The sequence below is a fragment of the Lysinibacillus sp. C5.1 genome, assembly GCF_016350185.1.
In the GTDB taxonomy this organism is placed as follows: Bacteria; Bacillota; Bacilli; order Bacillales_A; family Planococcaceae; genus Lysinibacillus; species Lysinibacillus sphaericus.
Genome location: NZ_CP066226.1, coordinates 4,158,932 through 4,216,602, shown reverse-complemented (window position 1 = coordinate 4,216,602; position 57,671 = coordinate 4,158,932). Strand labels below are relative to the sequence as shown.

Below are 57,671 nucleotides of genomic sequence, written 5' to 3'. Positions count from 1 at the left end.
TTAAGAAATTACAGGAGGTCATTCTTGCAAGTGGAAGTGTGCCACTGTAATACCTATCATTAGGGCGTTTATTACTAGAGGGTTTCATAATCCAATAGCAATAAGCGCCTTTTATTTTTGGCTGTCCTTCTTGGTGGATGGACTATCTTTGGTTTTTTATTGAAGTGTAGTGGTAAAATGAAAAGAAAAAAGGTAGTGATAATGTGGAACAAAAACAAATGTACCAGCTTATTGCAAAGGATGTAGCAATTAAACCAAATCAAGCAGAGGCAGTAATAAAATTACTGGATGAAGGTAACACCGTCCCGTTCATTGCGCGCTATCGAAAAGAAGCTACTGGCTCTTTGGATGAGGTGCAAATAAAAGCTGTAGAAGATCGTTATCATTACATACAGCAACTTGAACAACGTAAAGAAGAGGTTCTTCGTTTAATTCAAGAACAAGATAAGCTTACGCCAGAGCTGGAACAAGCCATCCAAGTGGCGACGGTATTACAACGTGTTGAAGATTTATATCGCCCATATAAGCAAAAACGACGTACGAAAGCGACAATCGCAAAGGAGAAAGGGTTGGAGCCTCTAGCTGATCTCCTGCTAGAGTATCGTAGTGAAGCGTTAGTCCAATTAGCTCAAGATTTTGTTGATATGGAGAATGTTGCAACAGTGGAAGAGGCAATTGCTGGAGCACGTGACATTTTAGCAGAGCGCTTTGCTGATGATGCAAGTATACGGCAGAAAATCCGTACTTTTTCTTGGAAAGAAGGTATGCTGACTACCGCTTTAAAAAATGCGGAACTAGATGAAAAAAAGGTTTTTGAAATGTATTACGAATATGAAGAGCCTGTCAACCGCATTGTTCCTCATCGTATTTTAGCTGTCAATCGTGGGGAGAAGGAGGAAGTCTTAAAGGTTGTTATCCAAGTACCGATAGATCGAGTACTGATGATTATGTGGAAAGAGTGGATACCAGCAACAGGTTTTTCACCTGCCATTGCTGAAGTGAAACTTGCAATAGAGGATTCCTATAAACGATTAATTCAACCATCAATTGAGAGAGAGTTACGTAATGAATTAACGGAAAAAGCAGAGGCGCAAGCGATTCATATTTTCTCGGAAAATCTCCGCAATCTTTTACTACAGCCACCGTTAAAAGGTAAGTATGTACTAGGGGTGGATCCTGCCTATCGTACGGGTTGTAAATTAGCTGTTGTTGATGAGACGGGTAAAATGCTAGAAGTTACGGCGATTTACCCACATCCACCAAAGCCAGATGTAGCAAAATCAAAAGCAGTTGTGAAAGAGATTTTAGCGAAATATCCTATTACAATCATTGCGATTGGTAACGGGACAGCCTCACGCGAAACTGAGCAATTTATTGCCGATGTTTTAAGTGAAGTGAACACAGATGTGGCCTATGTTATTGTCAACGAAGCCGGTGCATCCGTATATTCAGCATCGGAGGTTGCGCGTGCTGAGTTTCCTGATTTGCAAGTAGAGCAACGGAGCGCGGTGTCAATTGCTCGACGTTTGCAGGACCCATTGTCGGAATTAGTAAAAATTGAGCCAAAGGCAGTAGGTGTTGGACAATATCAGCATGATGTTTCTCAAAAGAAATTATCAGAATCATTAACATTTATAGTTGAAACAGCGGTCAACCAAGTTGGTGTCGATGTCAATACAGCATCAGCCTCTTTATTGCAATATGTTTCAGGGCTATCGAAAACCGTTGCCGAAAACATTGTAAAAGTACGAGAAGAAAATGGGCAATTCACAACGCGTGCGCAACTGAAGAAAATTCCTCGCCTCGGTGCAAAAACGTATGAGCAAGCAATAGGGTTTTTGCGTGTGCCTGAAGCGAAAAATCCATTCGATGCGACAGGTATTCACCCAGAAAGCTACAATATTGCAGAGCAAATTTTAGAAGCGGCTCACATAAATAAAAAAGAACTAGGAACACAAGAGGCAGAGGAAGCAATTGCAGCTCTTAATGTTCAAGCGTTAAGTGAAAGTCTAGGGATTGGCGTTGTTACTGTTCAGGATATTGTAGATACTTTAATGAAACCAAGCCGTGACCCGCGTGATGCTTTCCCACAACCATTACTTAAAACGGATGTTTTAAAAATGGAAGATTTACAAGTAGGAATGGAATTACAAGGTACTGTACGGAATGTCGTCGATTTTGGTGCATTCGTTGATATAGGTGTAAAACAAGATGGGCTTGTGCATATTTCCAAGTTGCAAAAAAAACGTATTAAACATCCATTAGAGGTTGTGGCATTAGGTGACATTGTCACAGTATGGGTGGAACAAATAGAGGTAAACAAAGGCCGTATTTCATTAACGATGCTTCCTCCAGAAAAACAAATGGTTGAAGTGTAATAATTTCTTGCCACACTGTCTATACTGCGCAGTGTGGTATTCTTATTGTTAGAGGTGATGAAATTGAACAATGAGGAACTGCAACAGCTTGTAAGTCGAATTTCATTAGAAAGTTTTCATAAACCCTTTATGCATCGTGCATACTTTAATCCAAGGTTACGTACAACAGGTGGGCGTTATCTTTTGCAATCCCACCATATTGAAATCAATCCAAAGGCGTTTGAAATATATGGTGTTAGAGAGGTAGAGGGAATCATTCTTCATGAATTATGTCATTACCACTTGCACCTTGAAGGAAAGGGCTATCAACATCGAGATAAAGATTTTCGAGCGTTGTTAAAAAAAGTGAATGCCCCTCGATTTTGTTCAGCGTTGCAAATACCTAAATCTCGTAGCCAAAAACAGCGCCCTCACTATACATATGAATGTATACAATGTCACCAAAGGTATGTTAGAAAAATTAGATTCAATGTGAACAGATACTGTTGTGGCAAGTGTTCAGGGCAATTAATGATAGTTGAGTAAAAAAACTTTTAAAAAAGTGTTGACGTTTATTCAGCTAATCCCTATAATAGTAAAAGTCGACAAGATAAAGCCGACAACACAATATGATTATTCCGAAGTAGCTCAGTTGGTAGTAGCACCTGACTGTTAATCAGGTTGTCGCAGGTTCGAGTCCTGCCTTCGGAGCCATGGCCCCTTGGTCAAGCGGTTAAGACACCGCCCTTTCACGGCGGTAACACGGGTTCGAATCCCGTAGGGGTCATTTTCATAAATAGATAATTGTAACATTGGTCCCGTGGTGTAGCGGTTAACATGCCTGCCTGTCACGCAGGAGATCGCCGGTTCGATCCCGGTCGGGACCGCCACTTATTGGGGTATAGCCAAGCGGTAAGGCAACGGATTTTGATTCCGTCATGCCTAGGTTCGAATCCTAGTACCCCAGCCATTCATTTCTTAATGAGCCATTAGCTCAGTTGGTAGAGCATCTGACTTTTAATCAGAGGGTCGAAGGTTCGAGTCCTTCATGGCTCATCTTTTTTAAGAAAAAGGTTGAAAATTCGAATTATCATTGTATAATAAGAAGGTTCCTATTTTTTGAATGCGGTCGTGGCGGAACGGCAGACGCGCTAGGTTGAGGGCCTAGTGGGGGCAACCCCGTGGAGGTTCAAGTCCTCTCGGCCGCACCAAGTCAGTTCAGTTATTTAACACATGCGCCCGTAGCTCAATTGGATAGAGCGTCTGACTACGGATCAGAAGGTTGTGGGTTCGACTCCTGCCGGGCGCGCCATAATACATTTTAATAATTGCGGGTGTAGTTTAATGGTAAAACCTCAGCCTTCCAAGCTGATGTCGTGAGTTCGATTCTCATCACCCGCTCCAAAAAATATTTAAAAAATTGTTGACATCATTAACGAAAGATGTTAAGATGTAAAAGTCGCTGAAACAAACGGCAACAAAATGAACCTTGAAAACTGAACAAGCAAAACGTAATCAATATAGTTTTTACTAGCTAACTTTGTTAGTGAACGAAACAAAATTTTGGACATCAAAATTGATGCCAGCAAAACAATTTGAGCTAATCAAATTTCTTTTATGGAGAGTTTGATCCTGGCTCAGGACGAACGCTGGCGGCGTGCCTAATACATGCAAGTCGAGCGAACTGAGAAGGAGCTTGCTCCTTTGACGTTAGCGGCGGACGGGTGAGTAACACGTGGGCAACCTACCCTATAGTTTGGGATAACTCCGGGAAACCGGGGCTAATACCGAATAATCTCTTGTCTCTCATGGGACAATACTGAAAGACGGTTTCGGCTGTCGCTATAGGATGGGCCCGCGGCGCATTAGCTAGTTGGTGAGGTAACGGCTCACCAAGGCAACGATGCGTAGCCGACCTGAGAGGGTGATCGGCCACACTGGGACTGAGACACGGCCCAGACTCCTACGGGAGGCAGCAGTAGGGAATCTTCCACAATGGGCGAAAGCCTGATGGAGCAACGCCGCGTGAGTGAAGAAGGATTTCGGTTCGTAAAACTCTGTTGTAAGGGAAGAACAAGTACAGTAGTAACTGGCTGTACCTTGACGGTACCTTATTAGAAAGCCACGGCTAACTACGTGCCAGCAGCCGCGGTAATACGTAGGTGGCAAGCGTTGTCCGGAATTATTGGGCGTAAAGCGCGCGCAGGTGGTTTCTTAAGTCTGATGTGAAAGCCCACGGCTCAACCGTGGAGGGTCATTGGAAACTGGGAGACTTGAGTGCAGAAGAGGATAGTGGAATTCCAAGTGTAGCGGTGAAATGCGTAGAGATTTGGAGGAACACCAGTGGCGAAGGCGACTATCTGGTCTGTAACTGACACTGAGGCGCGAAAGCGTGGGGAGCAAACAGGATTAGATACCCTGGTAGTCCACGCCGTAAACGATGAGTGCTAAGTGTTAGGGGGTTTCCGCCCCTTAGTGCTGCAGCTAACGCATTAAGCACTCCGCCTGGGGAGTACGGTCGCAAGACTGAAACTCAAAGGAATTGACGGGGGCCCGCACAAGCGGTGGAGCATGTGGTTTAATTCGAAGCAACGCGAAGAACCTTACCAGGTCTTGACATCCCGTTGACCACTGTAGAGATATGGTTTTCCCTTCGGGGACAACGGTGACAGGTGGTGCATGGTTGTCGTCAGCTCGTGTCGTGAGATGTTGGGTTAAGTCCCGCAACGAGCGCAACCCTTGATCTTAGTTGCCATCATTTAGTTGGGCACTCTAAGGTGACTGCCGGTGACAAACCGGAGGAAGGTGGGGATGACGTCAAATCATCATGCCCCTTATGACCTGGGCTACACACGTGCTACAATGGACGATACAAACGGTTGCCAACTCGCGAGAGGGAGCTAATCCGATAAAGTCGTTCTCAGTTCGGATTGTAGGCTGCAACTCGCCTACATGAAGCCGGAATCGCTAGTAATCGCGGATCAGCATGCCGCGGTGAATACGTTCCCGGGCCTTGTACACACCGCCCGTCACACCACGAGAGTTTGTAACACCCGAAGTCGGTGAGGTAACCTTTTGGAGCCAGCCGCCGAAGGTGGGATAGATGATTGGGGTGAAGTCGTAACAAGGTAGCCGTATCGGAAGGTGCGGCTGGATCACCTCCTTTCTAAGGATATTTTCGGAATACAAACCTTGGGTTTGTAAGATTACGTTTTGCGTTCAGTTTTGAAGGTTCATCATTACGATGAAATACTTCAAAACTGTGCTCCTGTCGCTACGCTTTTGTCGCAAATTTGCGAAGAAGTAGAAGCAGGTAGTGAATTTGTTCTTTGAAAACTGGATAAAACGACATTGAAATTGTAACAAACACATTTATTTTTTAAGTTTTTTATAGGCTTAATAACGAAATAGGGTTTCAAGACACAAGCAGTTCTAGGAAGCGAACGAGTGAATGAAGGAGCGTACTTACGTACGTGACTGATTGAACGAGAGAAGCTGACAACGAAATGCGCAGTGGATTGGAAGCCGATAGGTTAAGTTATTAAGGGCGCACGGCGAATGCCTTGGCACTAGGAGCCGAAGAAGGACGGCACTAACACCGATATGCTTCGGGGAGCTGTAAGTGAGCTTTGATCCGGAGATTTCCGAATGGGGGAACCCACTACGTTTAATCGCGTAGTATCTTGACGTGAATACATAGCGTCTTGAAGGCAGACCCAGGGAACTGAAACATCTAAGTACCTGGAGGAAGAGAAAGAAAAATCGATTCCCTGAGTAGCGGCGAGCGAAACGGGAAGAGCCCAAACCAAGAGGCTTGCCTCTTGGGGTTGTAGGACACTCTATACGGAGTTACAAAGGAATGAGTTAGATGAAGCGACTTGGAAAGGTCCGCCAGAGCAGGTAAAAGCCCTGTAGTCGAAAGTTCGTTCCCTCCAGAGTGGATCCTGAGTACGGCGGAACACGTGAAATTCCGTCGGAATCCGGGAGGACCATCTCCCAAGGCTAAATACTACCTAGTGACCGATAGTGAACCAGTACCGTGAGGGAAAGGTGAAAAGCACCCCGGAAGGGGAGTGAAAGAGATCCTGAAACCGTGTGCCTACAAGTAGTTAGAGCCCGTTAATGGGTGATAGCGTGCCTTTTGTAGAATGAACCGGCGAGTTACGATTACGTGCGAGGTTAAGCTTTAGAAGGCGGAGCCGCAGCGAAAGCGAGTCTGAATAGGGCGAATTAGTACGTGGTCGTAGACCCGAAACCAGGTGATCTACCCATGTCCAGGGTGAAGGTGAGGTAACACTTACTGGAGGCCCGAACCCACGCACGTTGAAAAGTGCGGGGATGAGGTGTGGGTAGCGGAGAAATTCCAATCGAACTTGGAGATAGCTGGTTCTCTCCGAAATAGCTTTAGGGCTAGCCTCGTGATGAGAATACTGGAGGTAGAGCACTGTTTGGACTAGGGGGCCATCCCGGTTTACCGAATTCAGACAAACTCCGAATGCCAGATATTTATACACGGGAGTCAGACTGCGAGTGATAAGATCCGTAGTCAAAAGGGAAACAGCCCAGACCACCAGCTAAGGTCCCAAAGTAATCGTTAAGTGGAAAAGGATGTGGCGTTGCACAGACAACCAGGATGTTGGCTTAGAAGCAGCCATCATTTAAAGAGTGCGTAATAGCTCACTGGTCGAGTGACGCTGCGCCGAAAATGTATCGGGGCTAAACGATTCACCGAAGCTGTGGATTGACATCTACGATGTCAGTGGTAGGAGAGCGTTCTAAGTGCGTTGAAGTCAGACCGGAAGGACTGGTGGAGCGCTTAGAAGTGAGAATGCCGGTATGAGTAGCGAAAGACGGGTGAGAATCCCGTCCACCGTATGACTAAGGTTTCCTGAGGAAGGCTCGTCCGCTCAGGGTTAGTCGGGACCTAAGCCGAGGCCGATAGGCGTAGGCGATGGACAACAGGTTGATATTCCTGTACCACCTCCTCACCGTTTGAGAAATGGGGGGACGCAGTAGGATAGGGTAAGCGCGCCGTTGGTTGTGCGCGTCCAAGCAGTAAGGCGTGTGTGTAGGCAAATCCGCACACTGTAACGTTGAGCTGTGATGGCGAGTCCGTATGGACGAAGTTCCTGATTTCACACTGCCAAGAAAAGCCTCTATCGAGGTGAGAGGTGCCCGTACCGCAAACCGACACAGGTAGTCGAGGAGAGAATCCTAAGGTGTGCGAGAGAACTCTCGTTAAGGAACTCGGCAAAATGACCCCGTAACTTCGGGAGAAGGGGTGCTCTTGAGCGTGCAAGCGCATGAGAGCCGCAGTGAATAGGCCCAGGCGACTGTTTAGCAAAAACACAGGTCTCTGCAAAACCGTAAGGTGACGTATAGGGGCTGACGCCTGCCCGGTGCTGGAAGGTTAAGAGGAGTGGTTAGCGCAAGCGAAGCTGCGAATTGAAGCCCCAGTAAACGGCGGCCGTAACTATAACGGTCCTAAGGTAGCGAAATTCCTTGTCGGGTAAGTTCCGACCCGCACGAAAGGCGTAACGATCTGGGCACTGTCTCAACGAGAGACTCGGTGAAATTATAGTACCTGTGAAGATGCAGGTTACCCGCGACAGGACGGAAAGACCCCGTGGAGCTTTACTGTAGCCTGATATTGAATTTTGGTACAACTTGTACAGGATAGGTAGGAGCCAGAGATCTCGGAGCGCCAGCTTCGAAGGAGGCGTCGGTGGGATACTACCCTGGTTGTATTGAAATTCTAACCCATGCCCCTTAGCGGGGCAGGAGACAGTGTCAGGCGGACAGTTTGACTGGGGCGGTCGCCTCCTAAAAGGTAACGGAGGCGCCCAAAGGTTCCCTCAGAATGGTTGGAAATCATTCGTAGAGTGTAAAGGCACAAGGGAGCTTGACTGCGAGACCTACAAGTCGAGCAGGGTCGAAAGACGGGCTTAGTGATCCGGTGGTTCCGCATGGAAGGGCCATCGCTCAACGGATAAAAGCTACCCCGGGGATAACAGGCTTATCTCCCCCAAGAGTCCACATCGACGGGGAGGTTTGGCACCTCGATGTCGGCTCATCGCATCCTGGGGCTGTAGTCGGTCCCAAGGGTTGGGCTGTTCGCCCATTAAAGCGGTACGCGAGCTGGGTTCAGAACGTCGTGAGACAGTTCGGTCCCTATCCGTCGTGGGCGTAGGAAATTTGAGAGGAGCTGTCCTTAGTACGAGAGGACCGGGATGGACACACCGCTGGTGTACCAGTTGTCTTGCCAAAGGCATCGCTGGGTAGCTATGTGTGGACGGGATAAGTGCTGAAAGCATCTAAGCATGAAGCCCCCCTCAAGATGAGATTTCCCATTACGCAAGTAAGTAAGATCCCTCAAAGACGATGAGGTAGATAGGTTCGAGGTGGAAGTGTGGTGACACATGGAGCTGACGAATACTAATCGATCGAGGACTTAACCAAAAGTTTGAAACATTCAATGAACCGTTTATCCAGTTTTGAAAGAACAACCTTTCAATTAAATACTGTCTAGTGATGATGGCAAAGAGGTCACACCCGTTCCCATACCGAACACGGAAGTTAAGCTCTTTAGCGCCGATGGTAGTTGGGGGCTTCCCCCTGTGAGAGTAGGACGTCGCTAGGCAATTCAAACAGTTAGCCTTGTGCTGGCTGTTTTTTTATTGCCAGATTAGAGGTATTCTTTACTATTTTTTAATAAGTAAATAAAAATAGTATTGTAATTTTATATTTTTTGTGTTATATTTATAAATGTCTTAAAGAGGTCCCGTGGTGTAGCGGTTAACATGCCTGCCTGTCACGCAGGAGATCGCCGGTTCGATCCCGGTCGGGACCGCCATTTATATGAAATTACAGTTCTTATGATTTTTATTAATCATAAGGGCTTTTTTATTTGAGTGCGTATGAAATCGCCAATAAAACAATGGAATCGCCAATAGCTTCATGAAAATAGAGGATACTAAAAGATATGCACTAAATCGTTGTCCAGTGCATATGTATAGACAGTATGAGTTTTTGCAAGGACGGAGGTATGTCCATAGCTTTTCGTTTCGGTATCTATTGGTTAATCTTTATACTTAAGGTTGCTTGTGGAGTACCCATTATTGATATTGAGGAATCAAATTCATATCATTGGCAAAAAAATATGAATGAACATGAATTTGCGCAACTGAAACAAGGTATGACGTATATGGATGTAGTTAAAATTGCTGGTGGGGACGCTAGTGAGATGATTGAAAGTAATTATTATCGTTGGAATGATGAAATCCTTATGACACAAGCCTACATAATTCAATTTAAAGATGATAAATTAGTAAATAAAGAGGTTATTGCTGTAAAGGGATATTCAACAAGAGAGTAGACACGTCTTCAATCAGAAGGACGTGTTTATTTTTTTGAAATTCACTGGATGCTTTGAACATTTGCTTGTGTTTCGGTAAACTAGAAGTAATGAGCTAGGAGAGGACATAGAGATGATATTTGAAAAAATAATGAATTCACTAGAGGATACAGAACGCTTTGCCATTAAGTTAGCAAATTTACTGATGGCTCAAGATACAATTACATTAGAAGGGGATTTAGGGGCTGGGAAAACCACATTTACAAAGGCATTAGCAAAAGGGCTAGGAGTAACAAGAACGGTTAATAGCCCTACTTTTACTATTGTAAAACAATATGAGGGACGTTTACCTTTTAATCATTTAGATGTATATCGCTTGGCAGAAAGCGATGAGGACCTTGGCTGGGATGAGCTATTTTACGGTGATGCGGTATCTGTTGTTGAGTGGGCCCATCTAATTGAACAGGATTTACCAAAGGAACGTTTAGGAATTAAAATATATCGTATTGGTGAAAACGAAAGACGATTTGTGTTAATGCCTTATGGAAAGAGATACGAGGCACTATGTGAGGAGCTAATGAGATGATTTGGTTGGGAATTGAAACAGCTAATGCGCCACTTTCTGTTGCAGTTGTAAAGGACGGAAAAGTGATGGCCGAGGTTGTACAAAATATAAAATTAACGCATTCTGCAGGAGCCATGCCAGCAATTGAAACGATACTAGCAAATGTAGGTGTAAAGCCAAATGAACTAGATGCAATTGCTGTATCAGAAGGACCTGGATCTTATACAGGCGTGCGCATTGGTGTAACGCTTGCTAAAACATTAGCGTGGACGCTTCAAAAGCCATTAGTCGGTGTTTCAAGCTTAAAAGTTTTAGCAGCAAATGCAGCACTTTTTGATGGACTAATTTGTCCTATCTTTGATGCACGTCGGGGCAATGTATATACTGCTGTTTATAAAGGAACAAAACTGGATGTGGTTATAGAAGACTATCATGATCATATAGAGGCACTGTTAACACGTTTGGAAGCTTTAAACGCGCCTATACTATTTGTAGGGGCTGATGTCGATGTATTTTGGGATAAAATTGTTGAAGTTCTTGGAGTAAACGCGTGTCGTGCAGCTCTTCATGAGGACTTGCCACGAGCTAGTGCAGCCATTCTTTTAGCGAGCGCAGAAGAGCTACCGAGTATCGAGGCAGTTCACCATTTTACTCCGCAATATAAACGCATTGCTGAGGCTGAAGCGAATTGGTTAAAGGAGCAAAAGGAGAAGACACATGAGCAGTAATATCGTATATCGTAAAATGGTGTCAGAGGATGTTCCAGCGGTATATGCGATTGAGCTTGCTACATTTCCTACACCATGGACATTGGATTCTTTTTACTATGAGATGCATGAAAATCAATATGCACACTATGTTTTAGCAGTAGATGAAAACAATACTATAATTGGTTTTTGTGGCATGTGGATGGTTATAGATGCGGCGCAAATAACCAATGTGGCTGTTTTAGAGACGGCTCGTGGACAAGGAATCGGAGAAGGCTTAATGCGGGAAGCGATGCGTATTGCACGTGAGCATGGAATGGACGTGATGAGCCTAGAGGTACGTGAAACCAATACTGTGGCGCAAAACCTTTACCGCAAGCTAGCATTTCAAGATGGTGGCATACGCAAAGGATACTATACAGATAACGGGGAGGATGCCCTAGTCATGTGGGTGAATTTATAATGGAAAATCGAGTTATATTAGCAATTGAATCGAGCTGTGATGAAACAGCAGCCGCGATTATTCGTAATGGTTCTGAAATTGTTTCAAATGTGGTAGCTTCACAAATTGAAAGCCATAAGCGATTTGGTGGTGTTGTACCAGAAATTGCATCACGCCATCATGTCGAACAAATTACTATTGTTATTGAAGAGGCGCTAAAACAAGCGAATATGAAGCCCTCTGACTTAGATGCAGTAGCTGTTACAGAAGGACCTGGTCTTGTAGGAGCACTTTTAATTGGCATTAATGCTGCAAAGGCGTTTGCCTTTGCCAATAATATACCGATTTTAGGTGTGCATCATATTGCTGGACATATTTATGCTAACGCACTTGTTCAACCGATGGAATTTCCACTTCTAGCCCTTGTTGTGTCAGGGGGACATACAGAGCTTGTTTATATGAAAGAGCATGGTTCGTTTGAAGTGATTGGCGAAACACGAGATGATGCAGCAGGTGAAGCATACGACAAAGTTGCACGCGTGCTAGGCTTACCATATCCTGGAGGTCCTCGTATAGATCAGTTAGCACATGAAGGGCAAGAAGCCGTTGCTTTTCCTCGTGTATGGCTTGAAGAAGGCTCGTATGATTTTAGCTTTAGTGGCTTAAAATCGGCAGTTATTAACTATAAGCACAATATGGATCAACGTGGTGAAGAAATATCACCAACTGCAGTTGCAAAGGGCTTTCAGGAAAGTGTAGTGGAAGTTCTAACAGCTAAAACATTGCGTGCAGCGCGGGAGTATAATGTTAAACAAGTCATTGCAGCTGGTGGAGTAGCTGCGAATAAAGGACTGCGCACATCCCTTGAAACGGTTTTCGCAAAAGAGGGAATTCCATTTTTTGTACCGCCATTGAAATTGTGTACAGACAATGCAGCAATGATTGGAGCAGCCGCAACACCAATGTTTGAAGCTGGTATTCGTGGAAATATGATGATGAATGGTCGCCCGGGTATGGAATTAAAATCGTGGGTTGACTAAGAGATTGAAAAGAGGAGGCTCAAGTTATTCGGGCTTCCTCTTTTTTTACGTATAAAATCTTGAATATTGTAAGAATATATATATTTATAATAGAAAAAGAATAATTGACAAATTATTCAGAAAATTATCCACAGAACGTGTGAAAAAAACATGTGAAAAAACTGCGAACATTCGTACTTATGCACAAAATGTGGATAACTTGTGCATAAGTTGTGATTATTCTATATATAGTAGCGTATTTTACACAAAACTATGTGGATTAAATAATTTGAAATTGTGGACAGTGTGGAAAAGTCTGTTGATATGTTGATATTACTAGTTTTATAGTGTGAATAAAGTTGTGGGCATTTTTTGTCGAAAAATAGCACTTGACCAATATATATGAAAAATTAAGGCGAGTAAAGAAAAAAGCCATATGACAAGCATATGGCTAAAGGTGCCAGGTACTAAAACAATTCTGAAAATTATGAGGAAAAATCCACGGCAGAACGTAAGACGAAGGCATTCCGCGCGATAGCGAGGGTTGCGGCTTACGTGTGTGCCCGCGGAAAGCGAAGTGGATTTTTAAGATTTAGGAGCTTATATTATGCAAGGTATTTATGTTTAGTGCCAAGTACTTAAAAGATTATACAGTTGCTATACGATTTACAAAATAATATTTTCTAATTCTTCATTTAGCTCAAGCCATTCCATTTCAATGACTTCGTGCTGTTCTTTAACAGTAGCTAACTCATTTTGTAGTTGTGTAATTTTCTCATGGTCTGTGAAAATTTCAGAATCGCAAAGTGCTTCTTCTAAACGAGCAATTTCTACTGAAGCTTTTTGCATGTTGACTTCTAGCTCTTCAATAGTTCTTCTAATTTGGCGTTCACGCTTTTTTGCCTCTTTATCAATTGTTGAAGTAGAGGTCTTTTCAGATGCTGTTGATTGTAGTTGTGACTGAGAAGCTGCTTTCATTTGAGCAATTTCGTAAAGCTCCTGTTTTTTCTCAAGATAATAATCATAATCACCTAAATACTCAAAAGAACCTTCTCCAGATAGCTCAACAACTTTGGTAGCAATTCGGTTAATGAAATAACGGTCATGTGATACGAAAAGGAGCGTTCCAGGATAATCAATTAGGGCATTTTCTAGCACCTCTTTACTATCCAAATCTAAATGGTTGGTAGGCTCATCGAGAATTAAGAAATTCGCTTTTTGCATCATTAACTTTGCCAATGCCAGTCGAGCTTTCTCACCACCAGATAAAGAGTTTACCGTTTTATCCACATCTTCGCCGCTGAATAAAAAGCGACCAAGTACAGTGCGAATATCTTTTTCATTCATTAATGGCCATTCATCCCATAGTTCCTTTAAAACGCTCTTGTTGCTAGATAGTTTCGCCTGTTCTTGATCGTAATAGCCAATTTGCACATTAGTACCATAGCGGATTTCCCCTGCAAGTGGGGACAAATCTTTTACTATGGTTTTTAATAATGTGGATTTGCCCACCCCGTTTGGTCCGACTAATGCGATGCGGTCTTCACGAAAAGTTCGTAGTGTTATGCCACTAGAAATTTGCTTGTCACCGTAGCCAACAGCTAAGGCATCAATAGAAAGTACATCATTTCCACTTTGCCGTTCAATTGTAAAACCGAAGCTAGCGGACTTTTCATCTCCTTCAGGGGAGTCCATCCATTCTGTGCGTTCAAGCATTTTGCGTCGGCTTTGTGCCATTTTGGTCGTCGAGGCACGGGCAATATTTTTTTGAATAAAATCCTCTAGCTTGGCTTTCTCATCTTGTTGGCGTTCAAACATTTTCATATCGCGCTCATAGTTTTTTGCTTTCTCATCTAAATAGGCACTATAGTTGCCTGTATATTTTGTGACGCGATGGCGAGATACTTCATAGACGATAGAAACAACTTGATCTAAGAAATAACGGTCATGGGAAACAATTAAAATAGCGCCTTCATAGCCTTTTAAATAATTCTCTAACCAAGATAGCGTTTCAATATCTAAATGGTTGGTAGGCTCATCGAGAACTAATAAATCGGGCTTGCTTAGTAGCAGCTTAGCAAGAGCTAGACGAGTTCGCTGGCCCCCTGACAAGGAGCTAATTGGTTTTTCATAATCCTCTGGGTAAAATTGCATTCCATGAAGAACAGAGCGTGTATCAGACTCGTACTGATAGCCACCTGCATCTTTAAAATCATGTTGTAATTGGTCATATTCGGACATTATCTTTGTATACATGTCAGAGTTATCATAAACGGCTGGATTAGCCATTTGTTGTTCAAGGGAACGTAATGCTTTTTCTTGTGAAAGAAGCGGTTCGAAAATTGTCATCATTTCGTCCCAAATTGACAACGTAGAATTTAGTCCAGCATGTTGTTCCAAATAGCCGACTTGTACACCTTTTGGAATGATAATATCGCCAGCATCATATGACAATTGACCAGCAATGATTTTTAGTAAAGTGGATTTACCAGCACCGTTACGTCCTACTAATGCGACACGATCACGATGTTGAACTTCTAGTTTTACGCCACTTAAAATTTCATCGGCAATAAAGGATTTATATAGTTGATTGACTTGTAATACAATCATTCTTGACACCTCAATTCATTCTTAGTGTAAATGATGAGGGATTTGCTTGCAATGTCAGTGCTTTACTTATTCCAAGCTGTCATGTAAGATTGAAACGATTTCTCTTTAGTTAGTGGCGTAAAAAACGCCGTTAACTAAAGGGAAATCCACCAGTGGATGTCACAGATTACCGCATAAGCTTGGAAAATATCTGGACGCAATTACACAGTGATGTAATTGATTTGTATAAGCATGTTTCAAAAGAATATTCAAATGCACTTCTGTGGATTTGATGTGTTTATAAGGAGGAAAAAGTTTGAAACAAGAAGTGAAAATTCCACAAGCCACAACTAAAAGACTTCCTCTTTACTATCGATTTATCCAAAACTTTGCGCAAGAAGGAATGGAACGTATTTCATCGAAGGAATTGAGCGAAGCGATGAAAATCGACTCTGCAACGATTCGTCGTGATTTCTCTTATTTTGGTGCGCTTGGGAAAAAGGGATATGGCTACGATGTACAACATCTATTGACATTTTTTAGTCAAACACTAGATCAGCATGAAACAACAAAAGTAGCATTAATCGGTGTGGGGAACTTAGGTAATGCCTTTTTAAAGTATAATTTCCAGAAAAATCATAATACGCACATTGTGGTGGCATTTGATTCGAAGGCGCCTAAGGAAGGGAAAATGATCAGCAATATTCCTGTGTATCATCCCGATTTACTAGAAGAAAAGTATGCTGAATACGGGGCAGACCTAGCTATTTTAACAGTATCTTCACGCTCTGCTCAGAAGATGGCGGATCGCTTAGCTGCAATGGACGCAAAAGGTATTTTAAACTTTACACCAGAGCGAATTACTGTACCCGATTCTATGAAATTATTAACAATAGATTTATCAGTTGAATTGCAAGCGCTTATTTATTTAATAAGAAATAGCGATAAATAAGTGCATTCACAATTTTGTAAACAGTTACAATTGATGGCGTTCAAACTATCTAAATAAATTCGCCAAACCTAAAAATTTAAGTTAAAATGATATATATATAAGAGGAGGTGGCTGTAATGGTTGTGCACTTAAGTGCTATTACACCAGTTGGCCTAGTTATTATCGGTGTGGTTGCAATTTTAATTTTCGGACCAAAGAAATTACCAGAGCTAGGTAAAGCTATGGGTTCTACACTTCGCGAATTTAAAAATGCAACAAAAGGTCTAGCTGATGACGATGATGATGCAAAAAAGAAAGTAATTGAACATAAAGAAAATGATAACGTTAAGTAAGTTAAGGATGTCAATTTAATATGAATCCAAGAGAATTAACTGTTACAGAGCATTTAGTAGAACTAAGGAAACGGCTCTTTATTTGTGCTGTTTTCTTTGTTATTGCACTTATTGTTGGCTTTTATCTAGCTGAACCAATTATTAAATATATTCAATATAGTAAAGAAGCAGAGCAACTAACTTTAAACGCGTTTAATGTGACCGATCCTCTTGTTATTTACCTACAAGTGACGGTTTTTGTAGCGTTCGTTTTAAGTTCACCATTGCTTCTTCATCAAATTTGGTTGTTTATCACACCAGGTTTACATGAGACAGAACGTAAGGCTACTTTAAAATATATTCCTTATTCGTTTATTCTATTTATAGCAGGTGCATCATTTTCTTATTTTGTGTTGTTCCCATATGTTATGCATTTTATGATGGGCTTATCTGCGGATTTAGAAATCAAACAAACAATAGGAATTAACGCATATTTTTCATTTTTGTTTCGCCTAGTTATGCCTTTCGGAATCGTTTTTCAGTTACCTGTTGTAACGTTATTTTTAGCACGTTTAGGTATATTAAATCCTGAATTAATGGTGAAGTTCAGAAAATATGCATATTTCGTGTTAGTTGTGATAGCGGTATTCCTTGCACCACCCGACTTTATTTCAAATGTTATTGTAGCAATTCCGCTATTTGTAATTTATGAGATTAGTATTATTATAGCGCGCAGGGGCTATCGTAAATTTTTACAAGCTGAAGCAATGCAGTTAGAGGAAGAACGGATAGCAGCAGAACGTGAGCAAGTGGAGCGTTTGTTGGCTGAGCAAAAACGACAAATAGAAGAAATGAATGACTAATTTAAAAAGCTGGATGTGATGATCACATCCAGCTTTTTTTATTGCATTTTTTGCAGTTCTTGTAAAAACTTTTGCAACGGTTCAGCGTTTAATTGGATAAGCGTTACAAAGCCATTTAGCATAATGTGCGCGATAATTGATGTCCATATCCGTTTTGTTTTGTGGTATAGGAAAGCAAAGATTAAACCACAAATGGTATACAACAGGATGTGTGAAAAATCAAAATGAATCAGTGCGAAGAAAATAGCACTAACAATGGCCGCCACCCAGAAATTCGTCGTTTGAACAAGTGAGCCGAAAATAACGCGACGGAAGACAAATTCCTCTAAAATGGGACCAAAGACAACAATCGCTAAAATGGCAATGGGTGCACCTTTAGCTATCGCTACGATATCAGCAGTGTTTTGTGAGCCACCCTCGATTCCAAAAACAGCCATTTCAATAGCCGCTCCAATCATTTGACCGAAGAATACAAGGAAGAAACCTAAAACGCCCCACATAATTGTAAGCGGGATAGACTCTTTTTTACCTTGATAGACATCCCAAAACGTTTTATCGCGAGTGGTTAAAATTAAACTTATAATCAATGCAATCGCAAAACTGAGTGCGATATACCAGCCTTGTGTGATAGGAGCTGCTTGTTCGTGAGATAAGCCTGTTGTATTCATCACGAATTGATGGAACGGTAAAAGCAACCATCTACCTGATACTTGCATGATAATGTAAACGATTAAAACGTAAAGAGCAGTTTTTTTATGCTGAACGCTTTTTAGAGAATTATTCACAGTCAAAATCCTTTCCATTCATAAGCTTCCTTTCTATTGTAGAGGAATATGGAAAGAAAACAAAATTTTTCGAAGTTCTCGCTTGCAAAAAAAGAATTGATTGATTATCATAATAAATGTATTAGCACTCGTTGATATAGAGTGCTAATAAACTTTCAACTAATATTTAAATTAATAGGAGGTTGTTTTACTTGTTAAGACCACTAGGAGATCGTATTGTCATCGAACTAATCGAGGTAGAAGAAAAATCTGCATTTGGGATTGTACTACCAGACTCTGCAAAAGAAAAACCGCAAGAAGGTAAAGTAGTAGCAGTTGGGACAGGTCGTGTTTTAGAAAACGGACAACGTGTAGAGCTTGACGTTAAAGTTGACGACCACATTATTTTCTCTAAATACGCAGGTACAGAAGTTAAATATGAAGGCAATGAATACTTAATCTTACGCGAAAGCGATATTCTTGCAATTATTGGATAATTATTATTATATGAATCAAGCTTAACGAATATTCCATTTCAGGAGGGTAAATTCAAATGGCAAAAGACATTAAATTCTCAGAAGAAGCTCGTTCATTAATGCTTCAAGGTGTAGATAAATTAGCAAACGCAGTGAAAGTGACATTAGGTCCTAAAGGTCGTAATGTCGTGTTAGAAAAAAAATTCGGCTCACCATTAATTACAAATGATGGTGTAACAATTGCAAAAGAAATTGAACTTGAAAATCCATACGAAAACATGGGTGCAAAATTAGTAGCAGAAGTTGCTTCTAAAACAAATGAAATTGCTGGTGATGGTACAACGACTGCAACAGTTCTTGCTCAAGCCATTATCCGTGAAGGTTTGAAAAACGTAACAGCTGGTGCAAACCCTGTTGGCATCCGTAAAGGGATTGACAAAGCGGTAGCAGCAGCGCTGACAGAATTACACAGCATTTCTCGTCCGGTAAGCAACAAAGAAGAGATTGCACAAGTTGCGGCAATTTCAGCGGCAGACGACGAAGTAGGCCAACTAATTGCAGAAGCAATGGAACGTGTTGGTAATGATGGTGTTATTACAATCGAAGAATCTAAAGGTTTCACAACGGAGTTAGATGTAGTGGAAGGTATGCAATTCGATCGTGGTTATGCATCACACTATATGGTAACAGATACAGATAAAATGGAAGCCGTTCTTGAGAACCCATACATTTTAATTACAGATAAGAAAATTACAAATATCCAAGAAGTTTTACCACTATTAGAACAAGTGGTACAACAAGGTCGTCCACTTTTAATGATCGCAGAAGACGTTGAAGGTGAAGCTCTTGCAACGCTTGTTGTAAACAAACTACGCGGTACATTCAACGCTGTAGCAGTAAAAGCGCCAGGTTTCGGTGACCGTCGTAAAGCAATGCTAGAAGATATTGCAATCTTAACAGGTGGTCAAGTAATTACAGAAGAATTAGGTTTAGACCTTAAAACAGCTGATATTACATCACTAGGCCGTGCAGCGAAAGTTGTTGTCACAAAAGACAACACAACAATCGTAGAAGGTGTTGGCGGCGCAGATGCAATCGAAAGTCGCGTAGGCCAAATCCGTGCACAACTTGCTGAAACAACTTCAGAGTTCGATAAAGAAAAATTACAAGAGCGCTTAGCGAAATTAGCTGGTGGTGTAGCAGTGATTAAAGTTGGTGCTGCAACAGAAACAGAACTAAAAGAGCGTAAACTTCGCATTGAAGATGCACTGAACTCAACACGTGCAGCAGTTGAAGAAGGTATTGTATCAGGTGGTGGTACTGCACTTCTAAACGTCTATGCAGCAGTTGAAAAAGCAGCTGACGCATTTGATGGCGATGTAGCAACTGGTGTAAAAATCGTACTTCGTGCGTTAGAAGAGCCAGTTCGTCAAATCGCAAACAATGCAGGTCTTGAAGGTTCTATCATTGTAGACCGTTTAAAACGCGAAGAAATCGGTGTTGGTTTCAACGCAGCAACAGGCGAATGGGTAAACATGATGGAAGCAGGCGTAGTAGACCCAGCAAAAGTAACACGTTCAGCACTACAAAACGCAGCTTCTGTAGCAGCTTTATTCTTAACAACAGAAGCGGTTGTAGCAGATATTCCAGAACCAGCAGCACCAGGCATGCCTGATATGGGCGGTATGGGTGGCATGGGCGGCATGATGTAATAAGCCGTCAGCCCCTTGCTAGAAGGGTTTGTAATAGGTGAAATGCTAGGATTTTAACGAAGCCTCTCATAAGTTCATGGAACTTGTGAGAGGCTTCTTTTTTTGTATGTCCATGAAAACAGTTCTGGACAATGATCGTACATAGGAAACAATAAGAAAATCTTAAGAATTGGTGCATGAGTTTGTTAAGATTTAGTTAGTATTATATTTTTATACGAATCCAATAGGAGTGATTACAGGAACCTAAAGAGATGGAGGATTGAATGTAGTTGAACATTTTGATTTGTGATGATGATAAAGAAATTGTAAGGGCAATAAGCGTTTATTTAGAAAATGAGGGATATAAAGTATTTAAAGCGTACAATGGTGTGGAGGCAATTGATCTTATTCAAGAGCAAGTGATTCACCTAATTATTATGGATATTATGATGCCAAAAATGGATGGCATTACGGCGACCATGAAGATTCGGCAAGATAATATGATTCCATTAATTATGCTTTCTGCTAAGTCGGAGGATTATGATAAAATACTCGGATTAAATATTGGTGCAGATGATTATATGGCAAAGCCGTTTAATCCATTAGAACTGGTCGCTCGAGTAAAATCACAGTTAAGAAGGTATACGGCATTTGGCAGTCTGGAAGTAAGTAGCCATATTTTCCAAACGGGTGGTCTTATGATTGATGATGAAAAGAAAGTCATTACGGTTGATAAACAAGCTGTTCATTTGACCCCAGTACAGTATAAAATTTTAAAGCTACTTACAGCCAATACTGGAAGAGTATTTACCATTGAAGAGATTTATGAAAAGGTGTGGAATGAAAGCGCCGTTAACCCAGAAAATACGGTGGCAGTCCATATTCGGAAAATTCGAGAAAAAATTGAAATTAATCCGAAAGAGCCGAAGTATTTAAAAGTTGTGTGGGGAGTTGGGTATAAAGTTGAGAAATATTAGTCATGCACTGATTACAAAAGTGATTGTGTTTCTAATTGCTATCGCTTGTTTAACGGGTACAGCGAAGGCTATTATGGGCATGGAATTAAATGATGTTTATCTTAGTAATATCAATGAAGATAATTACTTTGAAAGTCAAGTATTCGCTGATGAAAGTTATAGTGTTATCAGCTCCTTAGCACAATTAATCGGACAATATAAAAGTGAAGAATATATTTTAAGTGGTAAGGCACTAACAAATGAAGACATAACTGCAATCGAAGAAGAACTATATAATAATTTTCAGTATTCATCCAAGTATAATCCGAATTTGACTGAATTGGAATATAGACGCATATATCAAGAAGAATATGCGGATGAATTGAACAGTAAAAAAGAAGAAAGCATGAGACAACAAGTACGGGTTTTTTATCGTTTACTCAACACTTTAGAAGCATCTGAAGGAATCGTCTATTATGCAAGTGACGGTGAACATATCTTCTCCAATAGTGAACTAAATAAAAAAGAACAATTTACATCATTTGGCGCATATATGCTAGTTGATGATTATCAACAGAAGCTGTATCCAAAAGAAGTAGGGAAAAGTAAGTACGTAGATTATGTTACACAAGAAGTTGAGCAGTTAAATCCACAAACAGACGTTATTTATGTGGCGTTTGAAGAATCTTTCTTACAGCAAAAAATGCAGGAATGGCAAAAAGATAAAGAGATTGCCAAACGTTTACTGAATGAGTTTATGTTCTATCTAGCAGGATTTATTGTATCTTTTGTTTATTTAATAATTGTTATTGGCAGAACGTCATTCAAAGATAAAGAACTGCATTTACATGTTATGGACAAATTATATAATGATTTAAATATTGTAATCGTCGTATGTTTAATCTCTATGTGGATGGCTATGATTATTGAAGTGTTACGCAAGATGAACTTGCTTCTGACGGTGCCTATTTTTATAATTGCTTTGTTACTAGTCTTATCACTCGTAAAGCATATTAAAAATCGAACATTACTGCAGCACACACTTATCTATCAAATTATTAAAAAATGTTTTATTGTGGTGAAAAACATTTTTGATAATGGGAGTATAGCGGTAAAAATTGTGTTACTTGTTATCGGCTATCCTTTAATAGTAGTGGCTACATTTTTTATGTTTCCTATTACACTAGGCGTAGCAGCCTGGTTGGCAATGAAAAAAGTGAAATCGTTTAATCGCATTAAAGAGGGTGTAGAGCAGATTAAAAATGGTGACCTTCATCATCGAATTGAAGTAGATGGAAAAGGGGAGTTTAGCCAACTTGCCATGAATATTAATAGCATTACCGATGGTTTAAAAAAGTCGGTGGATAGTGAAATCAAGAGTGAGCGTTTAAAAACAGAGCTTATTACGAATGTTTCGCACGATATCAGAACGCCATTAACGTCTATTATTACGTATGTCGATTTATTAAGAATCGAAAAAGACCCGGAATTAATTGCTGAATATATTGATGTATTAGATCAAAAATCGAAAAGGCTCAAGCTTTTAACGGACGACTTGTTTGAAGCGGCTAAAGCGTCAAGTGGCAGTATGCCTGTTCAATTAGAACGAATTGATATCGTTTCGTTACTAAAACAAGGCATAGGAGAGATGGATGAGAAAATCGAAGCAGCATCCTTAGATTTTAAGTTAGCCCACCCAACAGAAAAAGTCTATGTGAAGGCTGATGGTAAGCTTCTATGGCGCGCCATTGAAAACTTATTTTCGAATATTTTTAAATACGCGCTGCCTGCATCTAGAGTATATATTGATGTTGAAGATTTAGGTAATGAACTACAAGTAACATTTAAAAATATTTCAGCGTATGAATTAAATATTTCAGTCGATGAGCTTATGGAACGTTTTACACGCGGAGATGAATCTAGATCGAGTCAAGGTAGCGGATTAGGGTTATCGATAGCTGAAAGCCTTATTCAAATCCAAGATGGAAAGTTCTTCGTTCAAGTAGATGGCGATTTATTTAAGGCGATGATTTACCTTCCAAAATTTCAAAATGAATAAAATAGTGAAGGAATAGGATGCATAAAGTGTGTCCTATTCTTTTGCAGTTGTTGTCCAACAACTATTGAAATAATTTTTTCTTGTTCTTGAAATCTTTGACTTCTGCAAATAAGTTCGTTATAATTCGTGATGTATTATAAAATGCGTAAAGGAGGACTATTAAATATGACACTACGATTCCCAACTTTGAACCAATAATTGAATATGGTCAAAGGCTCTGTTTGTGTATGCAGAGTAAACGGAATTAGTCTGTCTTGTTTTAATATACCTCATTTCATATTTGTGAAAATACAATTCCATCATTTTATGAATCTTTCCCATATATCACACTTCGAAATATAGGAACGATTGTTTAATCGATGGAAAAATATGCAATGTTAGAAAGGCGACTTTGATCAACCTTTCTTTTATTTTTGTCTAATTACACCTTTTTTGATGGTATCAAAAGTAGGTGTTTTATGCCCTATGGCTAACTTCATAAAAATAGGACGGTTTTTTCCCTTTACTTTTGAGATCACAGGCAGATGTTTGTGATCTTTTTGTTTTCTATAGTGGGTATTATGAAAAGCTCTGACGCTAAACAAGGTGGTGAATTCCCCAATGGTATATGAACTAGGAAGGATTGGGTAGGATTTGTTTGGAATATACAAATTTTTAAGCATAGGTTACTGATCATAATGAAATCTATGAAGCATTTTTTAATATGACTATTCGTAAGGAGTAAATAAATGAATCAAAATCAAACGGTGAAATATGAATTCCTATCACAGGACCCCAATGTTAAAACATTACCCATCATGTTGTCGTTAATTATCGGTGCGTTCTTTGCTGTTTTAAACGAAACATTGTTAAACATTGCCTTAACTACATTAATGCATGAATTCCATATTACCTTGCCAACCGTTCAATGGATGGCAACAGGGTTTATGCTTGTCATGGGTATAGTCATTCCAGTCTCTGCATTGATGTTGCAGTGGTTTACAACAAGGCAATTATTTCTTGGTGTGATGGTCACGTTCACAATTGGAACGATTATTTGTGCTATTGCACCTAGTTTTCCAGTTTTATTAGTAGGGCGTTTAATACAAGCGATTGGAACAGGGTTGTTAATGCCCATTATATTTAATGTGTTTCTTTTGTTATATCCACCAGAAAAGCGCGGGAAAGTTATGGGTATTGTAGGTCTAACGTTTACGTTTGCACCGGCAATTGGACCAACTTTATCTGGGGTTATCGTAGAATATTTAGGTTGGCGCTATCTATTTATTATTGTTATTCCTTTTGCCATATTTTCAATTGTTTTTGCCTTTAAGTATTTAACAAATGTGTCGGAAGTTACTAAACCTAAAATTGATTTTCTATCATTGCTTTTTTCAACGATTGGGTTTGGAGCAATTATTTACGGGTTTAGTGCTGCTGGTGAAAAAGGTTTCCTTAGTTCTAGCGTTTATCTGACGATTATCATTGGTGTCATAGGTGTTGTCTTGTTCTCGTTAAGGCAATTTAAGCTGAAAGAGCCTGTTATGGATTTACGGGTATTCAAATATCCAATGTATACACACGCTGTATTTATGTTTGTCATTATTATTATGGCGATGTTTGCATCAGAAATTATATTACCTATATTTATGCAGGGACCATTAGCTTTGACGGCTGCAACAGCGGGGCTCGTATTACTACCAGGGAGTTTACTCAATGGGCTCATGTCTCCAATTATGGGGCAGATGTTCGATAAATTTGGACCACGTGTATTGATGATTCCAGCAACACTTGTTTTAAGTGGTACCGTATTTACTTTGAGCAGGTTAACGGCTGAAACATCGATTTGGATAATTGTAGTATGCTATATTTTATTAATGCTAAGTGTCTCGGCTATTATGATGCCAGCACAGACAAATGGTTTAAACCAACTGCCTAAATCTTTATATCCACATGGAACGGCAGTGATGACTACTTTACAGCCTGTTGTAGGCGCTATTGGTGTTGCTGTTTTTATTAGTATTATGAATGCCAAACAAAATCATTTTTTACAAAAGGCAACAAATCCGAGTGATCCGTCTACAATTAGCCAAGCAATGGTAGCTGGTGTGGAACTTGTTTATCTTATTGCCTTTATTATCACGATAGTAGCGATTATTTTAGCATTTACTGTTTATCGTGCGGTGCCTAAAGAAATAGTTGAAACACACTCTGAAACGAAATCTTAGCATAATATCGGTTGAATACTGCCCAATACTATAGTTAACGTTAAAAATAAAAGCTTCTCATCAGTTGCATCAACTTTTGAGAAGCTTTTTATTTACGCTAATTAAAGAAAAAACGGTAATCTAGCAATCGCTTTTCTAGTTTGTTGTGATGCTGAAGTATCGTTTAAAGACAGCTAGTTATTGACCTTCAACCTTTAAAACTTCATATTGGAAACCCCGATAAATGTAATGTTGTTTTTGATACATGTCTCTCGGTGTATCTTCACCATCTGCTACTAAAATAACGGTTTTTTGCTGAAAATTTTGCATTACATATTGCTGAAGTTGTGTACCTATTCCTTTCCTTTGATAAGCCTCTAGTACAAATAAATTATCAATTTCAACTGTCATATCTTCTTCAATTAGCTCTGTAGAACCAACTGCGATGCCTTCATAATAAGCAAGGAGTTGATGTTTCTTCGAATCGTGAAAACGGTGTTTGAGTAAAGCTTGTTTTTCAGTGGCAAAAGTTTCACCATATCTTAAATCTTCTTTGTACTGCAGTGTTAAAAATGCCTCTAAATTGTCGTCAGTCACAGGTCGAACTTCAACATGCTCATTTACCTTTGCAGGGAAATGGCTAGGTTCAATTGTATATAACTCTAAAAATCCAATATCATAGTTTTCATCCGTTAAATAACTGTGAATAGCGCTCGGAATTTTTTCGTTAGACGGGAAAATAAATTTTAAATGTCGCTGATTATGTTGTTGGTGATAGGAGCGTAGTAAATGCTCCATTTTCTTAAATGTCGTTAATGCAGGCATTGTTTTAAATAAAATAAAATTACTATCATAACGGCTCAGCATTTCTGGATAATGCACATGCCGATACATTTCGTTTTCATAAATGATATGGCCAATTTTTTCTATATGCTCAAAAGTAATATCGTTCATTGTAAATCTCCTTATTATGCATGACTTGAAAAAGGGTAACGATTGAAACTTATTGCTATTAGTGTGAATACTATGGCACTTGATAGCAATAGAATTCTAAATGATGCACATCTTCGCTCCAAGGCGATAAGTAACTGCCATCTAAAAAAGACAAAGGGCATCAAGAGAGTGACATCTTGATGCCTTTTGACGTACGCTTCAGCCAAGGAATAGCAGCGGAATGTTTATTAAATTCCTACATTATCGTACTTGTAACAGGCGTTGGCTCAGGGAAATAACCTAATTGAATGCCATAGCCAAGCATTGTACGGATAAAGGCTGGATTAGGCTCTGCGCATGTAATATCCGTATGCTTTAAAAAGTCCTGTGTTTTATCACTATTCATTCTAAATGGTGAATCGCTTGGGCCATCACCGTCAAGCTGTGCAATGGCTAATGATAAATAATCTTGTAGTTCTTCTGGATGCTCCGAGTGTAATAGCCAATCTTCATATTCTTTCGCCGTAACAATTTCTAACGCATAGCCCATATCTTTGATAGCCTCAACAAAATCGAGATAAAGTAACGGTACCGGGTTACATAGATGGAATATGTGCCCGTTTGATTTTGGCTGACGGGCTAGTGCTACAAGTGCTTGGCTTGCATAATTAATTGGCGTAAAATCGACATGCCAATGAGCTGACGGGGTTTTTCCTAAGTAAAGCATTGATTTTACCAGACGATAAAATGCATTATCATCTATATTGCGTTGGAATTTCCCTGTCTGTGAATGACATGTTAAATTGCCAACACGATAAATTGAGACAGGAATACTATCATTCACTGCATTTCTAACGAGATTTTCAGCATCTAACTTACTTTGGTTATAGACATTTGAAAGTGCAACATTGTAATCGAAATCACCAAGTGCTTGTTTGTCTCCCCATTGCGTTGCCGCAAGCTCCTCAGGGATACCTATTGTTGAAACATAATGGAAATGTACACCCATTTTACATTTAGCAAGCTCCAGCAAGTATCTAGTGCCTTGCACATTGACATCGTTAAAATGACTTGCTGCTCCGAAATGTCTTACATCTGCACCACAATGAATTATAGCGTCGATTTTTTCAGTAAGAAGCGCGTGGTCTTTAGCAGATAAATCAAGTTTTGCCTTACTTAAATCGCCTTGGATGACCGTCACTCGTTTTTGCAGCATCGGGATAATAGCATGTCCAAAATAAAATAACATGCTATCTTTTAATTTTTCATCAGGCGTTGTCTGTGCACTTTGTCGAATTAAACAATAAACATGTGCGTTCGTATTCATTAAAAGCTCATATAACACATGACTACCTAAATAACCTGTTGCGCCAGTTAACAGTACTGTTTTCATCGCTAAAGGTGTGACATTGTGAGTAGTGATAAGACGGCTTGGTTCCATTAAATCTTTCCGTACTAAATCAGTTTTTGGCTGAGATACCTCATTTGTTTCAGGTTGATAAGTACTAATATAATAATCTAATTCAGCAATCGTATGGTATTGGAAAAAGTCTTGAATTTTTAAAAATGGAATATGTTTTTTCACTTGTACTAAAATCTCAAGTATTTTTAAAGAATGTCCACCGATATGAAAGAAGTTATCGTGAATGCCGACACGTTCAACATCTAGCACTTGCTCCCAAGCACTGGCTAGTAGCTGCTGTATTGTATTTTCAGGAGCATCATAATGACTTGGTAGCGGTGTTGTTACCTCCAGGGCAGCTAATTGCTTTCGATCAATTTTGCCAGTAGGAGACAATGGCATTTCCTGCACTTCAAGTAAACGTTCAGGCACCATATAGTCTGGTAAAAGATCTGCTAAATAATGTCGAAGTGCTTCCTGTTCCACCTTCATACCACCGAATACCGTGTAATAGGCAAACAAGCTATTATTGCCATCGTCCTTTTTTTTGGCAAGGATTACAGCCTCTTGGATGTTAGGGTGATTACTTAACACCGTTTCAATTTCCCCAAGCTCAATGCGGAAACCGCGCACTTTGATTTGAGAATCTTTGCGTCCTACAAATTCAATTACGCCACTTGGCAATAAACGAGCTAAATCACCTGTTCGATACATCAACTTCCCAGATTTAGTGGACAAATGTGGGACAAACGCTTCAGCAGTTTTTTCAGGCTGATTTAAATAGCCAGCAGCTAGTCCTGCGCCAGCAATATAAAGTTCACCTGCTTCATTGGCAGGGCATAGCTGACCGTAGGTATTAATAATATACATCTCATAATTGGCAATCGGTTTGCCAATTGGAATACTAGCATGATGTTCGATAGTTGTATCCGGTACTTTGTAATACGAGGATAGCACGGTACATTCTGTCGGTCCATACACATTGATGATTGCAGTAGTCGTGCCGAATTTTTCACGCCACTTTTGTATAACCGCAGGCATAAGGGCTTCCCCACCTACAGACAAATATTTAAGAGATGATAATTGATATTGGTAATCGCTGGAGAGATGCGTTGCAAGCTGCGTAAAGAATGCATTTGGAATAGTGGCTGTTGTCACTTTTTCCCTTGCAATCATCTCAGCGAATGCTTCAATCGATATGCGTTCCATACTTGTAAGCATATGTAATCGAGCGCCAGAAAAGAAAGCAGTAAATGTTTCCGTGACGGATGGATCAAAACTATAGGAGATAAATTGCGAAAAAACATCATTTTTACTTGCTTGGTAGATTCTTTGATTATCAGTAATTAAGTTAATCACAGATTCATGCTTTAGCATGACGCCTTTTGGCTTGCCTGTCGAGCCAGATGTATAAATAATATAGGCTAAATCGGCAGGGCTGAGATCAATGTAAACATTGTCTTTTGGGAATGTGATTTCCATGCGATTCAGTGTAAACACTGTACGACATTGAAAATCGTTATGTAATAAATTAGTAAGTAACGCTGTATGTTCTTCTTTTATTAATATGAATGGTGCTCCTGAATCATTTAAAAGGTATTGACAGCGTTCTTTTGGATAGCTCGGATCTATTGGAACGTAAATACCTCCTGCTTTTAGAACGCCAAGTAAACTGATAACAGTATCCTGACTACGTTCCATAACAATAGCTACTTTGTCGCCCTTTTGGAGACCATTGTCTAGTAACATATGGGCAACTTGATTGGAGCGTTCATTGAGCTGACGATAGGTGATCCGACCACCATTAAAAGACAGGGCAATTCTTTCTGCGAATCGTTCCGCTGATTGATAAAATACACTAGGGATTGTTTGATCTTTCGCATAAAAGGCTTTTGTTTGATTTAAAACTTGATATAATACTTTATCTTCCTCTGTTAACAGTTGTGTACAATTGGATGGTAACGTCTGTTGTTCTTGGGTGTTTGTTTGATAATGTGCTGTAAATAAATCAAGGTCTCGTTTTAATTTCAATCATAACAACTCCTATTTTTGAAAGTAGGGGATTGTCCCCTTTAGTGCAATTAGAAGTAACTTTATTATTGATAGGATTAGACATTGCTATTTTTTCTTATTAAACAGCCTTGCCGATGTTTTTGCATCGACAAGGTTGTGGGATTACTTGCTCTTTGTTTATTTTCAGTGCTTTCATTACATCTATTTTACAATAAATGTATTTACAACAGTTAATAATTCACCTGATAAATCAGATAATACTTGTGCTTCTTCTGAAACTCTTTGCACGGTATTTAGCTGACTAGCGGATGTTTCGGCTACTGCTCTTGTATTGTCTCGAGAACTTACTGAGAAGTGTTCCATATCTTGAACCGCTGAAGTAACTTCTTCCATACCTGCTGCCATTTCTTCAATCGTTGCTGATAATTCTTAAATTTGCCCTGTAACATGGTGAATTGAAGTTAAAATTTGGCTAAATGATTTTTCGGAATCATTAATCATAATTAAGCCATTATCCACTTCTTCTACAGCATGTATCATGACCTTTACAGATTCATTTGTATCTTGTTGAATACGAGTAATGAGCGTAGAAATTTCTCTTGCCGAAGCTTCTGATTGTTCGGCTAGCTTCCGCACTTCATCGGCAACAACAGCAAAGCCACTTCCTGCTTCGCCTGCGCGAGCAGCTTCAATCGCAGCATTTAATGCAAGCAGATTTGTTTGGGAAGCGATACCTGTGATAATGCCGACGATTTCTTCGATTTTGCCGGAATGTTCACCAAGCATTTTTACAGATGATGCGGAATGATTAACTGCCTTACTAATAGCATTCATTTGGGCTACAGATTTGCTTGTTGAATCATTACCTTTTTCAGCTTCTTCCGATGCTAAAATAGAAGATTCAGAAATTTGATTGGATGTCATAGCAATGCGTTGAATACCAATACTCATTTCCTCAATTGTAATAGAACTTTCTTTAGCTTTTTGCACTTGTATATCAGCACCACTAGCAATTTCTTGCATTGACGAAGCTACATTATTGTATGAATCTGTTGCTTCTTGCATATTGCTTGATAAAACTTGTGCAGAGTTTGAAACACGTGAAGAAACATTTGTTGCACTTTTAATAACAGTTTTTAAGCTGTCAATCATAACATTGAAATTAGTTGTTAGTACGCCAATTTCATCATTTGAGTGAACAGGTAACGCTTCAAGCTCTAGGTTACCTTCCGCAACTTTTTTAGATTGTAAAGATAGCTGTTGGATAGGTGTTAGCTTCTTTCTTAATAGTGTATAAACCACGATAGAAGAACCAATTAGGAATAGTACAGTTATTAACAGAATCCATAATGCTTCTGATAATGCTTTAGCAGTTACCATAGATACATCATAATCAATGGCGTAAGCAGCTACAACGGAACCATCTTTATCTAAAATCGGCGTAAGACCTGTTTTATAGCTTCCAAACTCATCTTTATAAATATCTGTAGCTGTTGCTTCTTTTGTTTCAAACACTTCTTTTATTCTTGCAAGAAAATCTGGGGAAAGTCCCATGGCAACCATGTCTTGGTTATACTCTGCACCTACTTCAAGTACGCTTGTGGAAAGAACCGGTGCGTTAATATTTTCACCATCTACTGTAATAAGAAAGAGATTGGTAATAATGTCTGATTCCTCGTTAATGGCATCCATTTCCTTCGTTAAATGTAGGACATCATTATTGTCAGCATTTGGGCTTTCTAGTACGGATTTTAATGTCTTTTGGTCTATTGTCTTAGACAAAATCATCCCTTTATCATAGAGCGATTGGTCCATATCTTTTAAATTACTGTTTTTCACTATATAATAGGCAAATCCCGTAGTAACTAGCCCAAATAATAGTAAAATACTAACCATGATGACGGTTAATTTCTTGCTAATCGACATTTGCTGTTTCTTATTTTTCTTCATATCTCTTCCTCCTAAAATTGTATACAAGACATATTTCAAGCGAAAAAGGGACGGCCGATAATACGAAAGTCAAATGTAATGGGAATAGTACAATGTTACAATTGACTGTTATGATATTCGAATATATGGAATTACCTTATACTTTTTATCATTATTTCTTTGATTGTAAAATAATCCATTCATCCCCTAACATTAATCAACTATACTGCCAAAAAATACGATTTACAACCCAAAAATCCTCCTATTTAAAGTGTGAAATTTCGGTGAGCGAAATAATATATAGTGTTTTTATATCAATGTTTTCGGGTGGTTATGCACATAATTAATAGAAAATATAATAATAATAGTATATTTTGTTTCTGGGACTAGCTGCTAAAATAAAGTGTTTATTATTCTGGACAAATATTATAACCAACATAAGCGAAAAAATTGTTGGTGGTCATTGTTATGTAAAATTAAAGGCTTTCCATTTGTTCATTGCTGAACTGATGGAAAGCCCTTTTTTATCTTGGATTACCAAATATGCCAGGTAAAATATCAGAAATACCTGGAGGTGTTAAACGAGGGAATCCTGGTAATAGCCCGCCTGGAAATGGAGGAGGTGGGAATGGCTGCGGTGGATATGGACGTGGTGGATATGGTTGCGGCGGATGCGGATATGGTGGATACGGTTGCGGTGGGTACGGTTGTGGCGGATGTGGACGAGGAGGAGGATATGGTGGCGGGTAAGGGGATGGATAAGGAGGTGGATAAGGTGGCGGATATGGTGGAGGATATGAGCCAGGAGGCAAACCTGTCCCTGCTGCGGCAATTTGATTAACATCAACTGTAATAATTTGTCCAGAATCTAGCTGAATTTCTGCAGTTCTTCCGTCTTTTCCAAATGTTCGAATTAAAGTACCAGAATAAGTACCAGTAGGGAGTGTAACCCATATTTTCATTCCAGGTCGGAATTGCTGATTAAAATCTTCAGGGGCTAATCTTGGATAGACCAATAGAACACACCTTTCTTCATTTTTCTTTTCTAACATATGTCCCATATTATCTTTGTCATAGGCATATGGCATAAGACGAATTAGAAAGTATAGGCATTATCGCACTATTTGTTATAAAATATATCGATTTTAATTATAATAGGAAGAAATGACTGAAAAGGATGTTTGAAATGGCAATTATCAAAATGAAAAAAATAAAGATACAAAATTTAAGAAATGTACGCAATGGTGAGCTCACAATAGCGGTGAATTTTGCTTCGCTTATGACAGCGAATGTAGTGGGGGTATATGGGCAGAATGGTTCAGGGAAAACAACCATTGTCGATGCATTTAGTTTGTTGAAGACCATTATTTCTGGGTGGATTGCTGAAGTGAAATTGCCATCACAAGATAAACGATTAATTATGGCAGGGGAAAAAACTGCTAGTCTGGATTTTGAATTTCTAGTGGACAACCAATTCGGCACATTTTTTGTCAACTATTCCGTAACATTGCAAGAAGATGAAAAACGACTGTTCATAATTGCGGAGCGCTTGACTTACAGGGAAGATGAAAAAGGAAAACGCTCAAAAGTGTTAGTAAGTGTTGCAGATGAGGATGTTCAAATTCGAAAAAGCTCTTTACGAGATATGAGTGAAAAGATCCGTATAAAGACACTTGTTGTTCAACAATTAGCACGAAAACAATATATGTCTTTTGTCTTCCATAAGGATTTAAAGCCGTTGCTACAAGAAAAGCTATCAGATTTAGAAATGGAATTGCTTCATAATATAGCAGTCGACTTTAATCGGGACTTACATGTTATTAATAACCAAAATATTGCACCTTTATTTGAAGAGCGTATTATGCCTTTTAGTATTCATTTAGAAAAAACGCGGGGCTCGATTCCTTATGATTTGAAAGGACCAGCATTATTGCCAGAGAATGCTTTCAATGTGTTATGTGAAGTCATAGAGCAAAGCAACCAAGTACTATCGACCATCATTCCAGGGCTAACGATTAAAATTCACGTTATTACAGAGCAATTATTAGATAACGGTGAAAAAGGCATACGTTTTGAGTTTTTATCCAAACGGGGTGAGCGGGAATTACCGTTACGAACTGAATCGGAAGGAATATTGAAAATCATTGCTGTGCTTAGCGTTTTAATAGCTGTTTATAATAATCCGACTGCATGCGTCGTAATCGATGAATTAGATTCGGGTGTATTTGAATATTTGTTAGGTGAGTTGTTAACAGTGATTGATGAGGGCGGAAAAGGACAGCTTATTTTCACGTCCCATAATTTACGTGTGTTAGAGGTGCTTGCCATTAAAAATTTATGGTTTACAACAACAAATGAGGATGATCGATATATGCAGCTAAAGGGCATTAAAGAGGTCAATAATGCGCGAGATGTCTATTTGCGTGCGATACAGCTTGGCGGACAGGATGAGGAAGTGTATAAAGAAACGAAAACGTTCAAAATAAAACGTGCTTTTAGAAAAGCTGGTGTGCAACATGACTAGAAAAGTACTATTAGTGATTGTTGAAGGTCAAACGGAGCAAATCATTTTAGAAGATTTTTTGGATGAACATTTTTCTGATTCGACGATTCGCTTTGATGTACAGCGAGAGGATATTTTGACGAAGTGGGATGCAAAAAAGAGAATCCCCAACATTAAAAATAGTGTTAGCCGAGTCATTCATAACTATCTTGAAAAGTATAAGTTTTTAGCAAAAGATTTAACGGCGGTCATTCATATTACAGATGCAGATGGTTGTTTTATCGCCCCAGAGTTTGTCAAAATCAAATCAGATATGGAGCAAAATTTATTTTACACAGAGGATGCCATTTTAGTAAAAACAGAGAGGCGTAAAGAGCAAATCGAACAGCGTAATGAAATGAAAGCGAATAACGTAAAGATTTTGCTTGCCAATGACCATTTTAGTATTAATCGTTTAAAAGTACCGTATCAACTTTTTTATTTTGCTACCAATTTAGAACATGTGTTATGGGATGAGCGCAATGAAGTTGCAACAGAAAAAGTGCAGAAAGCAGATGAATTTATGGACAATTTATCGGGCTCTATTAAAGAATATCTTGTGGAGTTTTTGCCTGTTGATGGAACATTAACTTATAGGGAAAAGATGAAAGAAAGCTGGGCGCACTTAACGAAGGGTTGTAACTCATTGCAACGAGGTACAAATGTGCCGTTATTATTTGACATGATTACGTCCAATGTAGGTGACTAATGGACAAAAAGGCTGGGACATAACTAAAGAAAATTAAGGAATAGAGGAAAGGTGTTCGTAAATTTTTGCTATTATGGGAACTTTGCTACTTGCAAAAAAATAGAAGTGTTCACTAGTTGTTGGTAGCGAAGGTGGTGACTCCCGCGGAAAGCACCGCCGAAGCGGATAACAACGGCGTAGAGAAAAAGTGTTAGATTGATGGCAGTCAATCTAACACTTTTTCTCTTTTGTCCCACCCTTTTTCAATGAGCTAAAATTTTTATAAAATGTGTAACAAATATTGGATACTAACGACTTATTAAGGAATGTAGAAAGCGGGGTGAAGTATTGCATAAAAATCAATTACAGATTGAGCAACTATATGATGCCTATCATCGTGATGTCTACCATTTTGCGCTTTATTATACAAATAGCAAACAAGAAGCGGAAGATATTACGCAAGAAACTTTTTTAAAAGTACTTAAACAATTACATCACTTAAAGGATGGGGAGAAGGTAAAAACGTGGATTTTAACGATTGCACGGAATACAGCAGTAGATATACATAGAAAACAAAAGATTAAGCGTTTATTAACAGAGAAACTAACTAAACAGCCTATTTTAACAGAAGGCATAGAACCTCCTACTATAGTTGAAAAAAACGAGCAATGGCAAATTGTACAGCAAGCATTAATGACATTAAAGTCACATGATCGAACAATCATTATATGTCGTATGTTAAAGGATTACACAATTCAAGAAACAGCAGCTATTCTTGGTATTTCAGAAGTGAAGGTACGCGTTGACTTTCATCGTGCAATGGCAAGACTTCGTAAAAAAGTAGGGAGGAGAAATTGATGGAAGATCGTGAGTTATTTGATACATTAAAAAATCGTCCCGATATTGAGCCAGAGCAAGCATTTTCAAGTAGCCTACGTCGAGAGTTAGAAAACAATCCAAAATTAAAAACAAAAAAAGTAACTGTTGCACCACTTCTCACAATCCCTATGACAATAGCTATTTTTGTTTTTTTATGGATGATTACTACAGGTCAAACGTTAGAAATAAGAAGTGCGGCATCACCTATTATCAGTCAAGAGAAAACAATGGTGTTTACTGGAGGGGTGTTTGTATTACTCTCCCTAGTGTTATTTATTATTTTTGTGTTTAGCAAGGGTTATACAAAAGGGAAACTGGTCTTTATAACATTTGCCTTGTCATTGTGTGTATGGGTGGGGAACCTAGTATACGCTAATTGGTAGCGTGTAGCTGAACCGATTGTAGTACCGTCTCAACGTGATACTTATGTATCCACTGCTAGTAGATTTTTAGATAGAGACAGTGAAGTATTACTACCACTTTTCATTCGAGATATAGAACTTTGCGGGAGGGGAACGTTGATGAAAGATCCTTACAATAATTTATATAATGGGTTATGTTTTATTTTTTTAGACTTAAAATTTTTTGGACTACCTGACATTTTTCCTGATTTCTTTGGTTATATGTTTTTTGCTTATGGCATTCATTTATTGCCGTCAATTCGTAAATTGAAGTATTGGACGAGGAACTTTGCGATGGTTTTAACTGTATTGTCCTTTGTTGTGGAACTGGACCAATGGACGGGGACATTGCTGTTAGGACAAATCGGAGTACAGTTGCTGCAATTTTTATTGATACTTTTCATGTATTTTCTATTTCAACTGTTATTGCATATTCATGAAAATAAAGCTTTCGAGGCGAAAACATTTAGAACATATCAAATATATATGACGCTTATGCTATGTGGTTTTGTTATACAATCATTTGCTATTAACTTAGATGCCAATTTGCAAGAGGTGGCGCTTACTATAAGTATTCTACTACAGCTTATAGCTTTTATACTGTTCGTCTTTTATTGCCGTTCAGGTAGTAAATACTTTAAAAGCAAACGACAAAGTAATGTCCAATCATTTTAATAAATTGTTTGAGTGCCTGGCACTTACCATAGATACTTAGCATAATATCGGCTCCTGAATCGTAAAAATTCACTACGCTTTCCGCGGGCACGACGTAAGCCACAACCGTCGCTGTCGCGCCGCCTGTTGCGTCTTACGTTACGTGCGTTCCCGCAGGAGTCTTCGTAGATTTTTACTTAATTGCTTGCCGGAAGAATTCAGAATTGTTTGAGTGCCTGGCACTCTAAAGTGACATGTTTTCTTGTTTTATATCATAAGCTTTATAGCTATGGTTTCATTACGTAAAAAGGAGGCAAATCGCATTCAAATACATGTTGTGCGGGCAGGGGAGTCATTATATGGCATTGCACAGGCATATGGTACAACCGTTCAAAGTATAGTAGATGCCAACCAAATCCCAGATCCCAATCGATTAGTTGTTGGGCAAGCGCTCGTCATTCCAATCGTAGGGAGCTTTTATTATGTGCAGCCTGGGGACAGTTTATGGTCAATAGGGCAACGCTTCGGCATTAATTATTTAACACTTGCTCAGGTCAATGGCATTCATCCAAACCAGATTTTAACAATTGGTTTGCGTCTTTATATTCTGCCAGCACCGAAAACAAAAGCAGAGACTTTGGCATATTTAGAGCCAAGAGGAACAGCGGTAAGTGAAGCGCTATTAAGCCAAGCTAGAGAAGCATCGCCATATTTAACGTATCTTGCGTTATTTAGCTATGAGGCGCAGAGGGATGGGACACTAAAGAAACCACCAATAAATGGTGTGACTGAAATTGCAAATGATACAGGTGCATCTCTGGCTATGGTTGTATCTAACTTGGAGAACTTCCAATTTAGCGGAGAACTAGCAAGAGATATATTTCAAAGTACTGCTGTGCAAGATGTACTTTTTGACAACATTCTTAATGAAGCGAGGCGCGTAGGAAGCATCAAAGATATTCATTTTGATTTTGAGAACTTACCAGCCGATCAACGAGAAGCGTATAACAATTTTTTAAGACGAGCAGTGAAGCGGTTCCATGCCGAGGGATATACGGTGTCGACAGCACTAGCACCGAAAACAAGTGCTAATCAGCGAGGTCCTTGGATTGAGGCACATGATTACAAAGCGCATGGGGAGATTGTGGACTTTGTATTGCTGATGACCTATGAGTGGGGCTATTCTGCGGGTCCACCAATGGCTGTTTCACCTATTAGGGAAGTGGAGGCTGTTGTGAAGTATGCTGTATCGGAAATGCCAGCAAGTAAAATTTTGCTCGGGCAAAATCTATATGGCTACGATTGGACATTGCCGTTTGTACAAGGGGGTCCGTATGCAGAGGCTGTAAGTCCGCAGAGGGCTATTGAGATTGCGAAAAAATATAATGCAGCGATTCAGTATGATTGGAATGCACAAGCACCTTTCTTTGACTATTACGACGAGCAAGGAAGAGCGCATGTAGTCTGGTTTGAAGATGCGCGATCGATTCAAGCGAAATTCAATTTAATTAAGCAGTACAAGCTTAGGGGTATAGGATATTGGAAATTAGGGCTACCGTTCCCGCAAAATTGGCTATTGATAGGTTCGAATTTTGATGTGGTGAAAAAATGACAATGATAGGGATAAGGATATACCCAATCTATTGCTCACCTAATTGGAAATAATCTGTAAATACTATTCCCTAATTTGGTAATATATAATATAATTATGGTAAATTGTAATTTAGGAGGGATATTTTGGGTAAATTTAAAAAGTTAGGAATTATCTTAACGTCTACTGCATTTTCTGTCGGGGTTCTTTCTCCAATGGCACAAGCTTCTGCTAATGTTAAGGATGCTCCAGAGAGAATTGAGATTCAAGTAGCCTCTACTGAAACAAAAGTAACAAAAAGCACACTTATTAAAAAATTACGTGAGCTTTTCCCAGAAAAGTTCAATTTTTTAACAGAAAATGATTTCCATACTGGAAGTGGCCATTATTATAACGATGATAAAACTGTTCGTTATGAATTGAGCTTCCATAAAACGGTGAATGGAAAAGATATCTATGGTAGCATCACATTTAAGGGCGATAATTTAGAACTTGAACACTTCTATTACCAGCCAGCGAATGTTGCAGATGCGCTCTATCCTGCAAAATATTCAAAAGAAGATGCACAAAAAATTGCTCAGGATTTCTTAAAGAAATTCCCGAATACAGCAAATTATAAGTTGCAAGAAGATGAATATGATTATATTAATGATTATAACTTCACTCGTCCATTATCAGAACCAATTACTTATTCCTATACGTATGCACCAACACAAAACGGTGTAGCAATAAGTGACCATTTTATTTCTATCGGCGTGCTTGCTAATGGAGAAGTTGTACAAGTATATCGCAACTCAGATGTATCTTCTAAAGCAACGTTCGATAGTATAGAAAAGAAAAAGAGTGAGCAAGATGTGCTTGCACAAATTCGTGAGAACTTTGATGTTGAGCTACGTTATTATGTAGACTATAATTTCCAATCTGAAAAACGCAATGTCAAACTAGTGTATGTGCCAACATCAAGCTTCTCTGGTGTAAATGCATTAACTGGTCAATGGCAAACAGCGAATGGTTTCGTATCGCAAGCACCAAAAGCAAAAGGTGTTGAAAAGCTTTCTTCAGAACAACTTGCCCCAAGAAAAAGCGGTATGAAACTTGATGAAGTTGAGGAATTTGCAAAGTCCTTCTTAAAAGTGGACCCTGATAAGGCGAAGTTGCAAATTGAGCTGATTGATGAAAGAGAAAATGAAAACGGTGAAACACTCTACTCTGTAAACTATATGTATAATTATGATAGAGGTGGCACTGGTGCGTCACTTGAAATTAACAAGGCAACTGGTGAAATTACTCAATTCTATGATGTACGTAGAGATTTCATGGTAACAGATAAAAATGCAGAAACAATTACTAAAGATGCTGCGATGGCAAAAGCAATCGACTACTTAAAAGAGTGGGCTCCGTCTTATATTCATAACTATGCAAAACCTTTAGATGATTTTGCTTATGATAGTTATGGTAAGCAATATAGCTTCTCCTTCCCACGCGTAGTCAATGGAATTGCTGTTGTTGGTGATGAAATTTATGTAAGCATCGGATCAGACGGTTCATTGCGCTCACTATCAATTAACCAACAGAAAATTGATAACTGGCCGGCTGTAAGTAAGGCTGTACCAGCAGATAAAGTGAAGGAAACATTTAGTAATGCATTAAAGTTAAAACTGCAGTACGCGAAGCAGGACAAAGAGGATAATAACCACTATGATTTAGTGTATGCACCGACTTATGAAGGTAGCCTTTTCAATCAAATTGATGCAACAACTGGCAAATGGGTGAATAGTGTGGGCGATTCAAATAGTAAACCACAAATTTCGCACCCAACGGCTGGACAGGAACTAAATTACTTATTAGCTCAAAATGTGTTGGAAGTAAAAGATCCAGCAAGTTTTAATGCTGATACATCTGTGACAAAAGGTGAGGCATTGAAAATTATGCTTAAATCATTAACTTATGGATATTTCGGACCATATGGAAATGAAGATGAAGCGCCTCAATCCTTTAGTAATATTGATGCGAAACATCCGTTATACGGAGTGGTTGAGCAAGCTGTAAGAATGGGTGTATTACAACCTGCAAATGAATTTGCTGTTGATGCGAAATTGACTCGTCAGGAACTTGCAGAATGGTATATCCGTGTATTACGTTTAGAAAGTGCTGCTAAGCATAGCGATATTTACAAATTAAACTTCGCAGATGCAAGCACTATCGACCCAGCGTATACAGGATATGTTGCATTAGCAAGCGCAATGGGGTTAATTGATGCACAGCAAAATAACTTTAATGCAACTGCAGAAGTAAGTTATGCTGATTTAGCTGTGTCGACACTTCGCTTAGCTCGTGCTATTCATGAAAATAATGCTAGTCGTAATTTCTACTAGGACAATTTGAATGGATTCTTCCATCTGTTTAGGATGGAGGAAAAGGGTATCTCTTGACTTGAAGAGATACCTTTTTGCCGTTTAATTGGAGCAGTTTTAGGGAAGAATAAATGTAAGAAAAGGAGTGAAGATAATGCGAATTTATAAAAATTTATTAGTATTCTCATTAGCGACAGGTTTACTTTATGGCTGTAACAAAGATGAGGTAAAAGACGTACCTGCAAATGCTCCAACTGAGCAAAATACGAATCAACAAGCTGGTGAAAATGTCACTGACCAAGTGCCTTTTAACTTTTTGGAATTTGCATTGGATGTCGATTATTCGCCAACAGAATCTTATGAGATTGAATATGAAAATAAGAAGAACGGTTTAGAAGTTAAATTGAAAGATGACCGCAACAATGAAAGAATACAAGGTGATGAGGCGTATACGAAGGTTGAACCATTATTGAAGCAACTAACTTTTGATTCAACAACACCGAATGATGAAGTAATTGAGCAGGTTATTAAAGTATTTAATATTAAAGATGATTACCAATCCATTGAGGTAGAAGTGGAGTTTGCGGATGGAACAGAAAAAGAGTTTAAACGGTTGAAGTAGTAGCTGTGCCTTATACAGTAATATGTATAGGGCTTTTTCTACGATTTGCAACGCCTTTGTAGAAATCAATTTAAGTCCATTTTAAATGCCAGAGGAGGGTTTTAAGATAAAAGGATTGCTAGCAGGATTTTTTTATGATATTATTATCTCGAATTAAAGATATTTAATTTCGAGGTAAATAGGAGAGTGCATCTTATGAAGGAAGAAAATCGTTATTTAAAAGCTTTTACGATTATGTTCCGTGCTTATCAATCTGTCCAGGATGCAGCCAAAAAAGATTTGCTTCAATATGATTTAAACCAAACTGAATTTGGGGTACTAGATTTTTTATATCACAATGGCGAACAGCCTATTCAAGTAATTGGTAAGAAAATTTTAGTTGCAAGTAGTAGTATTACGTATGTTATTGATAAGCTGGAGCAAAAAGATTATGTTTGTCGACGAGCTTGTGCTAATGATCGTCGTGTTACGTATGCAGTGTTAACAGATGAGGGACAGGTTTTAATGGATAGAATTTTTCCGCTCCATGAACAGAAGATAAATGAAATTTTTCAAATATTGGACCAGCAGGAGTTGGAAATAATGAATATGGCTTTAAAAAAGGTCGGTCTTAATGCCATTAATAAATAAAAAATTTTACACATATATCTCGATTTCGAGATAAATAGGAGGCTTTTAATTATGAATCATTTAAAAGGGATTCACCATGTAACAGCGATCACAAGTAGTGCTGAAGAAAATTATAAATTTTTCACGTATGTACTCGGAATGCGTCTAGTAAAAAAAACAGTCAATCAGGACGATATACAAACATATCACCTATTTTTTGCAGATGATAAGGGTAGTGCAGGTACAGATATGACATTCTTTGACTTCCCGAACATACCAAAAGGTGTACATGGAACAAATGAGATTTCCAAAACATCATTTCGAGTACCAACGGATGCAGCATTAGTTTATTGGGTAAAGCGCTTTGATCGCTTAAATATCAAACATACAGGCATTAAAGAACAGTTTGGTAAGCAAACCGTATCGTTTGTTGATTTTGACGATCAACAGTATCAACTGATATCTGACGAAAACAATAAAGGTGTTGCCGCAGGTACACCTTGGAAAGATGGTCCAATCCCGCTTGAATATGCCATTACAGGATTAGGGCCAATATTTGTACGTGTTGCGAATTTTACTTATTTTAAAGAAATGTTAGAAAAAGTAATGCTTTTCACAGAAATAGCAGCAGAAGGAGACTTCCATTTATTTGAGGTAGGAGAGGGAGGGAACGGTGCGCAAATCATTGTAGAATATAACACCATCTTACCTGTAGCTCGTCAAGGGTTTGGTACAGTGCACCATGCAGCATTCCGTGTAGCAGATCGAGCTGTTCTAGATGAATGGACAGAACGTTTAGAAAGCTTTGGCTTCAGTACGTCTGGTTACGTTAACCGTCACTTCTTTGAATCGCTCTATGCACGTGTAGCACCTCAAATTTTATTTGAATGGGCGACAGATGGACCTGGCTTTATGGGAGATGAACCTTATGAAACATTGGGAGAAAAATTATCATTACCACCTTTCCTAGAGCCTAAGCGCGCACAAATTGAAGAACTTGTTCGTCCAATTGATACTGTTAGAAGTAAGATACCATTTGAGAAAGAATATGAATAATAACTTTCCCTTGTACAATATGCAAATTGGAAAGTAAATGCTAGTTAGGTCTTTGATTATGACTGTAGACAGTACTACCGAAGCAAAATGAATGACTGGAGGACGTCAGAATGGAGTTTACAAAGTTAATTGATAAACGTCGATCGGCAAATAATTTTATAGAGGGAATTACAATGACGGAGGAGGATATCCGTCCCATTTTAGAAGATGTTAAGCTTGCACCTTCAGCATTCAACTTGCAACACGCGGAATATATTGTTGTGTTAAATCAAGAATTAAAAGAAAAAGTACGTGAGGCTGCATATGGTCAATATAAAGTACATTCAGCGTCCGGTGTTATTTTAGTATTAGGAGATAAAGAAGCTTACAAGCAAACGGCTCATATTAGTCAAGGTATGGTTGATTTAGGTATGATTACAAACTGTGAGCTTGACAATCTTATAGACGATAATACAAAGTTTTACGAAGAACGTGGCGAAGTGTTTATGAAGGAAGATGCAATTCGTAATGCATCACTTTCGGCTATGCTCTTTATGTTAGCAGCTAAAAATCGTGGCTGGGATACATGTCCGATGATTGGCTTTGATCAACAACAAATGCGTGCACTATTCAATGTGCCAGCAACACATGAAATTGTACTAATGATGACAATCGGTAAGGAAAAGGAAAGTAGTAAGGGTTTAAGAGGGTATCGTAAACCTGTTGAAGAGTTTACTACCTATTATTAATGCAGTATAAAATATAAATGCTCAACCAATATTAAAAATAGTAACCACTTAGGAGGAAATATCGTGAAAGTAGTAGCAATCGTAGGTAGTATCCGTAAAGAATCTTATAATATGCAATTAGCAAAGTTTATGCAAAAACGTTATACAGAAAAGTTTGAACTAGAGGTATTAAGCTTACGAGATTTACCAATGTACGATCAAGATATTGAAAATGAAGCACCACAAACTGTCTTAGATTTCAAAGCAAAAGTAAAAGCCGCAGACGCGGTCCTATGGATAACACCAGAATATAACGGAACGGTGCCAGGGGTGATGGTAAACGCTATAGATTGGCTATCACGAGTGGATAAAGTAATGATTGGTAAACCATCCTTTATGATGGGAGCATCTATGGGGAACTTAGGAACGGTTAAAGCGCAATTACATTTACGTGATATTTTATTCTCACCTGGCATTAATTCACCATTGCTAAGTGGTAATGATGTTTATATTGGCGCTGTCCACACAAAATTTGATGAAGAAGGTAATTTAACAGATGAGGGGACTGTCAAATTCCTTGATTCAGTAATTGGAAACTTCTTAGATTGGGTTAAAAATTATATTTAATAAAAAAGAATGCTAATAAGTATACGACATACTTATTAGCATTCTTTTTTTAGAGTTGTTGGCATTGTACGGGCTCTAAAGAGTCATGCTTTTCCAGCAGGAATCGAGGAAAACGTACCTCCTATATCTTTCTAATATAGAGCTCATTCTTATTTGAATTAAGTACTACATAGGGTGAAAAATCAATGAGCATGTAGTTTTTATTTTATACTATTTAATAGAAGTATCTTTCTTCTGCATAAAATCTTCACACTTACACGTTATCATTTTGAAATATAGGTGGTTACAGGATGAAAAAACTTTCACTAAAGCTTGGCATTATCTTTTTTATCACATTGTTTTGCATCGAAACATTTATGATGTTATTTTTGCATCTTTCTTTGACGAATTCGAGAGTTGATGAAGAACTAACAAACTTGCAGACAACGGGTAATTCGCATCGAAAGATATTGGAGCAAAATTTCGAAAAGGAAACGTTATCACATATAGTATTAATGGAATCCCGAGATAATACGGACGTTGTGATTGCAGATCGTGCTGGCAAAATTTTAGCTACTTCTTCGCCGCACCTTGATATAAAAGCATATTTACAGAGGCTTGGAGCAAGTGTACCTTATGATGGTCAGGTGCTAGAGAACAATTGGCAAGATGAAAAGTATATAGCGACCGTTAGTCCAATTCAAAAACAGCAAAAGACCATTGGCTATGTTTTTATGTTCCAAAATACAGATTCTATCCATGCCTTAATGGAGCGATTAAATAAACACTTCCTAATTGTTGGGCTTGTGTCGGGATTGGTGACCATTGTAGTGATTATTGTGTTATCTAGAAAGCTTGCTCGTCCATTAATTGAAATGAAAGAAGCAACACTAAAAATGAGTAAAGGGGATTTTACAGTAGCCCTTTCAACGAATGGTCAAGATGAATTAAGTGATCTTGCGAATGCTATTCAACTATTATCTAATGACTTAAATCATTTACGAGAGGAAAGAAAGGAATTTTTATCGAGTATTGCTCATGAGCTGCGAACACCGATTACATTTATAAAAGGTTATACAGATATTCTTTATAAACGAGATTTATCGGAACGAGATCGTCAAAAGTATTTACGTATTATTATTGAGGAAACGAATCGATTATCAAGGTTAATAAAAGACTTATTTGATTTAGCAAAAATGGATGAAAATGCATTTGTTATAAACAAAGAATGTCTTCATATGGATGACTTTGTGGCAAGTATTGAGGCAAAGTTAAGACCTGCTTTCCATGAAAAACAAATTGACCTTTTTGTGCAATGTGAAGCGGGACTAACTTTATTGGCTGATACAATAAGGTTGGAGCAAATTTTTTTGAATTTGTTAAATAATGCGCTGACTTATTGTTCCTCAGGAGATTCGATTTTCTTACAAGTGGAAAGAAACAATCATTTCGTATCAATTATTATAAAAGATACCGGAAAAGGAATTCCGCAGAAGGATTTACCTTATATTTTTGAACGTTTTTATAGGGTTGATAAATCTCGTACGCGTGCCAATGGCGGTTTAGGATTAGGACTTGCCATTGTAAAGGAGCTCGTTCATGCACATGGAGGGGAAATTACCGTTGTTAGTGAGGAAAACAAAGGGACTACTTTTAAATTATTGTTTAAGGAGTAGGAACAAATGAAAACATTATTATTAATTGACGATGAACCAAGGATGTTAGAGTTACTTACCCTTTATCTTGAACCTTCTTTTCATTGTATTGCTAGGTCGTCTGTAAGAGATGCTTTAGAATATTTAGAAGAACATCATATAGATTTAGTGCTGTTAGATATTATGATGCCTGATATGGATGGCTGGCAAGTATGTCAGGAAATAAGGAAGTTTTGGGACGTACCAGTTATTATGCTTACGGCAAAAGGGGAACAGGCTGATATTATAAAAGGGCTAAATCTTGGAGCTGACGACTATATTTTAAAGCCTTTCGATGAGGAAGAATTGTTAGCGCGTATACAGGCTGTTTTAAGAAGAACAAAGGCTGAAGAAATCGTTATTAATTTCGAAGGGCTACGCTTAAATAAAGAATCTTTTGAGTTATCTTTTCACCAAGAGATGATTTCTTTAACGCCAAAAGAATTTTTGATGTTAGCGTTATTTCTTGATTATCAAAATAAAGTTTTCTCTAGAGAGCATTTAATCAACACTGTATGGGGATATAATGTAGCAATTGAAGACCGAACGATTGATTCACATGTCCGCAATTTACGGGATAAGCTTCGAAAAAGTGGCTTTCCAGTGGATGATTATTTACAGACAGTGTGGGGAATCGGCTATAAATGGCATAAAAGCGGTGACAAAAAGGTTTTAGAATGAGGCTGGGACATAACTAAAAAAATTTAAGGAACAGAGAAAAGGTGTTCATAAATTTTTGCTATATGGAGAACTTATCTTTTCTTGCTTTTGCAATAAATAAAAAATTAGAAGTGTTCACTAGTTGTTGGTAGCGGAAGCGGTGACTCCTGCTCAGAACAGCATACAATGTAAGACGTAACAGACCGCGCGTTAGCGAGGGTTGCGGCTTACTGTGCTGAGCGGAAAGCACCGCCGTAGCGGACAACAACGGCGTAGCAAAAAAAGGTGTTAGATTGACTGCCATCAATCTAACACCTTTTCTCTTTTGTCCCAACCTCATTATTTTGTCGCTAGCTCGCTATCAGTCACCCATTTATGATTTTTCATTTCTTCACCAGTAGTTGTTAAAGCAAAATCGACCATATAGACAGTCGTTTGTACGGCATCATCAATGCGTACAGTCGCATTTTCCATGCCTGTCATATGGGTAGCATCAGTTTTTACTTCTGATCCTGGTGATAAAGGTGCTTCACCTGGGTCGATTAATTCCTCATGAATCACCCATTTATGATTTTCAATTGTCTTACCACCAGTAGTAGGCTCAAATGAAATAATGTATGCTGTCGTATCGTAAGCGCCGACAATTGTCGCTTCGGCTCCTGTCATTCCTGACATATGGCCATCTGTAAGAATAGCCTTACTGCCGACAGGGAACTTTGGATTTTCGGCTGTTTTTAAAGTGGCTGGAACTTCACCAGAGCTTGAATGATTCATCATGGAATGATCCATTTCATCCCCATGCTCCATCTCTTCGCCGTGGTCTGTTTTGTCGCTTTGAGCAGATTCTGACTTCGCTGTATTATCAGCACAAGCTGAAAGTATTAGTAAAGCAATTGCTGCTACTAACATTAGGAGCCGATTTTTATTTAATACCATATGAATTTCCTCCTTCGATTTGGATGTGTCTTTAATGTAGCAAGTAAATGTGCAGAAATGATGGATTTAGTTTGAAATGAGGAAAGATAGATTCCTAAATGAAGGAAATAATAGACTACGATAATGATGTATGATAGAATCGTCATAATTTTAAAATTTCAGATACTAATGGTGTGACGCTTGTAAACACGAGCATCACTTAAAAGGGAAGTCGGTGTAAATCCGACGCTGTCCCGCAACTGTAACGAGGAGTTCTATGATAGTGTAGCCACTGTTTTTAAATGGGAAGGCAATCGTAGATACGATGAATCGAAGCCAGGAGACCTGCCAGTTAGTTCATACCTGTAATGCCCACGAGGATGCAAGCAATTACGGACAATTGATGGATATTTCTCCTAATTTGTTTAGCTAAGGGTATTTCTATGCATGTATGCGTAGAATGCCCTTTTTTATTGCTTCGTCTTTATCATGATTGATAAGGAGTTCATAACCAAATGAATAAAAAATTTATGTTATTTTCTTTGACCCTTTTTCTAGTGCTCATTGCGTCTATGACAGTGGCCATTATGATTGGGTCTGTGTCAGTTACGCCGTTACATGTATGGAAGGTAATTCTTTCGAAAGTGCCATTATTCCCTCATGTTATAGAGGAGGATTGGAGTCGTTCGCAAGAGATTATTATATGGCAAATCCGTGTTCCTCGCGTGATTCTGGCGGCTGTTGTTGGTGCAGGCTTAGCGGTTGCTGGTGCTGCTGTTCAAGCACTAGTCCGTAATTCGATAGCCGATCCGTATATTTTAGGTATTTCTTCGGGAGCAACAGTGGGCGCAACGGCTGTCATTATTTTAGGGGCGTTTTCATTTTTAGGTATCTACGCCCTTTCAGTCTCTGCTTTTTTAGGCTCTTTTATGGCAATTGTCTTAGTATTTTTGTTGTCGCGTGTAGGAGGACGTATTTCGATTTTTCGCCTTTTACTAGCGGGGATGGCGGTGTCCTTTATCTTATCTGCCACTTCGAATTTTATGTTAATGATGTCTAAGGAAGAGGGCGGGATTAAAGCCGTTATGTATTGGATGTTAGGCAGTCTCGCAGGAGCAAAATGGAGTAATTTATTTATTCCAGTCATTGTCTTTTTTATCGTATTTGGGTTGTTGTGGCTATACTATCGAAATCTGAATTTATTACTACTTGGGGAAGAAGCGGCCGTCACGTTAGGGGTAAATCTTCAACAGTTTCGCATACAGCTAATAGTACTCGTATCTTTACTGACAGGTGTGCTCGTTGCAGTAAGTGGGTCCATCGGGTTTGTTGGTTTAATTATTCCGCATATCGTACGCTTGTTAGTTGGCTCTAATTATCAACATGTTATCCCCATAAGTGCATTGTTAGGGGGAATTTTTCTAGTTTGGGCTGATGCGTTAGCGCGTGTATTAATAGCCCCAGAAGAAATGCCGATTGGTATTATTACTGCTTTTTGTGGGGGACCATTTTTCATTTGGCTACTACGTCGAAACAATTATTCATTTGGTGAAGGGGATTAAAGGTGATGACATTAGAAGCAAAGGAAGTATCATTCTCCATTCATGATCAGTGCATATTAGAGAAAGTAAGCATTCAAATAAAAGCAAAGCAGTTTGTTGGGTTGATTGGCCCTAATGGTAGCGGAAAGTCTACACTATTAAAAAATATGTATCGTTTATTAAAGCCAGAAAGCGGTACAGTGTTATTAAATGAGCAAGATATATTTAAGCAATCAAGTAAAGTCATCGCAAAGAAATTAGCAGTTGTCAGTCAAGAAACGCCTGTGTTGTTCGACTTTCAAGTAAAAGATTTAGTGAGTATGGGAAGAACGCCACATAAAAAACTTTTTGAGATGGACAATAAGGAAGACTTTAATATTGTAAAAGAAGCCTTGTCTCAAACAGGTATTGCCCATTTAGAAACACGTAGTTTTAGTTCCCTTTCTGGAGGGGAAAAAAAGAGAGTGATGGTTGCGCGTGCACTTGCACAGCAAGCACAGATACTTATTTTAGATGAGCCGACAAATCATTTAGATATCCACCATCAATTACAACTAATGGATTTAATTCAAACACTGCATTTGACGGTTGTCGCCGCCTTACATGATTTAAATATGGCCGCGATGTACTGCGACTACATTTATGTTTTACAACAAGGTCGTATCGTTCAATATGGTACGCCAGAAGAAGTGTTAACACCTAAGCTGCTGGATGATGTTTTTGGAGTATGCGCCGACATTCAAACACATCCACTAACAGGCAAACCATATTTAACCTATTTAAGTGCCAGTCACTCAAACAATTTTCGAACAATTTCCACATAACACCGCTTAAAGAAATTATCCAATTGCCCTTTGTATAGTTGTGAGATATTCGGGGAACGTTATTTTTGAAAGGATGCGTGATGAATATGGAAGAAGTAAAATTTGCACAATTAGATCACACACAGCTTGAAAAAATTAATGAACTCGAAAAGAAAATTGGCGTTACATTGGTTGCATATGATTCAGCAGCAATGCCAAACCAAGGTTCAGGTTCGTACGAGACTGATAAAGGCGCTCATCAAAACCATCCATCCTAATGCTTGAAAATACCTTGCAGCAATGTAAGGTTTTTTCATTTTATAATAAAACAAAAGGAGATGTGTACATTGTTTCATGACTATTATGCAGATTTACATATTCATATTGGACGAACAATGAGTGGGCGCGCAGTGAAAATTACTGGGAGTAAAACGTTAACATTAGCACGGATTTTAGAGATGGCTAGTGCCAAAAAAGGGCTTGATATTATCGGAATTATTGATTGTCATTCACCAGAAGTCATTGCTGAAATGAATATAATGATACAACAAGGCAAACTAAAGGAGTTATCGCAAGGTGGACTCCGATTTCAAGAAACAACGCTTATTCCAGGTTCTGAAATCGAAATATATGATAGCTCCTGCCATGGACCAATTCATGTGCTAGCTTATTTCCCTACTATTCAAGTGATGGAGAATTTTTCGAATTGGATGAGCCAGTATATGAAAAACATCCATTTAAGTTCACAGCGTATTTATTGTGAAGGCCAAACTGTACAACAAAAAGTGCGGGAATTAGGGGGGCTTTTTATTCCAGCACATGTTTTTACGCCATTTAAAAGTTTATTTGGAAAAGGTGTTCATATAAGCTTAACAGAAGTATTCAATCCACAGCTTATAGATGCTATAGAGCTTGGTTTAAGTTCTGATACCAATATGGTCAAAAACATAAAAGAACTTCAAGCCTATACATTTGTTACAAACTCTGATGCACATTCGCTTGGGAAAATGGCTCGTGAATATCAAAAACTAAAATTAATGGCGGCTAATTTTAGCGAATTAAAGATGGCGCTTCATGAACAGGATGGTCGGGCAGTAGTGGCGAATTATGGGTTAAATCCATTGCTCGGCAAATATTATCAAACTGTTTGTGCTAATTGTGGTAAACAGCTAAGTGCAGACGATACGCTTTGTACATCTTGTGCAAGCTCGAAAATTATTAAAGGTGTTGCGACACGTATTAAGGAACTATCAGAGCCGTATGTTGATGAACGTGAAAGACCACCTTACATCCATCAAGTACCACTTGATTTTATACCAGGTTTAGGTCCGAAAATGATGGAAAGATTATTACATGCATTTGGGACTGAAATGACGATTTTACACCGTATCACGACCGAGCAACTCGAGGAAATTGTGCCACAGAAAATAGCTACGATGATTGATTTAGCGAGAACGGGACAATTACATATTGAGGTTGGTGGTGGAGGTGTCTATGGAAAGGTACAGCATAAATAGAGCAGGAAAAGAATGCTAGCCAAAGTATTTACAATATAATGCACCCACTTTTATCCTTAATCTAGTAAACTAGTAATTAGTAGATGAGCAGGAGGAGTGGGTATATGCAATTTTCAAAAAAATTTCGTTTTTTAGCTGCTAGCATGCTAGCTTTACAATTAACAATACCTGTAGGTGCAAGTGCGGAAAAGAAAGAAGATCATATAGCGCCAAGCTGGGTTGTACAGGCTGATTACATAGCGCTAGGCGATTCATTAGCACATGGTATGAATGAAGTCGGAGCCATTGGCTTAGGCTATACAGATTTTGTAGCACAGGCATTACAACAAGAAGGTTTACTTACATCCTATAATAAAGGGTTTGCCTATTCGGGGTATACAACTAAAAATGTGTTAAAAGACTTACAAGATGATGTAGAAAAGCCAGTGACGGGGTTTGGTTATACAAATGATCGTGCAAAGCTTAGAGCTTCAATTCAAGAGGCAGAGCTGATTACGTTAACTGCTGGTGCTAATGATTTATTGCCAATTCTAAAACAATCGTCAACAACTGGTATTGATACAGCCGCCATTATAAAGGCATCTCAAGAAGCTATAAATAATATAGCGGCAATACTCAAGGAAATAAAGAAGTTAAATCCACAGGTACAAATTTACGTGATGGGCTATTATAATTCTTTCCCTTATTACAGCGAAGACTTGCAAACACAGTTTAAAATGCTTTTAGGTATCATGAATGCTTCTATTAAAACAACTGCTGAGAAAGCAGGTGCAATATTTGTGCCAACATATGACGTAGTGGCGAAAGATGTACCTAACTTTTTGCCAAATCCAGAAAACATTCATTTAAGTGAAGCAGGTTATTTAGCAGTAGCAAAGCAGGCATTTTTACCAGCTATTAAAGCAAGTTCACTATGGGATGCTTCTTCAGCAATCCAAGTCAATGTTAATAGTAGTACAGAGGCAAATGTAAAATGGCTAGCGGCAACTGATAATGAAGGGGTTACGAACTATCATGTGTATTTGAATAATACACTCTACTCTACAGTCGATGCCAATCAAACAGCTATAACGCTCGATAGTTTAGTAGATAATACTACTTATACTGTTGCCATAAAAGCGATAGATGCGGCAGGGAATGAAAGTGTGCAAAGTCCAACTGCAACTTTTACAACAGGCAGTAAAGTGCAATTTTTAGATATAGAAAATCATTGGGCAAAGGAGTTCATTCAAAAAGCGGCTGCAAGAGGCATGATGAAGGGCTATGCTGATGGTACTTTTAGACCTGAACAAAATATTACACGCGCACAGGCAGCAGCGATGCTTGTTAGAAGCTTAGGTTTAACAACAACTAGCAAAGCGCCTTTCACAGATATAGCGAGCTACGATGCAGAAACACAGTCAGAAATTGCTGCTGCTTATGCACATGGTCTTGTGAAGGGGGCGGATGGCAAGTTTAATCCAAGCCAGCCTATTACGCGCGCGCAATTAGCATTAATGATAAATCGTGCTTATGAAAAACAGTTTAACCAAACATATGTTGTGAAAAATCAAACACCGTTTACCGATATAACTAGCTACAATGATGAAACGAAAAATGCCATCACAATGCTGTATGAGCTTGGTATTGTTGCAGGAAGTGAAGGAAGATTTTCTCCTGAAGCCCCAACAAAGAGAAGCCATGCTGCTAAAATATTAGTGAACTTTAGTGAACGTTTGAAATAAACCTTCTTTAGGAACTTCTTGAAAGCGAATTAGTCAGAGGTCATTACGGTTAAGCTAACTATTAAAAAGCCGTTCAATAAATCCACTAAGAAGATTTATTGAACGGCTATTTGTTTTAATAGTGAGTAGAGGTACTCTACTTCAATAAGTCAGGGATGAGTGTTAAATCAACGCTGAACTATGAGTGGTCTTTCAGTAGATGTCACAGACTAATGCTTGAATAATCTGGACAAACTCAACAGACCTAATGGATTTTAAACTATGATAGTTTGGCAATAATGCCTTCTTCATCATCTAAAATTAGCTCAATACCAGTTGAGAAAGGATCGCCGTGTAGGACGTCTTTAATCCATACACGTAATGCGCCAATCATAGCAGCGGTATTCAATACTTCGATTTGACCGTTTGTTTCGACTTCCGCGCCGAAGCCTGTCTCATCTTCGTACGTTAGCTCAACAAGTACGTCTTCAGGGCGAACATTTAGATGGTAAGCCTGTGAAAGACAAATTGCATTGATAATATCTTGCTCGTTAATTATTTGTGCCATTGTGTAGCTTCCTGTTCTTTACGCTTTTTGTCTTTAAACATATTGATAATTTTCACGACAAGCATCACAATTACAGCAATAGCAGCGATATTAATTAATAAACCTAAAATATTACCAAGCATACCTAAACTACTAAATAGACTACCGAATAGTAAACCTGCTAAACCACCTAGCATTAAGCCCTTCATAAGGCCGCCAGAGAAAAAGCCACCTTTTTTTGCAGTAGTTGAATCTGTTTTGTTTGTAGACGTAGTATTATTTTTATTTGTTGTAGCATTATTTTGGTCTTTAGAATTATCCTGAGATTTTTGGATATTTGAGCTATTGTTGTTGTTTGAGAAGCCTTTTTTACCTGACTTATATGATTTCGCTTCTGCAGTTGGTGTGTCTGATATTAATAGTGTTGCGCCAACTGATGCAAACATTAGTGTCGCTGCAAAAAGAGCAGCAAGAATTTTTTTCATTACTTACATTCCTCCAAAATAATTTTTTGTTTTATCATAAAATAGTTCTTAATAGTAATTTTACATGAACTATAGTGAAAAATAAAATATTCACTACCTGTAATTTAGGAAATTTGCAATATATGAACAAGTAGTGTCAGCATACTGCTGAATGGGAATAGAAAGGAAGGAAAGGAGTAAATGCAGTGCTTCCAACAATGACATTATTAATTTCAATATTTTTAATGCTGTATATTACAGAAAAAAGACGCTTTATTAACGCTGTCGTTTTAGGCTTAATAGGGTTGAATGTATTTGTAGGTATGACAACACGTTATGATTTATTTATTAACGAACAAGGTATTGTGTCCAAAATGGGTATCATGACGTTGTTCGGTATTATACCAGGTATCATGTTAATACTATCCATTGCGATGTTTTTCAATAGTAAAATCCTGCTTGAAAAAGAAGGGCGAAGATTTCAAAATGTATTACTAGCTGTGTTTGGCTTGGCTTTCTTTGCAATGATGATTGGCTATGTTTTCGTATTCTTTACGAATATTGAAAATCCTCTTTGGCATATTCTTTTCTTTTATGCGTTTTTGATTTTTGCTTATACAGTATTTTTATATACAAGTGTGATGGTCTACGCTATCATTTATCATTTTGCACCGATAACATATGAACCTGATTATATTCTTGTGCTGGGATCTGGCCTTATTGGTGATAAAGTTCCTCCTCTATTAGCAAGCCGTTTAGATGAGGCAGTCAAGCAATATAAAAAATATGGAGAGCGACCTTTTATTATCGTCTCGGGTGGGCAAGGGCGCGATGAACAAGTTTCAGAAGCGTTTGCGATGGAAACATATATGATAGATAAACATCAAATACCGAATCGGAAAATATTGATGGAAGATCGGTCGACAAATACAGAGCAAAATATGGCGTTCTCTAAAGCAATCATGGATGCGCACGCGCAAGGGAAAGAGTACCGTTCACTTTTTGTTACGAATAATTTTCATGTATTTCGAGCGAGTATTTATGCAAGAAGGGCAAAGCTTGATGCACAAGGTGTAGGCTCTAAAACAGCTTTATATTATATACCTAACGCTTTTACTCGTGAATTTATCGGTTTGTTAGAAATGTATAAATGGGGACATATAACGCTCTTTTTCGTCATTACGTTATTTGTAGGACTAATGTTAAGAGCATATGTGTAACCATTCTTGAACTGCCTTCCATATAATAATAGCAAGGCAGTTTTTTTACATAGTGTGCAAGGGGGGAAATGAAATGTACGGGCAATTTTTAGCAAAGCAAAATAAGGAGCGAACGGAGTCCTTACAACAATCAACAAATATACAGAATACATGGTTTGCACAAAACCTCACTTTACTCATATTGGATGAAGTACAACTGACAACCTTGCAAAAGATGCTCTATCAAGTTATTCAGGGATTGCTAAGAAAAAAACAACAGCGACACTTACAAATAGTACATCCTGAGCAAACACAAACAGTGCAAGACAATGTACTAACGCTGTTAGCGGAATATGATGATGTATTGCGTGAGGCAATCCCACTCCCGATATATATTTTAATATGGCAAATTACTTCCTTAGAGAAGTTAGCGTATACAACGGAGGTTGTTGATGATGTCCTCGATATCCTGGAATGGTATTTTACACATCAGGACGAAACAGTTGCTGTTTTTGAAGAAGAAGATTTAGACCATGAAGAAATCATCGATTTATACAAAGCTGCGATTGAAGAACAAGATGCAGATGCCCAATTTGAACTTGGAGAATATTATAGTGCAAATGAGGATACATTTTTCCAACCGAAAAAGTCGATTAAGTGGTTTGAATTAGCGGCAAAACAAGATAATGCGAATGCCCAATATGCTCTTGGTAACTATTATTTTGAAGGAATTGGTGTAGAAGAGAGTTATGATCGTGCTTTTAAGTTATACGAAGCTGCAGCGCAACAAGGGCATGCAGATGCGGCAAATAATTTAGCGGATATGTATTTGAATGGTGAGAGTGTACCAGAAAATATGTCACTTGCTAAACATTGGTTCGAGATTGCTGCCGCACAAGGGGTGGCAGAGGCAATGTTTACATTAGGTCTTATGCATGAACAAGGGTTAGGTGTTGCAATAGATGAAGAGAAAGCATTTGCCTTTTATAAAAATTCGGCTGAGGCAGGCTATGTTGAAGCGCAATACAGACTAGGTGGGATTTATTTAGAAGGTCACTTAGGGCAAGCGCGGGATATAAATCGTGGTTTATATTGGTTTGAAAGAGCGGCTGAACAATATCATGTAGATGCATTTTATGATTTGGGCTTTATTTGGAGCAAGGGTTTAACGGGGATTCGTAATATTGAAAAAGGTATTCATTGGTTCAAGCAAGCCTCACTCCAAGGAGACCCTGAAGCAAAATTGCAGCTTGGTCATATTTATAACAAAGGTGAGGGAATACCACGTAATATTAAAGAAGCGAAAAAATGGTATGGGCTTGCGGCAGAAGCAGGTATAGAAGAAGCAACCGTTTTACTAGAAGAATTAGAAGAACTTTAAATTTGAAATTTTATGATATTGAAATTTACCCGTAACGGTTAGCTGTGAACTAGGCGTTGCGGTTTTTTATTGTGGTGGATGAGCAAATAGTGATCATACATCTATACATAGAAAAATGATATGAGAGAGAATTCGTTTTTACAGGAGTAGACTGTTAATAGAATGGTTATTTTATGCTATTTATTAACAAAATTTACAATGGTTAATTATATTCATTTTTAAATAAAAAAACAGGATAAAGGACTCTTAATAAATGGCCGAAGGGGAGATATTGAAATTACAGATACTTAATATTACATGTAGTGTTGCAGAGGGAATACGTAAATTCTAATAAATACTGTAGAAATAGCTACTGAAAAAAATTATGATAGCGTTTTATTGCAATTTAACAGTTGAAAACCATTTAGTTTACTTTTAAACTGTATGCTACTTAATGGTAAAATATAGGATATAATAAATTGACAATTATATTAAAAATGTATAATGTATATGAGTGATTTTAATAATGAAAAATAATGAATTACTGCTTATTATGATGTTATTTTGTTATATTATTTTCTTGTAAATTTATTAATGGTTGTGGTATCTTTTCATAGATTTGTCAATATATTTGGGTAAACGGAAATGGGATTTTTGCTCAGCTTTTCAAAAGAACACGTAATGAAAGAGGGAAAAGTGTGATTTTTCAAAAACAGAAAAAGGCAATGACGTTAGATTTACAGCAATACTCGGTGACAATGGATGTTCCGAACTCTCGAACACTGGTTAAGCAAATTGAAATGCTAAATTTGACAAAAGAAGATTTACAATATTTAAAAGCTTTTAAACCATTTGTTGAGGACAACATAAATCACATCGTTGACCGGTTTTATGAAATGATTGGAACTGAGCATAGTTTAGTAGATATTATTAATAAACATAGTTCTGTGGATAAATTGAAGGTCACATTGCGTCGTCATATTATTGAAAT

At 38.5% G+C, this 57,671-nt stretch carries 48 protein-coding genes, 9 tRNA genes, 3 rRNA genes and 1 riboswitch (2 of these 61 running past the window's edge); of the genes, 50 read left to right on the top strand and 10 right to left on the bottom strand.

The features are described 5' to 3' along the window. From sigB to tsaD, 20 genes are all read left to right on the top strand, one after another. Window positions 1-50, top strand: the final stretch of a protein-coding gene (gene sigB / locus I5435_RS20720) for an RNA polymerase sigma factor SigB (RefSeq protein ID WP_024361305.1). The gene continues 736 nt to the left of window position 1, outside the view; 50 of the gene's 786 nt are visible here — the last part of the coding sequence; the start codon falls outside the window, past its left edge; the stop codon is at window positions 48-50. 153 nt (window positions 51-203) lie between these two features. Further along, window positions 204-2,378: a Tex family protein gene (locus I5435_RS20715; RefSeq protein WP_337982901.1), complete on the top strand. Its 2,175-nt coding sequence runs from the start codon at window positions 204-206 to the stop codon at window positions 2,376-2,378. 63 nt (window positions 2,379-2,441) lie between these two features. Continuing rightward, entirely contained in the window at window positions 2,442-2,903 is a 462-nt protein-coding gene (locus I5435_RS20710) for a SprT family protein (protein ID WP_337982900.1), read from the top strand. Window positions 2,904-2,994: 91 nt separating this feature from the next. Then, window positions 2,995-3,071: transfer RNA gene (locus I5435_RS20705), tRNA-Asn, on the top strand. Window position 3,072: 1 nt separating this feature from the next. Then, a tRNA-Glu gene (locus tag I5435_RS20700) sits at window positions 3,073-3,144 on the top strand. 27 nt (window positions 3,145-3,171) lie between these two features. Continuing rightward, a tRNA-Asp gene (locus I5435_RS20695) sits at window positions 3,172-3,247 on the top strand. A 5-nt stretch (window positions 3,248-3,252) separates the two neighbouring features. Continuing rightward, a tRNA-Gln gene (locus tag I5435_RS20690) sits at window positions 3,253-3,327 on the top strand. A 13-nt stretch (window positions 3,328-3,340) separates the two neighbouring features. Then, window positions 3,341-3,413 (top strand) — tRNA-Lys (locus I5435_RS20685). Window positions 3,414-3,482: 69 nt separating this feature from the next. Beyond that, window positions 3,483-3,568, top strand: a tRNA-Leu gene (locus I5435_RS20680). A gap of 24 nt (window positions 3,569-3,592) precedes the next feature. Then, a tRNA-Arg gene (locus I5435_RS20675) sits at window positions 3,593-3,669 on the top strand. 18 nt (window positions 3,670-3,687) lie between these two features. Beyond that, window positions 3,688-3,761 (top strand) — tRNA-Gly (locus I5435_RS20670). 210 nt (window positions 3,762-3,971) lie between these two features. Further along, window positions 3,972-5,523 (top strand): 16S ribosomal RNA (locus tag I5435_RS20665). Window positions 5,524-5,888: 365 nt separating this feature from the next. Next, window positions 5,889-8,816, top strand: a 23S ribosomal RNA gene (locus tag I5435_RS20660). 65 nt (window positions 8,817-8,881) lie between these two features. Further along, window positions 8,882-8,997, top strand: a 5S ribosomal RNA gene (rrf, locus tag I5435_RS20655). The 16S, 23S and 5S rRNA genes sit together here with 9 tRNA genes alongside, the layout of an rRNA operon. Before the next feature lie 137 nt (window positions 8,998-9,134). Then, window positions 9,135-9,210, top strand: a tRNA-Asp gene (locus tag I5435_RS20650). A gap of 192 nt (window positions 9,211-9,402) precedes the next feature. Then, window positions 9,403-9,732 (top strand): hypothetical protein, encoded by a 330-nt coding sequence (locus I5435_RS20645; protein ID WP_024363923.1) that lies wholly within the window; start codon window positions 9,403-9,405, stop codon window positions 9,730-9,732. Window positions 9,733-9,844: 112 nt separating this feature from the next. Further along, entirely contained in the window at window positions 9,845-10,297 is a 453-nt protein-coding gene (gene tsaE / locus I5435_RS20640) for a tRNA (adenosine(37)-N6)-threonylcarbamoyltransferase complex ATPase subunit type 1 TsaE (protein ID WP_231785209.1), read from the top strand. Further along, window positions 10,294-11,004, top strand: a complete 711-nt coding sequence (gene tsaB, locus I5435_RS20635) for a tRNA (adenosine(37)-N6)-threonylcarbamoyltransferase complex dimerization subunit type 1 TsaB (RefSeq protein ID WP_024363925.1) — start codon at window positions 10,294-10,296, stop codon at window positions 11,002-11,004. Before tsaE ends, tsaB begins: the two co-directional genes overlap by 4 nt. Further along, on the top strand, window positions 10,994-11,446 hold the full coding sequence (rimI, locus tag I5435_RS20630) for a ribosomal protein S18-alanine N-acetyltransferase (protein ID WP_024363926.1): 453 nt from the start codon (window positions 10,994-10,996) through the stop codon (window positions 11,444-11,446). The genes tsaB and rimI overlap by 11 nt, the downstream gene beginning before the upstream one ends. After that, a complete protein-coding gene (gene tsaD, locus I5435_RS20625; protein ID WP_029747360.1) occupies window positions 11,446-12,465 on the top strand; it encodes a tRNA (adenosine(37)-N6)-threonylcarbamoyltransferase complex transferase subunit TsaD in 1,020 nt (339 codons plus the stop codon). Before rimI ends, tsaD begins: the two co-directional genes overlap by 1 nt. A gap of 645 nt (window positions 12,466-13,110) precedes the next feature. On the opposite strand, the gene I5435_RS20620 is transcribed toward tsaD, so the two are convergent. Beyond that, a complete protein-coding gene (locus I5435_RS20620; protein WP_108031199.1) occupies window positions 13,111-15,054 on the bottom strand; it encodes an ABC transporter ATP-binding protein in 1,944 nt (647 codons plus the stop codon). 295 nt (window positions 15,055-15,349) lie between these two features. Between I5435_RS20620 and I5435_RS20615 the strand changes: the two genes are divergently transcribed. The 3 genes from I5435_RS20615 to tatC all read left to right on the top strand — a co-directional run bounded on the left by I5435_RS20615 (window position 15,350) and on the right by tatC (window position 17,159). After that, a complete protein-coding gene (locus I5435_RS20615; protein ID WP_024363929.1) occupies window positions 15,350-15,985 on the top strand; it encodes a redox-sensing transcriptional repressor Rex in 636 nt (211 codons plus the stop codon). Window positions 15,986-16,101: 116 nt separating this feature from the next. Then, window positions 16,102-16,317 carry a twin-arginine translocase TatA/TatE family subunit gene (locus tag I5435_RS20610; protein ID WP_024363930.1) on the top strand — a complete coding sequence of 72 codons (216 nt, stop codon included), beginning with the start codon at window positions 16,102-16,104 and terminating at the stop codon, window positions 16,315-16,317. A 20-nt stretch (window positions 16,318-16,337) separates the two neighbouring features. Further along, entirely contained in the window at window positions 16,338-17,159 is an 822-nt protein-coding gene (gene tatC, locus I5435_RS20605; protein WP_024363931.1) for a twin-arginine translocase subunit TatC, read from the top strand. Between the two features lie 38 nt (window positions 17,160-17,197). On the opposite strand, the gene I5435_RS20600 is transcribed toward tatC, so the two are convergent. Continuing rightward, complete coding sequence (locus I5435_RS20600) at window positions 17,198-17,962, bottom strand: CPBP family intramembrane glutamic endopeptidase (protein ID WP_024363932.1); 765 nt, start codon at window positions 17,960-17,962, stop codon at window positions 17,198-17,200. 173 nt (window positions 17,963-18,135) lie between these two features. On the opposite strand from I5435_RS20600, the gene groES reads away from it, so the two are divergent. The 5 genes from groES to I5435_RS20575 all read left to right on the top strand — a co-directional run bounded on the left by groES (window position 18,136) and on the right by I5435_RS20575 (window position 25,312). After that, on the top strand, window positions 18,136-18,420 hold the full coding sequence (gene groES / locus I5435_RS20595) for a co-chaperone GroES (RefSeq protein WP_024363933.1): 285 nt from the start codon (window positions 18,136-18,138) through the stop codon (window positions 18,418-18,420). Window positions 18,421-18,476: 56 nt separating this feature from the next. Further along, on the top strand, window positions 18,477-20,111 hold the full coding sequence (gene groL / locus I5435_RS20590; protein WP_024363934.1) for a chaperonin GroEL: 1,635 nt from the start codon (window positions 18,477-18,479) through the stop codon (window positions 20,109-20,111). A gap of 269 nt (window positions 20,112-20,380) precedes the next feature. Continuing rightward, window positions 20,381-21,067, top strand: a complete 687-nt coding sequence (locus I5435_RS20585) for a response regulator transcription factor (RefSeq protein ID WP_024363935.1) — start codon at window positions 20,381-20,383, stop codon at window positions 21,065-21,067. After that, window positions 21,054-23,105, top strand: a complete 2,052-nt coding sequence (locus tag I5435_RS20580; RefSeq protein ID WP_337982899.1) for a HAMP domain-containing sensor histidine kinase — start codon at window positions 21,054-21,056, stop codon at window positions 23,103-23,105. Before I5435_RS20585 ends, I5435_RS20580 begins: the two co-directional genes overlap by 14 nt. Before the next feature lie 728 nt (window positions 23,106-23,833). Beyond that, window positions 23,834-25,312, top strand: a complete 1,479-nt coding sequence (locus I5435_RS20575) for an MDR family MFS transporter (protein WP_024363937.1) — start codon at window positions 23,834-23,836, stop codon at window positions 25,310-25,312. A 177-nt stretch (window positions 25,313-25,489) separates the two neighbouring features. Here the strand turns inward: I5435_RS20575 and I5435_RS20570 are convergent, their stop codons facing one another. From I5435_RS20570 to I5435_RS20550, 5 genes are all read right to left on the bottom strand, one after another. After that, window positions 25,490-26,245 (bottom strand): GNAT family N-acetyltransferase, encoded by a 756-nt coding sequence (locus tag I5435_RS20570; protein ID WP_337982898.1) that lies wholly within the window; start codon window positions 26,243-26,245, stop codon window positions 25,490-25,492. A gap of 235 nt (window positions 26,246-26,480) precedes the next feature. Next, complete coding sequence (locus tag I5435_RS20565) at window positions 26,481-29,657, bottom strand: non-ribosomal peptide synthetase family protein (RefSeq protein WP_337982897.1); 3,177 nt, start codon at window positions 29,655-29,657, stop codon at window positions 26,481-26,483. A 183-nt stretch (window positions 29,658-29,840) separates the two neighbouring features. After that, on the bottom strand, window positions 29,841-30,044 hold the full coding sequence (locus I5435_RS20560) for a hypothetical protein (RefSeq protein ID WP_337982896.1): 204 nt from the start codon (window positions 30,042-30,044) through the stop codon (window positions 29,841-29,843). A 24-nt stretch (window positions 30,045-30,068) separates the two neighbouring features. Continuing rightward, window positions 30,069-31,589: a methyl-accepting chemotaxis protein gene (locus tag I5435_RS20555; RefSeq protein ID WP_337982895.1), complete on the bottom strand. Its 1,521-nt coding sequence runs from the start codon at window positions 31,587-31,589 to the stop codon at window positions 30,069-30,071. A gap of 503 nt (window positions 31,590-32,092) precedes the next feature. After that, window positions 32,093-32,584 carry a hypothetical protein gene (locus I5435_RS20550; protein WP_337982894.1) on the bottom strand — a complete coding sequence of 164 codons (492 nt, stop codon included), beginning with the start codon at window positions 32,582-32,584 and terminating at the stop codon, window positions 32,093-32,095. A 170-nt stretch (window positions 32,585-32,754) separates the two neighbouring features. Between I5435_RS20550 and I5435_RS20545 the strand changes: the two genes are divergently transcribed. The 14 genes from I5435_RS20545 to I5435_RS20480 all read left to right on the top strand — a co-directional run bounded on the left by I5435_RS20545 (window position 32,755) and on the right by I5435_RS20480 (window position 46,652). Continuing rightward, window positions 32,755-34,092, top strand: a complete 1,338-nt coding sequence (locus tag I5435_RS20545; RefSeq protein WP_231785201.1) for an AAA family ATPase — start codon at window positions 32,755-32,757, stop codon at window positions 34,090-34,092. Continuing rightward, on the top strand, window positions 34,085-34,819 hold the full coding sequence (locus tag I5435_RS20540) for a hypothetical protein (RefSeq protein WP_024363943.1): 735 nt from the start codon (window positions 34,085-34,087) through the stop codon (window positions 34,817-34,819). Before I5435_RS20545 ends, I5435_RS20540 begins: the two co-directional genes overlap by 8 nt. A gap of 327 nt (window positions 34,820-35,146) precedes the next feature. Then, window positions 35,147-35,656: an RNA polymerase sigma factor gene (locus tag I5435_RS20535; RefSeq protein ID WP_024363944.1), complete on the top strand. Its 510-nt coding sequence runs from the start codon at window positions 35,147-35,149 to the stop codon at window positions 35,654-35,656. After that, a complete protein-coding gene (locus I5435_RS20530; RefSeq protein WP_337982893.1) occupies window positions 35,656-36,060 on the top strand; it encodes a hypothetical protein in 405 nt (134 codons plus the stop codon). Before I5435_RS20535 ends, I5435_RS20530 begins: the two co-directional genes overlap by 1 nt. Before the next feature lie 138 nt (window positions 36,061-36,198). Beyond that, window positions 36,199-36,753 (top strand): hypothetical protein, encoded by a 555-nt coding sequence (locus I5435_RS20525; protein ID WP_337982892.1) that lies wholly within the window; start codon window positions 36,199-36,201, stop codon window positions 36,751-36,753. Window positions 36,754-37,054: 301 nt separating this feature from the next. After that, the gene (locus I5435_RS20520) at window positions 37,055-38,344 is read left to right on the top strand and encodes a LysM peptidoglycan-binding domain-containing protein (RefSeq protein WP_337983885.1); all 1,290 of its coding nucleotides are present in this window, start codon (window positions 37,055-37,057) and stop codon (window positions 38,342-38,344) included. Between the two features lie 125 nt (window positions 38,345-38,469). After that, a complete protein-coding gene (locus I5435_RS20515) occupies window positions 38,470-40,698 on the top strand; it encodes a YcdB/YcdC domain-containing protein (RefSeq protein ID WP_337982891.1) in 2,229 nt (742 codons plus the stop codon). 133 nt (window positions 40,699-40,831) lie between these two features. Then, on the top strand, window positions 40,832-41,299 hold the full coding sequence (locus tag I5435_RS20510; RefSeq protein WP_024363949.1) for a YusW family protein: 468 nt from the start codon (window positions 40,832-40,834) through the stop codon (window positions 41,297-41,299). A gap of 195 nt (window positions 41,300-41,494) precedes the next feature. Beyond that, window positions 41,495-41,929 (top strand): MarR family winged helix-turn-helix transcriptional regulator, encoded by a 435-nt coding sequence (locus I5435_RS20505; RefSeq protein ID WP_024363950.1) that lies wholly within the window; start codon window positions 41,495-41,497, stop codon window positions 41,927-41,929. A 51-nt stretch (window positions 41,930-41,980) separates the two neighbouring features. Beyond that, window positions 41,981-42,964, top strand: a complete 984-nt coding sequence (locus I5435_RS20500) for a ring-cleaving dioxygenase (RefSeq protein ID WP_337982890.1) — start codon at window positions 41,981-41,983, stop codon at window positions 42,962-42,964. A 110-nt stretch (window positions 42,965-43,074) separates the two neighbouring features. Then, window positions 43,075-43,692: a nitroreductase family protein gene (locus I5435_RS20495; RefSeq protein ID WP_024363952.1), complete on the top strand. Its 618-nt coding sequence runs from the start codon at window positions 43,075-43,077 to the stop codon at window positions 43,690-43,692. Window positions 43,693-43,755: 63 nt separating this feature from the next. Further along, window positions 43,756-44,298 (top strand): NADPH-dependent FMN reductase, encoded by a 543-nt coding sequence (locus I5435_RS20490; protein ID WP_337982889.1) that lies wholly within the window; start codon window positions 43,756-43,758, stop codon window positions 44,296-44,298. Between the two features lie 290 nt (window positions 44,299-44,588). Further along, window positions 44,589-45,953, top strand: a complete 1,365-nt coding sequence (locus I5435_RS20485) for a sensor histidine kinase (protein WP_337982888.1) — start codon at window positions 44,589-44,591, stop codon at window positions 45,951-45,953. Window positions 45,954-45,959: 6 nt separating this feature from the next. Next, complete coding sequence (locus tag I5435_RS20480) at window positions 45,960-46,652, top strand: response regulator transcription factor (RefSeq protein WP_024363954.1); 693 nt, start codon at window positions 45,960-45,962, stop codon at window positions 46,650-46,652. A 318-nt stretch (window positions 46,653-46,970) separates the two neighbouring features. On the opposite strand, the gene I5435_RS20475 is transcribed toward I5435_RS20480, so the two are convergent. Continuing rightward, window positions 46,971-47,567, bottom strand: coding sequence for a YdhK family protein (locus I5435_RS20475; RefSeq protein ID WP_337982887.1), 597 nt, complete (start codon window positions 47,565-47,567; stop codon window positions 46,971-46,973). A 152-nt stretch (window positions 47,568-47,719) separates the two neighbouring features. Continuing rightward, a riboswitch (cobalamin riboswitch) is annotated at window positions 47,720-47,913 on the top strand. A 148-nt stretch (window positions 47,914-48,061) separates the two neighbouring features. Here I5435_RS20475 and I5435_RS20470 point away from each other — a divergent pair. The 5 genes from I5435_RS20470 to I5435_RS20450 all read left to right on the top strand — a co-directional run bounded on the left by I5435_RS20470 (window position 48,062) and on the right by I5435_RS20450 (window position 53,131). Further along, on the top strand, window positions 48,062-49,108 hold the full coding sequence (locus I5435_RS20470; RefSeq protein ID WP_108031217.1) for a FecCD family ABC transporter permease: 1,047 nt from the start codon (window positions 48,062-48,064) through the stop codon (window positions 49,106-49,108). Window positions 49,109-49,113: 5 nt separating this feature from the next. Continuing rightward, on the top strand, window positions 49,114-49,911 hold the full coding sequence (locus I5435_RS20465) for an ABC transporter ATP-binding protein (RefSeq protein WP_108031265.1): 798 nt from the start codon (window positions 49,114-49,116) through the stop codon (window positions 49,909-49,911). Window positions 49,912-49,997: 86 nt separating this feature from the next. After that, the gene (locus I5435_RS20460; protein ID WP_172583029.1) at window positions 49,998-50,168 is read left to right on the top strand and encodes a hypothetical protein; all 171 of its coding nucleotides are present in this window, start codon (window positions 49,998-50,000) and stop codon (window positions 50,166-50,168) included. A 117-nt stretch (window positions 50,169-50,285) separates the two neighbouring features. Beyond that, on the top strand, window positions 50,286-51,407 hold the full coding sequence (locus I5435_RS20455) for an endonuclease Q family protein (protein ID WP_337983884.1): 1,122 nt from the start codon (window positions 50,286-50,288) through the stop codon (window positions 51,405-51,407). A gap of 104 nt (window positions 51,408-51,511) precedes the next feature. Beyond that, the gene (locus tag I5435_RS20450; protein WP_337982886.1) at window positions 51,512-53,131 is read left to right on the top strand and encodes an S-layer homology domain-containing protein; all 1,620 of its coding nucleotides are present in this window, start codon (window positions 51,512-51,514) and stop codon (window positions 53,129-53,131) included. A 259-nt stretch (window positions 53,132-53,390) separates the two neighbouring features. On the opposite strand, the gene I5435_RS20445 is transcribed toward I5435_RS20450, so the two are convergent. Beyond that, window positions 53,391-53,678 (bottom strand): DUF2653 family protein, encoded by a 288-nt coding sequence (locus I5435_RS20445; protein ID WP_024363960.1) that lies wholly within the window; start codon window positions 53,676-53,678, stop codon window positions 53,391-53,393. Beyond that, window positions 53,666-54,142 (bottom strand): hypothetical protein, encoded by a 477-nt coding sequence (locus I5435_RS20440; RefSeq protein WP_024363961.1) that lies wholly within the window; start codon window positions 54,140-54,142, stop codon window positions 53,666-53,668. The genes I5435_RS20445 and I5435_RS20440 overlap by 13 nt, the downstream gene beginning before the upstream one ends. Before the next feature lie 185 nt (window positions 54,143-54,327). Between I5435_RS20440 and I5435_RS20435 the strand changes: the two genes are divergently transcribed. The 3 genes from I5435_RS20435 to I5435_RS20425 all read left to right on the top strand — a co-directional run. Continuing rightward, complete coding sequence (locus I5435_RS20435) at window positions 54,328-55,341, top strand: YdcF family protein (RefSeq protein WP_337982885.1); 1,014 nt, start codon at window positions 54,328-54,330, stop codon at window positions 55,339-55,341. A 73-nt stretch (window positions 55,342-55,414) separates the two neighbouring features. Then, window positions 55,415-56,701, top strand: a complete 1,287-nt coding sequence (locus tag I5435_RS20430; protein WP_337982884.1) for an SEL1-like repeat protein — start codon at window positions 55,415-55,417, stop codon at window positions 56,699-56,701. A gap of 677 nt (window positions 56,702-57,378) precedes the next feature. Then, window positions 57,379-57,671, top strand: the beginning of a protein-coding gene (locus I5435_RS20425; protein ID WP_024363964.1) for a globin-coupled sensor protein. The gene runs 997 nt beyond the window's last position; only the first 293 of its 1,290 coding nucleotides appear in the window; it begins with the start codon at window positions 57,379-57,381; its stop codon lies beyond the right edge, outside the window.

Bases quoted from the DNA above. Each gene is read 5' to 3' on its own strand.
- I5435_RS20645 (WP_024363923.1), top strand. From the start codon at position 9,403: ATGTCCATAGCTTTTCGTTTCGGTATCTATTGGTTAATCTTTATACTT.
- tsaE (WP_231785209.1), top strand. From the start codon at position 9,845: ATGATATTTGAAAAAATAATGAATTCACTAGAGGATACAGAACGCTTT.
- tsaB (WP_024363925.1), top strand. From the start codon at position 10,294: ATGATTTGGTTGGGAATTGAAACAGCTAATGCGCCACTTTCTGTTGCA.
- rimI (WP_024363926.1), top strand. From the start codon at position 10,994: ATGAGCAGTAATATCGTATATCGTAAAATGGTGTCAGAGGATGTTCCA.
- tsaD (WP_029747360.1), top strand. From the start codon at position 11,446: ATGGAAAATCGAGTTATATTAGCAATTGAATCGAGCTGTGATGAAACA.
- I5435_RS20620 (WP_108031199.1), bottom strand. From the start codon at position 15,054: ATGATTGTATTACAAGTCAATCAACTATATAAATCCTTTATTGCCGAT.
- I5435_RS20610 (WP_024363930.1), top strand. From the start codon at position 16,102: ATGGTTGTGCACTTAAGTGCTATTACACCAGTTGGCCTAGTTATTATC.
- tatC (WP_024363931.1), top strand. From the start codon at position 16,338: ATGAATCCAAGAGAATTAACTGTTACAGAGCATTTAGTAGAACTAAGG.
- I5435_RS20600 (WP_024363932.1), bottom strand. From the start codon at position 17,962: ATGGAAAGGATTTTGACTGTGAATAATTCTCTAAAAAGCGTTCAGCAT.
- groL (WP_024363934.1), top strand. From the start codon at position 18,477: ATGGCAAAAGACATTAAATTCTCAGAAGAAGCTCGTTCATTAATGCTT.
- I5435_RS20575 (WP_024363937.1), top strand. From the start codon at position 23,834: ATGAATCAAAATCAAACGGTGAAATATGAATTCCTATCACAGGACCCC.
- I5435_RS20570 (WP_337982898.1), bottom strand. From the start codon at position 26,245: ATGAACGATATTACTTTTGAGCATATAGAAAAAATTGGCCATATCATT.
- I5435_RS20560 (WP_337982896.1), bottom strand. From the start codon at position 30,044: ATGGCAGCAGGTATGGAAGAAGTTACTTCAGCGGTTCAAGATATGGAA.
- I5435_RS20555 (WP_337982895.1), bottom strand. From the start codon at position 31,589: ATGAAGAAAAATAAGAAACAGCAAATGTCGATTAGCAAGAAATTAACC.
- I5435_RS20545 (WP_231785201.1), top strand. From the start codon at position 32,755: ATGGCAATTATCAAAATGAAAAAAATAAAGATACAAAATTTAAGAAAT.
- I5435_RS20540 (WP_024363943.1), top strand. From the start codon at position 34,085: ATGACTAGAAAAGTACTATTAGTGATTGTTGAAGGTCAAACGGAGCAA.
- I5435_RS20530 (WP_337982893.1), top strand. From the start codon at position 35,656: ATGGAAGATCGTGAGTTATTTGATACATTAAAAAATCGTCCCGATATT.
- I5435_RS20525 (WP_337982892.1), top strand. From the start codon at position 36,199: ATGAAAGATCCTTACAATAATTTATATAATGGGTTATGTTTTATTTTT.
- I5435_RS20510 (WP_024363949.1), top strand. From the start codon at position 40,832: ATGCGAATTTATAAAAATTTATTAGTATTCTCATTAGCGACAGGTTTA.
- I5435_RS20505 (WP_024363950.1), top strand. From the start codon at position 41,495: ATGAAGGAAGAAAATCGTTATTTAAAAGCTTTTACGATTATGTTCCGT.
- I5435_RS20500 (WP_337982890.1), top strand. From the start codon at position 41,981: ATGAATCATTTAAAAGGGATTCACCATGTAACAGCGATCACAAGTAGT.
- I5435_RS20495 (WP_024363952.1), top strand. From the start codon at position 43,075: ATGGAGTTTACAAAGTTAATTGATAAACGTCGATCGGCAAATAATTTT.
- I5435_RS20485 (WP_337982888.1), top strand. From the start codon at position 44,589: ATGAAAAAACTTTCACTAAAGCTTGGCATTATCTTTTTTATCACATTG.
- I5435_RS20480 (WP_024363954.1), top strand. From the start codon at position 45,960: ATGAAAACATTATTATTAATTGACGATGAACCAAGGATGTTAGAGTTA.
- I5435_RS20475 (WP_337982887.1), bottom strand. From the start codon at position 47,567: ATGGTATTAAATAAAAATCGGCTCCTAATGTTAGTAGCAGCAATTGCT.
- I5435_RS20470 (WP_108031217.1), top strand. From the start codon at position 48,062: ATGAATAAAAAATTTATGTTATTTTCTTTGACCCTTTTTCTAGTGCTC.
- I5435_RS20465 (WP_108031265.1), top strand. From the start codon at position 49,114: ATGACATTAGAAGCAAAGGAAGTATCATTCTCCATTCATGATCAGTGC.
- I5435_RS20460 (WP_172583029.1), top strand. From the start codon at position 49,998: ATGGAAGAAGTAAAATTTGCACAATTAGATCACACACAGCTTGAAAAA.
- I5435_RS20455 (WP_337983884.1), top strand. From the start codon at position 50,286: ATGAGTGGGCGCGCAGTGAAAATTACTGGGAGTAAAACGTTAACATTA.
- I5435_RS20450 (WP_337982886.1), top strand. From the start codon at position 51,512: ATGCAATTTTCAAAAAAATTTCGTTTTTTAGCTGCTAGCATGCTAGCT.
- I5435_RS20445 (WP_024363960.1), bottom strand. From the start codon at position 53,678: ATGGCACAAATAATTAACGAGCAAGATATTATCAATGCAATTTGTCTT.
- I5435_RS20440 (WP_024363961.1), bottom strand. From the start codon at position 54,142: ATGAAAAAAATTCTTGCTGCTCTTTTTGCAGCGACACTAATGTTTGCA.
- I5435_RS20430 (WP_337982884.1), top strand. From the start codon at position 55,415: ATGTACGGGCAATTTTTAGCAAAGCAAAATAAGGAGCGAACGGAGTCC.